The organism is Pseudonocardia aurantiaca, assembly GCF_039526725.1.
Classification (GTDB): domain Bacteria; phylum Actinomycetota; class Actinomycetes; order Mycobacteriales; family Pseudonocardiaceae; genus Pseudonocardia; species Pseudonocardia aurantiaca.
The window spans coordinates 1-57,671 of record NZ_BAAAJG010000014.1; the positions used below are offsets into that span (position 1 = coordinate 1).

The 57,671-nt window shown below is 68.7% G+C and carries 41 protein-coding genes and 1 pseudogene (1 of these 42 running past the window's edge); 24 read left to right on the top strand and 18 right to left on the bottom strand.

Annotated features, from left to right (window positions below; translation table 11 throughout):
- Positions 1 to 249: 249 nt before the first annotated feature.
- A pseudogene (locus ABD143_RS21600) lies at positions 250 to 468 on the top strand (WhiB family transcriptional regulator); the annotation flags it as partial.
- Positions 469 to 845: 377 nt separating this feature from the next.
- Positions 846 to 1,076 carry a hypothetical protein gene (locus ABD143_RS21605; protein WP_343981295.1) on the top strand — a complete coding sequence of 77 codons (231 nt, stop codon included), beginning with the start codon at positions 846 to 848 and terminating at the stop codon, positions 1,074 to 1,076.
- Positions 1,077 to 1,239: 163 nt separating this feature from the next.
- Here ABD143_RS21605 and hemC read toward each other — a convergent pair whose 3' ends face one another.
- From hemC to ABD143_RS21625, 4 genes are all read right to left on the bottom strand, one after another.
- Complete coding sequence (hemC, locus tag ABD143_RS21610) at positions 1,240 to 2,232, bottom strand: hydroxymethylbilane synthase (RefSeq protein WP_343981298.1); 993 nt, start codon at positions 2,230 to 2,232, stop codon at positions 1,240 to 1,242.
- The gene (hemA, locus tag ABD143_RS21615; protein ID WP_343981301.1) at positions 2,229 to 3,506 is read right to left on the bottom strand and encodes a glutamyl-tRNA reductase; all 1,278 of its coding nucleotides are present in this window, start codon (positions 3,504 to 3,506) and stop codon (positions 2,229 to 2,231) included. The genes hemC and hemA overlap by 4 nt, the downstream gene beginning before the upstream one ends.
- Before the next feature lie 100 nt (positions 3,507 to 3,606).
- Complete coding sequence (locus ABD143_RS21620; RefSeq protein WP_343981304.1) at positions 3,607 to 4,668, bottom strand: ferrochelatase; 1,062 nt, start codon at positions 4,666 to 4,668, stop codon at positions 3,607 to 3,609.
- Between the two features lie 4 nt (positions 4,669 to 4,672).
- Positions 4,673 to 5,311 carry an HD domain-containing protein gene (locus ABD143_RS21625; RefSeq protein ID WP_343981307.1) on the bottom strand — a complete coding sequence of 213 codons (639 nt, stop codon included), beginning with the start codon at positions 5,309 to 5,311 and terminating at the stop codon, positions 4,673 to 4,675.
- A 412-nt stretch (positions 5,312 to 5,723) separates the two neighbouring features.
- Between ABD143_RS21625 and ABD143_RS21630 the strand changes: the two genes are divergently transcribed.
- Together ABD143_RS21630 and ABD143_RS21635 are read left to right on the top strand one after the other, a co-directional pair.
- Positions 5,724 to 8,315, top strand: a complete 2,592-nt coding sequence (locus tag ABD143_RS21630) for a GAF domain-containing sensor histidine kinase (protein ID WP_343981310.1) — start codon at positions 5,724 to 5,726, stop codon at positions 8,313 to 8,315.
- 263 nt (positions 8,316 to 8,578) lie between these two features.
- A complete protein-coding gene (locus tag ABD143_RS21635; RefSeq protein WP_343981313.1) occupies positions 8,579 to 9,667 on the top strand; it encodes a VIT1/CCC1 transporter family protein in 1,089 nt (362 codons plus the stop codon).
- A gap of 54 nt (positions 9,668 to 9,721) precedes the next feature.
- On the opposite strand, the gene ABD143_RS21640 is transcribed toward ABD143_RS21635, so the two are convergent.
- Positions 9,722 to 10,180: a hypothetical protein gene (locus tag ABD143_RS21640; protein ID WP_343981316.1), complete on the bottom strand. Its 459-nt coding sequence runs from the start codon at positions 10,178 to 10,180 to the stop codon at positions 9,722 to 9,724.
- 146 nt (positions 10,181 to 10,326) lie between these two features.
- Here ABD143_RS21640 and ABD143_RS21645 point away from each other — a divergent pair, with 146 nt between their 5' ends.
- The 5 genes from ABD143_RS21645 to otsB all read left to right on the top strand — a co-directional run bounded on the left by ABD143_RS21645 (position 10,327) and on the right by otsB (position 17,346).
- On the top strand, positions 10,327 to 10,629 hold the full coding sequence (locus ABD143_RS21645) for a putative quinol monooxygenase (protein WP_343981319.1): 303 nt from the start codon (positions 10,327 to 10,329) through the stop codon (positions 10,627 to 10,629).
- Positions 10,630 to 10,931: 302 nt separating this feature from the next.
- The gene (gene fucP, locus ABD143_RS21650; protein ID WP_343981322.1) at positions 10,932 to 12,164 is read left to right on the top strand and encodes an L-fucose:H+ symporter permease; all 1,233 of its coding nucleotides are present in this window, start codon (positions 10,932 to 10,934) and stop codon (positions 12,162 to 12,164) included.
- A 57-nt stretch (positions 12,165 to 12,221) separates the two neighbouring features.
- A complete protein-coding gene (locus ABD143_RS21655; protein WP_343981325.1) occupies positions 12,222 to 13,319 on the top strand; it encodes a carbohydrate kinase family protein in 1,098 nt (365 codons plus the stop codon).
- On the top strand, positions 13,316 to 16,549 hold the full coding sequence (locus tag ABD143_RS21660) for an HAD-IA family hydrolase (protein ID WP_343981328.1): 3,234 nt from the start codon (positions 13,316 to 13,318) through the stop codon (positions 16,547 to 16,549). The genes ABD143_RS21655 and ABD143_RS21660 overlap by 4 nt, the downstream gene beginning before the upstream one ends.
- On the top strand, positions 16,546 to 17,346 hold the full coding sequence (gene otsB, locus ABD143_RS21665; protein ID WP_343981330.1) for a trehalose-phosphatase: 801 nt from the start codon (positions 16,546 to 16,548) through the stop codon (positions 17,344 to 17,346). The genes ABD143_RS21660 and otsB overlap by 4 nt, the downstream gene beginning before the upstream one ends.
- A gap of 13 nt (positions 17,347 to 17,359) precedes the next feature.
- Here the strand turns inward: otsB and ABD143_RS21670 are convergent, their stop codons facing one another.
- Positions 17,360 to 18,082: a hypothetical protein gene (locus tag ABD143_RS21670; RefSeq protein ID WP_343981333.1), complete on the bottom strand. Its 723-nt coding sequence runs from the start codon at positions 18,080 to 18,082 to the stop codon at positions 17,360 to 17,362.
- Positions 18,083 to 18,296: 214 nt separating this feature from the next.
- Here ABD143_RS21670 and ABD143_RS21675 point away from each other — a divergent pair, with 214 nt between their 5' ends.
- Together ABD143_RS21675 and ABD143_RS21680 are read left to right on the top strand one after the other, a co-directional pair.
- The gene (locus tag ABD143_RS21675; RefSeq protein WP_343981336.1) at positions 18,297 to 18,797 is read left to right on the top strand and encodes a helix-turn-helix transcriptional regulator; all 501 of its coding nucleotides are present in this window, start codon (positions 18,297 to 18,299) and stop codon (positions 18,795 to 18,797) included.
- Positions 18,794 to 19,444, top strand: coding sequence for a nucleotidyl transferase AbiEii/AbiGii toxin family protein (locus tag ABD143_RS21680; RefSeq protein ID WP_343981340.1), 651 nt, complete (start codon positions 18,794 to 18,796; stop codon positions 19,442 to 19,444). The genes ABD143_RS21675 and ABD143_RS21680 overlap by 4 nt, the downstream gene beginning before the upstream one ends.
- A 4-nt stretch (positions 19,445 to 19,448) precedes the next feature.
- On the opposite strand, the gene ABD143_RS21685 is transcribed toward ABD143_RS21680, so the two are convergent.
- The 4 genes from ABD143_RS21685 to ABD143_RS21700 form a co-directional block, all read right to left on the bottom strand.
- Entirely contained in the window at positions 19,449 to 21,869 is a 2,421-nt protein-coding gene (locus tag ABD143_RS21685; protein WP_343981343.1) for a TOTE conflict system archaeo-eukaryotic primase domain-containing protein, read from the bottom strand.
- A 72-nt stretch (positions 21,870 to 21,941) separates the two neighbouring features.
- Positions 21,942 to 23,054 (bottom strand): hypothetical protein, encoded by a 1,113-nt coding sequence (locus ABD143_RS21690; RefSeq protein WP_343981346.1) that lies wholly within the window; start codon positions 23,052 to 23,054, stop codon positions 21,942 to 21,944.
- Positions 23,051 to 23,218, bottom strand: a complete 168-nt coding sequence (locus tag ABD143_RS21695) for a hypothetical protein (protein ID WP_343981349.1) — start codon at positions 23,216 to 23,218, stop codon at positions 23,051 to 23,053. Before ABD143_RS21695 ends, ABD143_RS21690 begins: the two co-directional genes overlap by 4 nt.
- Before the next feature lie 177 nt (positions 23,219 to 23,395).
- The gene (locus ABD143_RS21700) at positions 23,396 to 24,079 is read right to left on the bottom strand and encodes a gamma carbonic anhydrase family protein (protein WP_343981352.1); all 684 of its coding nucleotides are present in this window, start codon (positions 24,077 to 24,079) and stop codon (positions 23,396 to 23,398) included.
- 479 nt (positions 24,080 to 24,558) lie between these two features.
- On the opposite strand from ABD143_RS21700, the gene ABD143_RS21705 reads away from it, so the two are divergent.
- Positions 24,559 to 25,866 (top strand): DUF6884 domain-containing protein, encoded by a 1,308-nt coding sequence (locus tag ABD143_RS21705; protein WP_343981355.1) that lies wholly within the window; start codon positions 24,559 to 24,561, stop codon positions 25,864 to 25,866.
- 128 nt (positions 25,867 to 25,994) lie between these two features.
- The gene (locus ABD143_RS21710; RefSeq protein ID WP_343981358.1) at positions 25,995 to 26,576 is read left to right on the top strand and encodes a hypothetical protein; all 582 of its coding nucleotides are present in this window, start codon (positions 25,995 to 25,997) and stop codon (positions 26,574 to 26,576) included.
- 17 nt (positions 26,577 to 26,593) lie between these two features.
- Here ABD143_RS21710 and ABD143_RS21715 read toward each other — a convergent pair whose 3' ends face one another.
- The 6 genes from ABD143_RS21715 to ABD143_RS21740 all read right to left on the bottom strand — a co-directional run bounded on the left by ABD143_RS21715 (position 26,594) and on the right by ABD143_RS21740 (position 38,441).
- Complete coding sequence (locus tag ABD143_RS21715; protein ID WP_343981557.1) at positions 26,594 to 28,309, bottom strand: PGN_0703 family putative restriction endonuclease; 1,716 nt, start codon at positions 28,307 to 28,309, stop codon at positions 26,594 to 26,596.
- A gap of 966 nt (positions 28,310 to 29,275) precedes the next feature.
- The gene (locus tag ABD143_RS21720) at positions 29,276 to 31,219 is read right to left on the bottom strand and encodes a DUF262 domain-containing protein (RefSeq protein ID WP_343981361.1); all 1,944 of its coding nucleotides are present in this window, start codon (positions 31,217 to 31,219) and stop codon (positions 29,276 to 29,278) included.
- A 208-nt stretch (positions 31,220 to 31,427) separates the two neighbouring features.
- On the bottom strand, positions 31,428 to 36,458 hold the full coding sequence (locus ABD143_RS21725; RefSeq protein ID WP_343981364.1) for an AAA domain-containing protein: 5,031 nt from the start codon (positions 36,456 to 36,458) through the stop codon (positions 31,428 to 31,430).
- A 745-nt stretch (positions 36,459 to 37,203) separates the two neighbouring features.
- On the bottom strand, positions 37,204 to 37,515 hold the full coding sequence (locus ABD143_RS21730) for a hypothetical protein (RefSeq protein ID WP_343981366.1): 312 nt from the start codon (positions 37,513 to 37,515) through the stop codon (positions 37,204 to 37,206).
- Positions 37,516 to 37,537: 22 nt separating this feature from the next.
- The gene (locus tag ABD143_RS21735; protein WP_343981369.1) at positions 37,538 to 37,750 is read right to left on the bottom strand and encodes a hypothetical protein; all 213 of its coding nucleotides are present in this window, start codon (positions 37,748 to 37,750) and stop codon (positions 37,538 to 37,540) included.
- 151 nt (positions 37,751 to 37,901) lie between these two features.
- Complete coding sequence (locus ABD143_RS21740; RefSeq protein ID WP_343981371.1) at positions 37,902 to 38,441, bottom strand: DEAD/DEAH box helicase; 540 nt, start codon at positions 38,439 to 38,441, stop codon at positions 37,902 to 37,904.
- Between the two features lie 901 nt (positions 38,442 to 39,342).
- Here ABD143_RS21740 and ABD143_RS21745 point away from each other — a divergent pair.
- The 4 genes from ABD143_RS21745 to ABD143_RS21760 all read left to right on the top strand — a co-directional run bounded on the left by ABD143_RS21745 (position 39,343) and on the right by ABD143_RS21760 (position 41,413).
- Positions 39,343 to 39,795, top strand: a complete 453-nt coding sequence (locus tag ABD143_RS21745) for a hypothetical protein (RefSeq protein ID WP_343981374.1) — start codon at positions 39,343 to 39,345, stop codon at positions 39,793 to 39,795.
- 65 nt (positions 39,796 to 39,860) lie between these two features.
- On the top strand, positions 39,861 to 40,298 hold the full coding sequence (locus ABD143_RS21750; RefSeq protein ID WP_343981376.1) for a hypothetical protein: 438 nt from the start codon (positions 39,861 to 39,863) through the stop codon (positions 40,296 to 40,298).
- A gap of 175 nt (positions 40,299 to 40,473) precedes the next feature.
- Positions 40,474 to 40,632: a hypothetical protein gene (locus ABD143_RS21755; RefSeq protein ID WP_343981379.1), complete on the top strand. Its 159-nt coding sequence runs from the start codon at positions 40,474 to 40,476 to the stop codon at positions 40,630 to 40,632.
- 610 nt (positions 40,633 to 41,242) lie between these two features.
- The gene (locus tag ABD143_RS21760) at positions 41,243 to 41,413 is read left to right on the top strand and encodes a hypothetical protein (RefSeq protein WP_343981381.1); all 171 of its coding nucleotides are present in this window, start codon (positions 41,243 to 41,245) and stop codon (positions 41,411 to 41,413) included.
- 137 nt (positions 41,414 to 41,550) lie between these two features.
- Here the strand turns inward: ABD143_RS21760 and ABD143_RS21765 are convergent, their stop codons facing one another.
- Positions 41,551 to 43,581 (bottom strand): 3'-5' exonuclease, encoded by a 2,031-nt coding sequence (locus ABD143_RS21765; RefSeq protein WP_343981384.1) that lies wholly within the window; start codon positions 43,579 to 43,581, stop codon positions 41,551 to 41,553.
- Between the two features lie 374 nt (positions 43,582 to 43,955).
- Entirely contained in the window at positions 43,956 to 45,479 is a 1,524-nt protein-coding gene (locus ABD143_RS21770; RefSeq protein ID WP_343981387.1) for a DUF6416 domain-containing protein, read from the bottom strand.
- Between the two features lie 247 nt (positions 45,480 to 45,726).
- On the opposite strand from ABD143_RS21770, the gene ABD143_RS21775 reads away from it, so the two are divergent.
- The 7 genes from ABD143_RS21775 to mads7 form a co-directional block, all read left to right on the top strand.
- Positions 45,727 to 46,152 carry a hypothetical protein gene (locus ABD143_RS21775; protein WP_343981390.1) on the top strand — a complete coding sequence of 142 codons (426 nt, stop codon included), beginning with the start codon at positions 45,727 to 45,729 and terminating at the stop codon, positions 46,150 to 46,152.
- A 221-nt stretch (positions 46,153 to 46,373) separates the two neighbouring features.
- The gene (gene mads2 / locus ABD143_RS21780; RefSeq protein WP_343981394.1) at positions 46,374 to 48,614 is read left to right on the top strand and encodes a methylation-associated defense system DNA methyltransferase MAD2; all 2,241 of its coding nucleotides are present in this window, start codon (positions 46,374 to 46,376) and stop codon (positions 48,612 to 48,614) included.
- Positions 48,611 to 49,897: a methylation-associated defense system AAA family ATPase MAD3 gene (gene mads3 / locus ABD143_RS21785; RefSeq protein ID WP_343981397.1), complete on the top strand. Its 1,287-nt coding sequence runs from the start codon at positions 48,611 to 48,613 to the stop codon at positions 49,895 to 49,897. The genes mads2 and mads3 overlap by 4 nt, the downstream gene beginning before the upstream one ends.
- Positions 49,897 to 50,541: a methylation-associated defense system protein MAD4 gene (gene mads4, locus ABD143_RS21790; protein WP_343981401.1), complete on the top strand. Its 645-nt coding sequence runs from the start codon at positions 49,897 to 49,899 to the stop codon at positions 50,539 to 50,541. Before mads3 ends, mads4 begins: the two co-directional genes overlap by 1 nt.
- Entirely contained in the window at positions 50,538 to 51,962 is a 1,425-nt protein-coding gene (gene mads5 / locus ABD143_RS21795; RefSeq protein WP_343981404.1) for a methylation-associated defense system restriction endonuclease subunit S MAD5, read from the top strand. Before mads4 ends, mads5 begins: the two co-directional genes overlap by 4 nt.
- On the top strand, positions 51,963 to 56,045 hold the full coding sequence (gene mads6, locus ABD143_RS21800; protein WP_343981407.1) for a methylation-associated defense system protein kinase MAD6: 4,083 nt from the start codon (positions 51,963 to 51,965) through the stop codon (positions 56,043 to 56,045).
- Positions 56,045 to 57,671, top strand: partial view of a methylation-associated defense system protein MAD7 gene (gene mads7, locus ABD143_RS21805; RefSeq protein ID WP_343981409.1) — the 5' portion only. It continues 14 nt past the right edge of the window; the window shows 1,627 of its 1,641 coding nt (coding positions 1–1,627); the start codon lies at positions 56,045 to 56,047; its stop codon lies beyond the right edge, outside the window. The genes mads6 and mads7 overlap by 1 nt, the downstream gene beginning before the upstream one ends.

Sequence of the window (57,671 nt, forward strand, 5' to 3'; positions counted from 1 at the left end):
GCCGTCCAGTACTGGAAGAACATCGACAAGAAGACCGGCGACAAGATCGAGAAGGCCGTGCACGACGCGCGGGCCTGATCGACCCTGATCGACCGTTCGTACGGCGTAGACGAAGGCCCGGCGCCCGGGGGGCGCCGGGCCCTCGTGCCGCCGCGAACCCCCTTCGGCCCTGACGGGCCCTCATCCGCGTCCGACCCCCGTAGCTCGAGCAGCTGCGACCGACGACCATCAGAAAACGGAGTGATCGACATGAGTTGGCGCGACTTCGCGGCCTGCCGCAACGAGGAGCCGGATCTGTTCTTCCCCATCGGTACCAGCGGGCCGGCGCTGAGCCAGCTCGCCAGGGCCAAGAGCATCTGCCGCGGCTGCCCCGTGGCAGGCAAGTGCCTCGCCTGGGCTCAGGACACCGGCCAGACCGCGGGAGTGTGGGGTGGGTTGAGCGAGGACGAACGACGCCGGTTCCGGCAGGGCCCCTCGGAAGGCGTCGTGTTCGCCCGCAATCGCGTGGACCTCCTCGTCAGGCCGGCTACGCGATCCGCAGGAGCGGGCTCAGCTCCGACCCGAGCCGTGCCGTCGACGACAACAGGTTCCACCGCCGCGGGTTCGGCATCGGGCTGACTCCCCCCCGATCAGTGTCCATGACCCATCCCGTGTCCATGTCCGGCAACGGCTCGCGGCTTGCCGCCCGGGACCAGTGTCGCCGCGATCAGGGCAGCGGCTGCTCCGCGCTGTTCCGCACCATGTCAGATGGAGGCCAGCAGGTAGCCCGCGGTGCCAGCCGGCCGGGAGCACAGATGGTTGTTGGCCCCGACGACACACGTACCGATGTAGGCGAGGCTTGAACCATGTCGGCGCCCACCCGAGCGAAGTCGTACTTCCGCACGCATGGCAGCACACCGATGCGTGTCGATGCCGCCCGGTCCGGCGGATGGATCGTGGTCGACCATCACGGGCACGAGACCACCCACGACCCCCTCTCCGGCGAACGGTTTACCGAAGCCACCGCGAACCAGGAAGTCGCCGCAGCCCATCTCGCCGGGATCAAGGCTCATGCCGTCTTCCGGCGGGCGATCTGACGGCTGACGGCTGAGCACTGACGTGTCCCCCTGCCACACCATCATCTCCCCCTGCCACACCATCGCCGAAGGACCGTAGGAGCGCCCTGAACAACTCGGCCCTACTGCGCTACGGGCGGAGTTGTTCAGGACCATCCTGGGCGTCGGGGAACGAGGTCGGCTTTCAGTCGCGTACCGACCGGACCGGATCGATGGCCGCGGGTGCCGTCCGGTCCATCAGCTCAGCGCCACCGTCCTGGAGCAGCATGTGGGCCAGCCGGCGACCGAGCGCGGCGCCCTCACCGGCCTCACCGGTGATCTGCCCACGGACCACCGCGGAGCCGTCGGCGGCGGCGATGACCCCGGACAGACGCACCGCCGGTTCGGGCTCCGCGACCAGCTCCGCCAACGCGCCAACGGGTGCGGTGCAGCCCGCATCGAGCGCGGCCAGGAATCCGCGTTCCGCGGTCGCCATCGTGCGGGTGGGTGCGTGGTCGAGAGCGGCGAGCTGGACGGCCGTAGCGGGGTCGTCCGTGCGGCACTCGACGGCTAGCGCTCCCTGCGCCGGAGCCGGCATCAGCACCGCCGGGTCGAGCGGCGTGGCGACGACGTCGAGAAGTCCGAGCCTCGACAGCCCCGCCATCGCCAGTACGAGAGCGTCGACCTCGCCCTCGGCCAGCTTGCGCAACCTGGTGTCGACGTTGCCGCGAATCGGCACGATCCGCGGCCGGACTCCGGTGGCGCGGAGCTGAGCGGCCCGCCTGGGCGACCCGGTCCCGATCCGCGCTCCGCACGGCAGAGCGTCGAGGCTGGTCCCACCCGGCCAGATCAGCGCGTCCCGCGGGTCCTCGCGGGCCGGGAACGCCACCAGGCGCACCCCGGGCACCGGTGCAGTCGGCAGGTCCTTGCAGGAGTGCACGACCAGATCGACATCCCCACGCAGCAACTCCTCGCGCAGGGCGGTGGTGAACACCCCGGTCGTGCCCAGCTGCTCGATGGGCGCGGCCGACTGGTCCCCCGGCGTGCGGACCGTGACCAGTACGACCGGCCGGCCGATCCGTTCACGCAGCTGCCGCGCGATCCGGCCGGCCTGGGCCAGGGCCAGCGGACTGCCGCGGGTGCCCAGCCGCAGCGCGCGGCGCTCCGAGACGGTCGCCCGCGCCACGGACCCGGTCACGCCTTGGCCTCACTAGGGGTCGGGCCGAAGAGCTGTCGCAGCGCCTCGAGATAGACGGCCCCCTCCGGATCGGTGGACAGCTCCTTGGCCCGGACCGTCGGGCCGTGCAGGAACTTGCGCACGATGCGGTGGACCGTCGCCGTCGTCTCGGCCCGTAGCTCGTCGCTCAGGCTGGACATCCGATCGTGCAGCCGGAGCAGTTCGGCCTCGGCGAGCTGTGTGATCTGTGAGTGCATCGCTCCGATGACGGGCGCCGCGGCCGCTTCGTGCAGCCGGCCGACGTAGGAGTCGACTTCGGCGGCGACGATGGCGCGGACCCGGGGGATGTCGGCCGGTACCGCTTGCTCTGCCAGGTGCCTGCCGAGCGCATCGATGTCGGCGAGTGTCACATCGGGGAGCTGCCCCACAGCCGGTTCGACGTCGGGTGGCATCCCCAGGTCGAGCACGAACAGCGCCCGGCCGCCGGCCCGCTCCCGGGCCGCCCGGACGTCCTCGGCGAGAACCACCGGCACGATGCACCCGGTGGCCGTGATCAACAGGTCGGCGTCGGCGAGCGCGGCGGGCACGTCCTCGGCCCGCAGGGGTGTGGCGTGCACCGCCGCAGCCAGCCTTGTGGCTCCCGCCTCGCTGCGGCTGGCCACCGACAGCCGCTGCACGCCGGCCTCCCGCAGCAGCCGCGCGGCGAGCTTGCCCACCGCGCCGGTCCCGACGACGACCGCGTGGCTGGCGGCGAGCCCACCCAGGTGCGCGTCGGCGAGCTCGATACCGGCCCGGGCGAGTGAGATACCGGCGGTGCTGATCGTGGTCTCGGTGCGCGCCCGCTTGCTGACTCGCAGCGCCGCGTCGATCACGCCCGTGACGATGGGTCCCGTGGTCCCCGCCTCGGCGGCGGCCCGAGCTGCGGCCTTGATCTGGGCGACGATCTGGTCCTCCCCGACGGCCATCGAGTCCAGCCCGCACGCCACCGAGAACAGATGCTCGACCGCCGGGGTGCCGACACGGACGCCGGCCATCTGCGGCAGTTCGTCGACCGGGATGCCCGCACGGGCCGCCACCATGTCGGAGACGGCCCGGATCACCGGCTCGGGCGGCCCTTTCGTGCCCGCGTAGACCTCGAACCGGTTGCAGGTGGACAGGACGACCACCTCGTCGATGGCCGGGTCGGCGTGCAGCCGGTCCAGTACGTCGTCGAGCTCCATGGACGGCACGACGAGCTTCTCGAGTACCTCGGCTGGACTGATTCGGTAGGACAACCCGACGTTCACAATCGTCATCGCAAAACAACCATTCGGTCTGGGTGCGCCGCCCGGCTTCAGCGCCTTGCGCTGCGCGTGCGACGCGGTGTGTTCGTGGAGATGGCCGATCAGTAGGCGATCAGGGGTCCGTTCGGCCCGCCCCCGATCGGGGCACCGGGGCGCAGCAGTTCACCGCGCACGGCGCGCCGTTGACGGTGCACCCGCCCCGCCATACCGACCCGCTCCCCCGCTCCGGCACGCCGTCGACGTGCTCGGCGATCAGCTCCACGACCATGTCGGCGAACCGCGGGTCCGCCCCCGCCGTCGCCGCCCTGGCGAAGCCCACGCCCAGCTCGGCCGCGCGGTCGGCGGCCTCGTTGTCCAGATCCCAGATGACCTCGAGGTGGTCGGACACGAACCCGATCGGCGCCGCGATCACGGCGGGGACGCCCGCGGCGGCCAGCGCCTCGATGTGGTCGAGAATGTCCGGCTCGAGCCAGGGCACCTGCGGCGGCCCCGACCGGGACTGCCAGACCAGGTCGTACTCGGTCACCCCCAGCTCGGCCGCGACCAACCGGGCGGCCTCGGCGATCTGCCCCGAGTAGCTGTGCCCGCCCTCGTCCGGCGGCCCGGAGGCGGCGTCGGCCGAGTCCGGGACGGAGTGCGCGGTGAACACCAATCGCGCAGCGTCCTGCAGGTGCGGAGCAAGCGTGGCCCGCGCTGCACGGACGGCGTCGGCATTCGCGGCGACGAAACCGGGATGATCGAAGAAGTGCCGCAGCTTGACCAGCGTGGGAGCGCCGTCGCCGAACGCCCTGCGCGCCCGGGCGATGTCCTCGTCGTACTGCCGGCACGCCGAGTAACCTCCGTAGGCGCTCGTCGCGAGCACCAGCGCACGCCGTACCCCGTCGCGCGCCATCTCCCCCACGGTGTCCTCGACCATCGGCTGCCAGTTGCGGTTCCCCCAGTACACCGGCAACGACATGCGCTCGCGGATCGCCGCGATCAGCTCCCGGTTGCGCGCGTTGATCGGGGAGACCCCGCCGAAGTGCCGGTAGTGCTCCTCGACGGCGTCGAGCCGCTCGGGCGGCACCCCGCGGCCCTCGACCACCTTCTCCAGGAAAGGACGGACCTCGTCGGGTCCTTCGGGGCCGCCGAAGGACAGCACCAGCAATGCGTCGTACTCAGCCGTTGGTCTCACGCCTCTACTCCGGCCAGTCGGAGCCCTGGATCACCTCGACGAAGTCGCCGCGCCGGAAACCGGGCACGAAGTGCTCCAGGACATCGGCCTTGACGTTGCCGAAGGTCGTCTCCGGGCGGTCCTCGATCCCGTCGGTGAACGCCTCCAGGATGTCCCGCTTGAAGTGCGGCCGCGGGTGCGCCGCGGTGACCGCGGCACGCTGCTCGTCGGTGATCGAGTGGTAGCCGATGCCCAGCACGTCCAGCTCGACGCCGCGGGTGACCAGCGCGATCTCCGGGGCCATGTGCAGCGGGATCTCCGGGGTGGTGTGCAGCGCGATCGCGGTCCACACCTTCGTCGCGGCCTCGTCGGAGATGCCGTGGCGGAGCAGGAACTTCCGCGCCTCGTCGGCACCGTCGATCTCGAAGCGCTGGTCGATGCGCCGGTACTTCAGCGTCAGCCCGAGGTCATGGAACATCGCGCCGACGTAGAGGAGCTCGGGGTCGTAGCTCAGCCCCTGCTCGCGGCCACGCAGCGCGCCGAACAGGTAGACCCGCCGAGAGTGGTGGTAGATCAACGGGGTCGCGGACTCGCGGACGAGGTCGGTGGCCTCGACGACCAACTTCGTGTCGGGGATCTCGACGTCGGCGATGCGGTTAGGCATGCGTCCCTCCTGATCGACGGTCATGGGTGCGCTGGCGGGCACGAGACTCACCTGCTCGGGCCGAGCGGGCTGCCGGCCGCCCGCCGGCCACCGCTCCAGCATCACTGCGACGCGCTGCCAGGCCGTCACGGCTACCTTCAGACCCGTACTCCCACTGACCCCAAACCTCGGCTACCGGGTAGCTGCAAGGGGGCGGACGAACGCGGGGCCAGGGCACTGCCGGTGCAGTGACGGCCGGTACAGCGAGTTGCCAATCGGGGCGATGCCACTCCTACCATCAGGCGTGGCCAGGTCGAGCAGCGGGCCCGGAATCGGGTGGCTGGAGCTCGCCCGAGCCGAGAACGAAACCCGGTAGTCCGGGCACCGGTCATCGACGCTACCGCTATCCCGGGACGGGAAAGGGGACTCCACCGTGCACATCGTCCCCACCGAGCCCGCCACCGCCGGACGTGGGCCCGCGCTTGGCTGGGGGCTGTCCGTGCAGCGCCTGCTCGCCGGGGCGCTGACCGGGCTGGTAACACTTCCCCTGCTGACGGTGCTCCTGACCCAGCTTCGCGGCATCTTGAACCTGCCCAGCCAGATGCTGCTCTACCTGCTCGCCGTCGTGGTCGTGGCGCTGGTCGGTGGGCTGCTTCCGGCACTGGCCGCGGCGGCGGCAGCCGCCGCGCTGCTCTCCTACTTCTTCATCGCGCCGTTCCACTTCGTCATCGGCAACCCCAACGACCTGGTGGCCCTCTTCGCATTCCTCCTCGTCGCCACCTCGGTCAGCTCGGTCGTCGGGCTGGCCGCGCACCGCACCCGCGAGGCCGAAACCCTTGCCGCCGCGAACGCCGCGAGCCGCGAGGAGCTGCGCATGCTCGCCGAGGAGCAGGCGGCGTTGCGCCGCGTCGCCACCCTCGTCGCCCGCGGGGTGCCACCGGCCGAGGTCTTCGCAGCCGTGGCGGACGAGGTATCCAAGGTCGTCGGTGCCGACGCCGCGCTCATCGCCCGCCGCGACCCGGACGGCGCGATCACCGTCGTCGCGCGTGTCGGCGACCACCGCTCCGAGCTCGCACTCGGAAGCCGCTGGACGCCGAAACCGCCCCTCGTCGTGGCGGTCGCTCTGGAGACGGGCCGCCCGACCCGCCTCGACGACTACAACAACGTCTCCGGTGACTACGCCGAATCCACGCTCCGGCTGGGAGTCCGGTCGGGCGTCGCAACTCCGATCGTCGTCGATGGGCGTATCTGGGGCGTGATCAGCCTCGGGGGGCGGCGCGGACCGTTCCCGACCGACACCGAGAAGCGCCTGGGCGGTTTCACCGAGCTCGTCGGCACCGCGATCGCGAATGCCGAGGGCCGGGCCCAGCTCGAGACGAGCCGCGACGAGCTCCGCCGGCTCGCCGAGGAACAGACCGCCCTCCGGCGGGTCGCCACCCTTGTCGCCAGCGGGCTGCCGCCCGCCGAAGTCTTCACGACCGTCGCGCACGAGGTCGGAAGCGTGGTCGGCGCCGACGCCACGACCATCGTCCGCCTCGAGCCCGACGACGAGGTCACCGTCCTCACCCGGATCGGCGACCCCCCCGATCAGTTCCCCACGGGTAGCCGCTGGAAGCTCGAGCCGCCGCTGCCCGTGGCCGTCGCCCTGCGGACGGGCCGCGCTGCCCGCCTCGACGGCTTCAGCCAGGTCTCGGGGGCCTATGGCGACCGAATCCGTGCCACCGGGATCCAGTCCGGGGTCGCGGCGCCGATCGCCGTCGGGGGGCGCCTCTGGGGCGGGATCGCGGTCGGGAAGCGGGACGGGCAATTCCCGGACGACACCGAACAGCGCATGGCCGACTTCACCGCCCTCGTCGGCACCGCGATCGCGAACGCCGAGGGCCGCGCCCAGCTCGAGGAGAGCCGCGACGAACTGCGCAGGCTCGCGGGAGAGCAGGCAGCGTTGCGACGCGTCGCCACGCTGGTCGCCCAGGGGGAGCCGCCCGCCGAGGTCTTTGCGGCGGTCGCGCACGAGGTGGGCAACGTCCTCGACGCCGACGCCGCGATGATCGTCCGACTCGATCCCGACGGCGCCGCCACCGTCCTCGCCCGCGTCGGCGCCTACCCCGCGGAACTGGCGGTCGGAAACCAGTGGAGACCTGAACCGCCCCTGTCGATCGCGGTCACCTTGCGCACCGGCCGCCCGGCCCGCCTCGACGACCTCAGCCGTGCCCCCGGCGCCTTCGGCGACGGGCTCCGCCGGGCCGGAATCCGGTCGGGTGTTGCGGCGCCGATCATCGTCGAGGGACGGCTGTGGGGCGCGATCAGCATCGGAACTCGTCGCGATAAACGCCCGGGCGAGACCGCACAGCGCATTGCGGACTTCACCGAGCTCCTCGCCACCGCCATCGCGAACGCCGACAGCAGCGCCCAGCTCACCGCCTCCCGGGCCCGGATCGTCGCCGCCGCCGACGACGCCCGCCGACGCATCGAGCGCGACCTGCACGACGGCACCCAGCAACGACTGGTCGCCCTCAGCCTGGCGCTGCGCCTGGCGCGGTCCACGGAGACGCCGGAGCTGAAGACGCAGGTGGGGCAGGTCGCCGACGAGCTCGACGACGCGATCGACGAGCTGCGCGAGATCGCCCGCGGCATCCACCCTGCGATCCTGTCCGAGGGCGGGCTCGGCCCCGCGCTGCGCACCCTCGCCCGCCGCGCGGCGATCCCGGTGGAACTCGACATCCGGACCGAGAAACGCCCGCCCGACCCGATCGAGGTGGCGGCGTACTACGTCGTCTCCGAGGCGCTGACCAACACCACCAAACACGCCCGCGCCTCCTACGCGCGGGTAGCGCTCGACCAGACCGACGGTGTCATGCAACTCTCGATCCGCGACGACGGCATCGGCGGCGCCGACCCCACGGGAGGCTCGGGTCTGATCGGGCTGCGCGACCGGGTGCAGGCGCTCGGCGGGGTGATCGAGGTCGACAGCCGCCGTGGGAAAGGCACGGCGATCATCGTCGAGCTTCCGCTGCAGCCCGGCTGACTGGTCGGCCAGCCGATTATCCCTGCGTCGGAATTGCGCTTCGGCCCGCGACGTTTCCTCCATGTCGGCACATCGCAGTGCCTCCCCCGACGCGGATTCGGCCAGGTCGACGTGGCACAGGTCATCTCCGCCGGATCTCGACAACTGTCTCGGAGAGATAAGCAGTGAGCCCAAAAGAAGTGAGCACAGACAAAGAAGTAGGTAAGGCAAAGCTTGGCAATGTCGAACCGGACGCACGCCGCTCGGCTGCCCGGTTCCGGGAGATGCTGACGTCCGAACGGCGGAGCGCAGCCCTTTACCGGGGCCTCGCGGCCAGCAGTGAAGGCGAGCGCCGCGAGGTGTTTCTCCAGCTGGCAGACGTGGAGGACAAGCATGCCGCGCACTGGGCGGCCAAGCTCACCGAACTCGGCGAGCCGGTGCCCGCGCCCGGGAGCGTCGGCCTGCGCAGCCGGGTGTTGACCTGGCTGGCCCAGCGTTTCTCGGTCGACGCGGTGCTCCCGCTCATCGAGAGGGCCGAGCACGCGGACGCGGGTCTGTATGACCAGGACCCGGACGCCACGGCAGACATGGCCAGCGGTGAACGCTCGCACGCGCTGGTGCTGTCCCGGTTGCGGGCCGGGGTAGGCAGCGCGGACGAGGAGGGCGGGCGTGGCATCGCCAAGCGGGAACGGTGGCACCGCAGCGACCGCTCGGGCAGCCTGCGAGCCGCGGTGTTCGGTGTGAACGACGGGCTGGTGTCCAATACCTCGCTGGTGATGGGCTTCGCCGGCTCGGGCGCCGCCAGCGGCATCGTGCTGTTCGCAGGCCTGGCCGGGCTGCTCGCCGGCGCGTTCTCCATGGCGGCCGGGGAGTACATCTCGATGCGGAGCCAGCGCGACGCGTACGAGCACGAGATCGAGCTGGAAGCGGAGGAACTGCGCGACGACCCGGAGGCCGAGACCGAGGAACTCGCACTGATCTACCGGGCGAAGGGGCTCGACGCCGAGGAGGCCGACCGCATAGCCACGAGCATCATGAAGGACAAGGACGCGGCCCTGGACACCATGGCGCGCGAGGAGCTCGGTCTCGATCCCGACGAGCTCGGCTCGCCGTGGTCCGCGGCATTCTCCAGCCTGATCGCCTTCGCCCTCGGCGCGGTTGTCGTCGTACTGCCCTACGTCTTCGGTTCCGGCACGGCCGCACTGATCACCGCGATCGTGCTGGCTGCGCTTGCGCTGTTCGGCGTCGGCGCCGTCATCGGGCTGATCAACGGACGCTCGGCGATTCGGGCGGGCACGCGCCAACTAGTCGTAGGTGGGGCGGCGGCACTGATCGTGTTCGGAATCGGAAATGCGATCGGGCACGGCGCCTGATCAGGCACAGCGTCTGATCGGGCACGGCGCCTGATCGGGCACAGCGTCTGAGACTCACACGTCCTTTGCGGCGACGTGCGTGATCGGCAGATGGAACTTGCGCTCGAGGCGCGCGGGCAGGTCCTGGCGCAACCAGCGAGACAGGCGCGCCGGGAGCGTCGAGACGATGATCTCGTCGAACTCCCGGTTCGCAACGGCCTGCTCGACCGCGCTCATGGGATCGGCGTCGGACACCTCGCCCCCGGCGATGGCACCGGCGGATGCCAACTGTTTGAGCGCCGCGTCGAGCTTGGCCTGCGCCATCCGGCGGGCTTCTTCAGGGGGCCCGGGAATCGACGGCATCCCGCCGCTGACCGGCATCGGCGGCATCGTGCCGATCGACGCGAGATCAGTCACGGCGGTAGCCGGGACCACGAGCCAGAACTCAGCCGGACCCGCGGCCACCCGGTCCCGGACGAGATCCCTGAGCGCGTCCGTGCCCAGGGTCTGGTTCGCGACGACGAGATAACGCATGACGCCTCCGGGCTCGTTGTCGGCGCGCCTTCCGCGGCGACGGGAACGGCGCCGGACCGGCGTACGGTACCGCCCGGAGCACGACATGAGAATGGGTCCGCACCGGCTGCCGCCTGCGGGTTTCGCCCCGGTGTAGGAATGCACGCATGAGCGAACCGGACCGTCCACTCTTCCTCGTAGTCACGATCAGGCCGAAGCTGGACCGAATGGCGGAAGCCGAGGCCCAGCTGCAGTCCATGCGCCGCAACACCCTCACCGAACCCGGGTGCGTGTTCATGCACCTCGTGCAGCCGCAGGACGACCCGGACTCCTGGGTGATGTTGGAGATGTTCCGCTCCCGTGCGGCGTGGGACGAGCACATGCGCCAGCCGTACAATGTGGAGGGAAACATCATTCTGGAAGATCTGCTCCGCCAGCCCTCGGACCTGCGCCTGATGAACGCGAAGTAGCCGCGTCGGCGAGGTCCGAGATCACCCATACCGGCAATCCTTTGAACCAATCACGGACCGCAGCCGGATAGGCACACAAGGTTATTGGCGCCTCCGGTGGAAAGTGGCGGCCACTCGGACTAACGTCATGCACTCCCACTGTGGGCTAGATCACAGTCGGCCCAGTCTCGGCGAGGGGTGGTCCGAATGGCTCGAGAAACGATCGTACGCGTGGAATCGCGTGACGAAGGCCGGCAGAAAGTTCCGCTCGTTTACCCGGGCCTCACCGTTCCGTTCATTCTGATCGTCACCTGTTTCGCGGCGTGGGATCGGCGGCCAACCTCACGGACGTCCTCGTCGGGGTGTTCCGGCACATCTTCACGATGACCAACTTCCAGTCCGCGCTGGTGCAGTTCGCGTACTACGGCGCGTACTTCTCGCTCGCCATCCCCGCCGCCATGATCAACAAGCGCTACGGCTACAAGGCCGGTGTGCTCACCGGACTGGGGTGCGCCACACTCGGCGGGCTCCTGTTCATCCCCGCGAGCATGCTGCTCGCGTACGGGTATTTCTTGATTGCTCTGTTCGTGCTGGCAGCGGGCCTGTCGATCCTCGAGACCTCGGCCAACCCGTTCGTGATCGCGATGGGACCCGAGGAGAACGCGACCCAGCGGCTCAACCTCGCCCAGTCGTTCAACCCGGTCGGCGCGAACATCGGGGTCCTGCTCGGCGCGGTGCTGATCCTGCCCCAGATCACACCGCAGTCGGAGAAGGCCGCGATGAGCGCCGAGCAACTGCGGGTGGCCCAGGTGGACGACCTGTCCCTGGTGCTCGGGCCCTATACGGGAATCGCGTTCGTGCTTCTGGTGATCTGGCTCTTCATCGCCTTCCAGAAGATCCCCGTACCGGAGGAGCACGCCGCAGTCGATCTGGAAGCGGGAGGTTCCGGGGTCCTGCCCCGCCTCTGGCGCAACCGCCACTACCGCTACGGCGTGGCCGCGCAGTTCCTCAACGTCGGCGCCCAGGTCTGCGCGTGGACGTTCACGATCCAGTACGCGCAGGACGTGGTGGGCGTGCCCACCGCGATCTCCGGCTGGTATCTGCAGGCCAGCCTCATCCTGTTCCTCATCTCCCGGTTCGTGATGACGTACCTGCTCGGCATCTTCCGGCCGACGAAGCTGCTGTTCGCCATGGGGGTGCTGGGGCTGGTGCTCTGCCTGATCGCCGTGCTGTCGCCGAACATGATCGGGTTGATCGCCGTCGTCGGGATCTCGCTCTCACTCTCGCTCATGTTCCCGACGATCTACGGCGTTGCCTTGCAGGGCCTGGGCCCGGACACGAAGTTCGGTGCCGCGGGTCTCGTCATGGCGATCCTCGGCGGTGCGCTCCTCCCACTGGTGCACGGCAGGCTGATGGACACGTGGGGCGCGGCGCCGGCCTACATCGTCCCCGGCATCTGCCTGGGTCTGGTGGCCTGCTACGCGCTGTTCGACCTCCGTACCAAGCGGCGGCACGGTGGACCGCTCGTGAATGAGGGCGCCGCGGAGCACCCGTGACGCGGCCCGCGACAACCGCACGACGTACCTGCTCGAGGTGCCCGACCCGGGACGACGGTGACGACGCTCCGGATCGGGTACTCGGCTTACCGGTTCTCGTCGATGGGAGTAGCGATGTTCGTCGTGGTCGGGGAAGCGCTCGTCGACCTGGTCGGGCAGCGTGGTAGCCGCACGCTGGTCGCGCATCCCGGCGGGAGCCCCGCCAACGTCGCCCTCGGGCTCGCCCGGCTCGGGGACGAGGTCACGCTGATGACGCGCCTGGGCCGGGACGCACTGGGCGAGATGGTCTCCGCGCATCTGAGGTCCAGCGGCGTCCGGGTCCAGCCCGGTCCTGACCACGGCACCTCGACCAGCCTCGCGATCGCGACCCTCGCCGCGGGCATCGCGAGCTACGACTTCCGCATCGAGTGGGACATCGGCGATCTGGAGCCCCTCCCGATCGAGACCCGCTGCCTGCACACCGGTTCGCTGGCGACCGCACTGGAACCGGGCCGGACCAACGTCGAGGACCTCCTCGAACGGGAGAACAAGCGGGGCCGGGCGACGATCTCCTACGACCCGAACGTGCGGCCCGCGCTGCTCGGGGCGCCGGACCGGGCGCGCCCGGGCATCGAGCGCCTCGTCGCCCTGTGCGACGTCGTGAAGGTCAGCGACGAGGACCTCCTCTGGCTCTACCCCGACCGCCGCGACGAGGACGTGGCCCGGGGGTGGCTCGGACTCGGCCCCGCCCTCGTCGTGGTGACCCGCGGCGGCCAGGGCGTCTACGCCACCACGGCGAACCTGGAACTGCGCAGGCCCGCGATGCCCATCGACCTCGTCGACACGGTCGGCGCGGGCGACTCCTTCACCTCCGGCCTCCTCGACGGGCTCCGCAGGGCCGATCTGATCGGCGGCCCGCGCCGCGACGCGCTGGCGGCGATCGACGAGTCGACGCTTGTCAGCGTCGTGGACGCGGCGTCCCTCGTCGCGGCGATCACGTGCTCCCGACCGGGCGCGGACCCGCCGACCCGAGCCGAGGTCGACGCCGCCAACACGGCGCAACCGTCCACAGCCGGGACGGGACCACTCGGAACCTCACGAGGGATCTCACCGCCGGCGGCCGACCCCGACCTCGCCGTGCCGTCCGCTTCCGCGAAGCAAGGGAGACATCGATGAACCGACCTGCCGGCTTTCGCGGAGCGATCTTCGACGTCGACGGGGTACTCGTCGACTCCCCGCACGAACTGGCCTGGCGCGAGGCCTTCCGGTCGCTGATGGAGAACGAGTGGAGCGACGTCCGGGACCAGACGAGCTGGAGCCCCGAACGCTTCACTCCTGCCGTCTACCAGGAGGTGATGGCCGGGATGCCGCGCATGGCCGGGGCGCGGGCGGCGATGGAGCACTTCGGGGTGCCCGACATCGACTCCCGGATCCAGCAGTATGCGGACGCGAAGCAGGAGCACGTGCTCAAGCTGATCGACGAGGGCCGCTTCATGGCGTTCCCGGATGCGCTGCGGTTCGTCCTGGACGTCAAGGCGATGGGCATCCGCATCGCGGCCGCGTCGTCGTCGAAGAACGCCAAGCTGTTCCTGGACCGGATCCGCCTGGACCTGTTCGCCGCCGAGCAGCGGATCGAGTACGAGTTCATCACCCCCGGCATGACGCTCTCCCAGCTCTTCGACGCCGACATCTCCGGCCGCGACTTCCCCAAGGGAAAGCCGGACCCGACGATCTTCCTCACCGCCGCCGAGGAGCTCGGTGTGGACCCGGCAGACTGTTTCGTCACCGAGGACGCCACCAGCGGAATCCAGGCGGCCAAGGCGGCCGGCATGGCCGGGCTCGGCGTGGCCCGGCTGGACGACCGCGAACTGCTGCTGGAAGCGGGCGCCGATCTCGTCGTGACCACACTGGACGACGTCTCCCGGCGCGCCCTGCGCTACGGGCGTCTCGAGGAGCGGCGGGCCGCGGGCGAGATGCGGAAGCGACGCACGCAGCAGCCGCCGAGCGTCTGGACGCTCGTGTACGAGAGCTTCGACCCGGCCCGGCAGGGGCTGCGGGAGGCGCTGCTCTCGCTCGGCAACGGCTACATGGTCACCCGCGGCGCGCTGCCCGAGGCCGAGGCCGACGACGTCCACTACCCCGGCACGTACGTCGCCGGTCTGTACGACCGCGCCGAGACCGAGGTCGCCGGGCGGATGGTCGAGAACGAGGACCTGGTCAACGTCCCGAACTGGCTGCCCTTGCGGTTCCGGATCGAGGGCGGGGAGTGGTTCGACGCCGGCCGCGCGGACGTCGTCGAGCACCGCTTCGAGCTGGACATCCGCCGCGGCGTGCTGACCCGGTACATGACGTGGCAGGACGGCGAGGGCCGGCGGACCAGCATGACCCAGCGCCGGTTCGTGAGCATGAAGGACGAGCACTTCGCCGGCCTGGAGACCACGTTCACGCCGGAGAACTGGTCGGGCCGGCTCGAGGTCTCCTCGGGGCTGGACGGCCGCGTCGAGAACACGGGCGTCAAGCGCTACCGCGACCTCAACAGCCGCCACCTGGAGGTGCTCGGCCAGGGCGAGGTCAACCGGGAGACCATCGACCTGCAGGTCGAGACCCTGCAGTCGCACGTGCGGATCGCGGTCGCGGCGCGGACGCGGGTGCTGCGCGACGGGCAGCGGCAGGACGTGGACCGCCGGCTGGTGGAGGAGCCCGGCTACGTCGCCCACGAGCTGGGCATCGACCTGGAGGAGGGGCGCCCGGCGACCGTCGAGAAGACTGCCACGTTGTACACGTCACGGGACCGCGGGATCTCCGAGAGCCGCGCCGACGCCCAGCTCGCCGCGTCGAACGCGGAGGACCTCCCGGCGCTGCTGGCCCGGCACGAGGGCGCGTGGAACAGCCTGTGGAACCGTTTCGACATCGAGCTCGACAGCGCCAACGAATGGACCGAGACGGTCCTGCACCTGCACATCTTCCACCTGCTGCAGACCGTCTCGCCGCACACGCAGCACCTCGACGTCGGCGTCCCGGCCCGGGGCTGGACCGGGGAGGCCTATCGGGGGCACGTCTTCTGGGACGAGCTACTCATCTTCCCGTTCTTCAACTTCCAACGCCCGAGCCTGGCCGCCGCGCTGCTCCAGTACCGCTACGAACGGCTCGAGACGGCCCGCGCCGCCGCGCGCGCCGAGGGGTTCGAGGGCGCGATGTTCCCGTGGCAGAGCGGGGCCACCGGCCGCGAGGAGACCCAGAAGGTCCACCTCAACCCGAAGTCCGGCCGCTGGCTCCCCGACCACTCGCACAACCAGCGGCACGTCAACATCGCCATCGCCTACAACGTGTGGCAGCACTACATGGTCACCGGGAGCACGGGGTTCCTGCGCTTCACCGGGGGCGAGCTGCTGATCGAGATCGCCCGGTTCTGGTCGAGCACCACCACGTACAACGCCGACGAGGACCGGTACGAGATCCACGGCGTCGTCGGCCCGGACGAGTACCACGAGGCGTACCCGGACTCCGACGAGCCGGGCCTGCGCAACAACACCTACACCAACGTCATGGCGGTGTGGGTGCTGCAGCGGGCGCTGGAGACGCTGGAGGTCCTGCCGCCGCACTACCGCGACGAGCTGGTCCAGGAGCTCGGCATCCGCGACGACGAGCTGGAGCGCTGGCAGGACATCTCCAGGAAGATGAAGGTCGTCTTCCACGACGACGGCGTCCTCACCCAGTTCGAGGGCTACGAGGAACTGCCCGAGTTCGACTGGGAGGGCTACCGGGAGCGCTACGGCAACATTCAGCGGCTCGACCGGCTGCTGGAGGCCGAGGGCGATAGCACCAACCGGTACAAGCTGGCCAAGCAGGCCGACGTGCTGATGCTGCTGTTCCTGCTCTCCCGCGACGAGCTGCGCGGGCTGCTGCACAACCTCGGCTACGAGGTGAGCGCCGAACAGCTCACGAGAACCGTCGAGTACCACCTCGACCGGACCTCGCACGGCTCCACGCTCAGCGGCGTGGTGAGCTCCTGGGTGATGGCCCGCTACAAGCCGGCGGAGGCGTGGCGGTTCCTGCAGCATGCGCTGGAGAGCGACGTCGCCGACGTGCAGGGCGGCACGACGGCCGAAGGCATCCACCTGGGTGCGATGGCCGGCACGGTCGACATCGTGATGCGGTGCCTCACCGGCATGCGCGCCCTCGGCCCGGTGCTCCGCTTCGACCCCGCGCTACCGCCGGAGGTGAAACAGCTGCGGTTCAGCGTCCACTACCGCGGCCAGCGCGTGGACGTCGACCTGGCCGAGGAGCGCATCCGGCTCAGCGTGCGACCGGGCGGCGCCAACCCCGTCAACATCCTCGTGCAAGGCCAGGCGGTCGAGCTTGCGCCCGGACAGGAGCGCGAACTGCAGCTGGAGCGCATCACGTGAGCGCCGGAACTATGACGGCCGAACAGGCGGCGAAGGCACTGGCCGAACGGGCGGAGGAGGTCGCCCTGTGCCTCGACTTCGACGGCACCCTCAGCCCGATGGTGGACGACCCCGAGGCGGCCCGGCCGCTGCACGGCGTCGTGGAGCTGCTCGGCCCCCTGGCCAGCCGGTTCGCCGCGGTCGCCATCATCTCGGGACGGCCGGCTGCCTACCTGGCGGAGCACCTTGCGGCGCCCGGAGTGCGCTACCTCGGGCTGTACGGCCTGCAGGAGATCCACGACGGCGAGATCCAGGTCGACCGGCGGCTGGAGGCGGCCCGGCCCACGGTGGAGGCCGCAGCTCAGGCGCTGCGCGAGTCCGACGCGGTGCGCGAGAGCGGCGCGTGGCTGGAGGACAAGGAGTACGCGGTCGCCGTCCACACCCGGCGCGTCCCGAACTACGAGGAGTGGACCGACCGCATCGACCGGACGGCCCGAGAGATCGCCGACCGGTTCGGGTTGGAGTTGATCCCGGGGAAGCTGGTGTGGGAGTTGCGGCCGCCTGTGCGGGGGGATAAGGGGGACGCTGTTCGGCGGGTTGTCGCTGAGTCGGGGGCTCGGGTCGTCGTGGTGGTCGGCGACGACCTGGGTGACCTGCCCGCTTTCGCGGCATTGACCGAGCTCGCGGCGGAAGGGCATCCGGTGCTGCGGGTGGCGGTGCGGTCGGAGGAGGCGCCGGCGGAGTTGCTCGATGCTGCGGACCTCGTCGTGGAGGGGCCCGAAGAGGTTCTTGAGTTCCTGCGGCGGCTGGCGGCCTGACGATTCGGTGACATCAGGTCCCCATCCGGAGCGCCGGCGGCCGGTTCAGCCAGGCGGTGGACTCGGCGTCCCAGCCCCTCAGCTGCGCTATCCCGTACCGCGTCGGCACTCGGACGTTCTGCGCGAATACCAGGCCCGCGGCCGTCAGACGCACCGCGTCGAGGTCCGCAGCCGCCGCAATCCAGTCCACAAGGGCGCGCCCGTCCGGCATGGGACGCGGGTACCGCATCACCAGCTCGCGGTAGTGATCGGGTTCTGCGATCACGAACGTTCGGACAGGCTGCGGGTCGAACTGGAGAGCGAAGATCCTGCGTGCTGAGCCGGGGTATTCACTGGCCTCGCCGATCGCCCACGCGCTGCGTCCGTCAGGAAGGAACGACGAGGTCCAGAGCGCTCCCGCGGGCTTCTCCCCGATCGGCAGATGGTTGGTCACCTCACGCAGGACGATGTCGCCGATCTGTCCCGCTGACGAGAACCACGCCTGCGGTGTTGGGACGGAGCGCTCCGTGAACCAGCCCTTGCCCAGCCGGTCCCGCACGTGTTCCTCGGCGTCGTCGAGCTCGGGGGCCGGGCGCTCATGGAAGTCCGGTGTCGAGTGCTGGTGCCCGACCGCGAACACAATCTCCTCGTAGAGATCGACGTCGTCGAAACTGTCGAGGTCGTGCACCGAGTCGCCCAGCAGCCGCACGAGCTCGATCAGGACCGGGCTCTTGGCGGGGAAGACGGGAGTCACCATTCGTCACAAATCCCTTCGTCTGGACAGCCGTATCGGGTGCCACGCCGCACCGGGTGCAGGTAGTGCTCACGAACGGTAATTACTGGGGCGCTCGAACCGATACCGTTTCGGGCCGGCCGTGCGAACGCTCACCGCCTTGCGACCCTCGACGCCCGGGGCGTAACGTATCGGATCAGATACGTCGTCGGAGGCTGTCATGGACCCTGGGCTGCTGTTGGCCGAGGCGCGACGCCGCGCCCGCCTCAGCCAGGACGAGCTAGCCGAACGCGCCGGCACGTCGCGGCCGACGTTGTCGTCCTACGAACACGGCCACCGCTCACCGACGCTGCAGACCGCCTCGCGGGTACTCGCGGCAGCAGGCTTCGAGCTCGCCGCAACGCCACTGGTGACATTCACCGAGCACGTCACCTCCCGAGGCCGGACCGTCGCCGTACCATCGCACCTTCCCCGTCTCTCCCCGGCGAGAGCACTTGCCACGGTCACGCTTCCACTGCACGTGAACTGGTCGGAACCCGACCGCAGATTCGATATGCGCGATCGTGCTCAACGCTCCCGGGTGTACGAGATCGTGCTCCGCGAAGGCACCCCTGAAGACGTCCTTGTGTACATCGATGGCGTGCTCCTGGTCGAAGTCTGGGACGACTTGGTCCTGCCCCGCGACGTTCGCGCCGCATGGGCGCCAGTGATCGAGCAGGCCGCAACCGCCGCAGCATGACGGTGCCTGACGCTCCGAGCGGGCTGACTCCGTTCCAGGTCACCGGGGCCACAGTGTTCTTCTCCCTACCCGAGAGCGACGGTTTCCTCCTCGCCGGCGGGGCCGCTCTGGTCGCCCAGAACCTCACCTCCCGCCCCACCCAGGATCTGGACTTGTTCACCCGCGCGGGCCGCGGCCGCGTGCCCGCCGCCCGCGATGCCTTCGAGAACGCAGCGCACAACCGAGGCTGGTCAGTCCGGCGCATCCGCGATACCGAGACGTTCTGCCGCCTGGTCGTGTCCGGCGACGACGAGCTTCTCGTCGACCTCGCCCTTGATTCACCGCCGAGTCTGCCACCCTCCACCAGCATTGCAGGACCGACCTTCGGCCTCGAGGAACTGGCCGGACGCAAGGTGATCGCCCTGTTCGACCGGGCCGAGGCACGCGACTTCGCCGATGTCTTCGCTCTCTCGCAGCAGTACGACAACGAACTCCTCCTGCGCCGCGCCGCCGAAATCGACGCCGGTTTCGAGCCGGCCGTCTTCGCTGACATGCTCCGCACCCTCGGCCGGTTCGCTGACAACGAGATTCCTGTCGACCCCGGCAAGGTTGCGGCTCTCCGCGACTTCTTCCACCGGTGGCGGCTGCAGCTGCAATCCAGCCGGTAGAAGGTCAGCCTCGACCTGTCTCGGGACGCGAGTGGTGACGTGGGTCAGGTGGGGACTGCCGGAGCCTGCGGGGATCGGGAAACCCGAGGCTGACGTACCCGGGAGCGCGCTTGGCCAGTGAGGACGCGAGCACTCCGGTCTCGACGTCATGATAGTCGTGCACTTCGACAAACTCCTTGCCCGGGAACGGCCGCAGAATCCGCCCGACGTACTGGACCAGCCTGCCCTTGAATGCGATCGGCGCGGCGAGGAACAAAGTGTCGAGCGCTGGGCAGTCGAATCCCTCCCCGACGTAAGGGCCGGTTGCGACCACCAGTAACGGTCCGTCCTGCGGCCTCAACTGGTCAAGCGTGGTGACCCGCTTCCGTGCGCCCATGCCGCCACGAAGCACGATTGGATCGCGTCCGGCATCGCGCAGCTTCTCGGCGAGAGCGTCGACGTGCGCCGTCCACTGGGTCAACACCAAACAATGGCTGCCACGATCCAGGGCGGCCATGACGTCAGTGACCAGCTGCGTGTTGCGGTGCTCGTCCCCGACAAGGTCTCGGTAAATTGCGGCGATCCCGCCCGGCGCCGACGGATCGGCATCTCCGCGGTAGTCGAACGCTGTCGCGTGGACCGCGAGCAGCCGTTCCGGTATTCCGCCTGCGGCCGCGGACGCGAGGGTGCCAGGTGCGGGCGCCGACATCGTGTGCCGTACCGGTCCGAGCTGCAGAGCGATCAGATCATCCAGCTCGTCCCGCCGGTAGGGCGTTGCGGTCAGGCCCAGCCACCATTTCCCCCGGATCTGGCGGACCGCGTTCTCGAACGCCGCCGCAGGGATGTGGTGGCACTCGTCGACCACCACGAGCCCGTAGCTCGCGGTCAATTCGGCCAGGTCGTCGCGCCGCGCGAGGGTCTGAAGCATCGCGACGTCCACGGTGCCGCGCATCTTCGTGCGACCGCCACCGAGCTGGCCCGCCGTGATGCCGAGATGCTCCTGTAAGCGGGCCCGCCACTGGTCGGCCAGCGTCTTGCGATCCACCAGGACGAGCGTCGAGGTCGCGTGGCGGGCGATCATGGCACAGGCGATCACCGTCTTCCCTGCGCCGGGTGGCGCGACCAGAACCCCGAGTTCGTGATCCGCGAGATCCACAACCGCCGCCGCCTGGTCCTCGCGCAGCTTCGCCGTGAATGCAAACTGCTGCGGCTCCCCGATCACACGTTCGTCGGTGGTCTCCAGCTTGCTGCCGGCCTGCTCGACGACCGTGGACACCATGTCTGCCAGCCCTCTGGGCAGCACGAGCTTGCCGTCCAGGGTTTCGTCGTAGCTGTGCAGAAACCGCGGGACCCCCCACGTGGAGAACCGGCGCCGTTGCCGGTCGCAGAATGCCGGATTCGGCATCGATGCCGCGTGTTTGAGGGTGGCCAGAGTGGCGGGAGTCAGATCCGCCATCTCGACGACCACCCCGGCGCCGAGCATGGCGTGCACGACGGGCGCCGGTTGCGGCCGAGTGCGCGTCGCGGTCGACGACGTCAGGCGGTCGACCGACGTACCCACCTTGAGCGGGCCCACCCGATCGGCGAGATGACTGACCTCACGCGGCGAGAGTCGATGCAAGCTGGACAGGTATGCCCACTGGTCCTCGTACGGCTCCAATGTGCCCAGGTCGAGGAAGACAGTCGCACCCTCCTTGCGCGAGCGTCCCTGCAGCGGTGCCGCGATCAGGTTGCCGACGCTGCCGGATGCCGGGAGCACGTCCTCTGAGGGGAACAACCGGTCGTAGCTGGACAGCGCCATGCGCCCGCGCATCGCGATGGCCTCACGCAGCAGTCCGGTCCCGAGCGTGCGCGCCGTGGTCGCCCGAACCGGACCGGTGAAGAAGATCCACACGTGCCCGCCGATCCCCGATCGGGACACCTCCAATGCCGCCGGCACGCCGATCGCGCGGGCCGCCTTCAGATAGGCCAACGCGTCGAGCATGGTTGCCGGACCGTCGAAGTCCGCGGCGAGCCAGTGGCACACGTCGCCGTCCAGCAGTGGGTACAGACCAACGTGGACGTCGCCGGTGAGATGAGCGGCGACAGCGTCGTCGGTCAGCGGTAGGTACGGCCGATTCGAGCCCTTCCGCCAGCCGCCCGCCACCGCCGGCACCCAACCAGACCGTCCGGTCCGGGCGTTCTCCCACCGGGTCGCGTACACATCGCGTCGTGCACCGAACAGGCCGCGGAAGAACCGGACCTTGTCCCGCGCGGACGACGATGCCGTGACCGGACCCGGCCGATCGAGGAAGAGCCCGGTCTGTGTCGCCTCGGGCAGGCGCGCCTGCCGCGGTGACAACTCCAGCAGGCGGAGCAAGCGTTGGTTCTCCGCCCGCAAGCGGGCGAGCTCCTCCTCGAGCACCTCGACCCGGCCGATCGCCTTCACATCGACAGACGATTCCATCTCGGGTGGGACTGCGCGAAGGATGCCGCACGCCGCCGACGTGCGAGTTGTCTGTTACGTACCACCAGCCGCCTATAGCCCGGCGCGGTCGAGGCGCGCCATCAACGCGGGTTTGCGGCGATGTTCCAGTCGCAGCTCGCCGATGCGCCGACTGAAGTCCTCATCCGCACTCACCTCACTCAGGTCCTCGAGAATGCCGACGGCCGTGTCGTACTCGGCGGGCTTCTTCGCGGCGATCAGCGCATCGATCCGGTGCCAGACGCCGTCCCCTTCCGCCGCAAGCGCGGCCAGTCGTCGCTCCCGCACGGCCGCCGCGTGCTTCGCCCGCTCGGCCGCTGCCGCGTCGCGCCGGTGCTGCTCGGCCCGCTCGCGTTCGAGACGGCGCGCCCGAGCCGCGTCCAGCAGCTGCCCCGCACTGCGGTCGCCGCTGCTGGCGCCCGCGGAGGGACGGGCGCGCCGGAGCGTCACGGCCCGCAGATGCGGATCCTCGCCTCGTAACAGTTCCAGCAACAACTCGTCTCGGTCGGTGGCCGGCAGACCCTCGATCCAGGCCGCGAGTTCCCGTGCAGGATCCCCCTGCTGGTCCGGCCCGCTGGCCACTGCCGCGGCGCGGAGCAGGTCGGCGTCGATCCGGAGGAACTCGGCCAGGGCAGCCTGTGACCCGGTCAGTGCGCCGAGACCGGGCGGTACCGGCGGCTCGAGCGTGCCGTCCTCAACCTCACCGGACTGCACACTCATCAGCCACAATAGATACAGCGCTCGCAGATCCCCCGACACGAGCTCGGACCGGACGGGCAGGATCGAGGCCAGCACGCCTTCCCCGCCCCAGTCGAAGTCGGCCTCCGCGTCCTCGGAGCTCGCACTGACGATCACGTGCTCCCCCCGGGACCACGCTCGCGCCGCGTCACCCACGCAGTACAGCTGCGCGGTGTCAAGATCCACCAACCGTGCCGGTACCCGCAGCATCAGCTCATGGGTTCCCCAGTTAGCCAGATAGAGGAACGCGTCGAAGTATCGCTCCATCAGCGCGCGTGGGTCGCCGCGGAAGTTGCCCCACTCGTAGGTGTTCACGAACGACGTTGGCGTGATGTGCGCCCTCGTCGACAGCGCGCGCAGCTGGTCGAGCTCTCGCTTGTCCAGGGCCCGGTCGACCGCCGCGAACTCGTAGTACTGGTACTCGCTCACCGCCCGAACCCCTTCGCCCAGAGCCGGTTTGCCTCGATCCACTCCGCGCCACGTGGCAGCGCGAGATGCTCGTGGATCATGGTGAAGAGGCCGGTGACCTTCTCTTCGTCGTTGTAGCAGTCGACCGTGGCCTCGTCGACCAGCGCGTGCAGTTCCGAGTTCACGTCGGGGACGGTAGCGCCGCGGCGGGACGAGATCCGAACAGACGGCAGGCACCGGGGGTTGACCCGGCCGTGCCATGCGCCTGCTGACAAGGACTGTCCGACGGGCGGGCCGGCGAGGAGCCGGCAATGACATACTGGCGCCGTGGCGCCCCGAGCGGGTCGGGAGCCAGCGGAGAGTCAGGGTGCGTCTTTACGGGGCCGACTCCGCACCGGGTCGTAGGTTTCGTCGTACCGATGCAGCGCCAGCGACCGCGCGTAGCGGCGGGCGATGTCCGGCATCGCCGACTCGCCCGGGGCCTGGCTGACGCCGAAGACCGTGCCCGGATAGTCCAGCCGACCCAGCAGTGCCTGGATGCGGTCCCATTCGTTGGGCGGCACGAGCTCTGCGGGATCACCCCCCGCGAACCAGCCCATCGGCACAGCCATCCCGGGGGGCACGACAGTGTTGACGTGCACGACCGCACCGAACTCGACCTCGGCGCCCGTCCCTATCCGCGCTCCGTTGAACAGCATCGCGCCGGTGGCAATCCGCGCATCGCCCTCGATAACACACCCGGTGAGGTGGGCGTGCGGACCGACCAGCACGTTGTCGCCGAGGCGGACGGAATTGCGCGGAACGCCGCGCACCACGGCGTTCTCCATGACGATGCAGTTCGCACCGATCTCCACCGAGCCGCCCTCGGCGGTGAGGACGGCCCCGAAGAGCACACGGCTGTGGGCGCCCACGGTGACGTCACCACAGAGCACCGCGGTCGGCGCAATGTAGGCAGACTCGTCGACCCGTGGGTGAGCGTTGCGATGCTTGACGAAGACGGCTCCACGTCCCACCGGGTGCAGGTAGTGCTCGCGAACGGTCCTCATCCCTGACGCCTCCGTTCCGTCGAGTACCAACGGCACCGCATGCCCCTATGGGGCTCCTCGCGGCTCGACGCGTCGCGCTCGCCGGCGCGATCCCGGGCCGGGGCCGGATGACATTACGCGCGGTTGCTCCCGCGTGTCGAGGCTCGCAGGCCGATGAACGATCCGGGCGCCTGACGCGGTGAAGGTGCGCCGCTCCTCCGTCGATTTTGACGTGGAACCGGGGGGGATTGAATGGCCGACCGACACAGCAATCGGTCGATGTTGACCACGACCTGTTCCAGCAACGACTGTCTCGGTTGCGGACCGTTTCGGGCCAGACATGGCAACAACGATCATGAGCGGCTGGAGGTCGGCACTGATCGTGTTGCACAAGCGCGACGGTGGGGACCGCACTCGCTCGTTCCGCCGGCACCGGGTGCTGCTGCCCCAGAGGCATGAGCATGCACGCATCCAGTCGCACGATGGTGGAGACTGCTGAGGTGGCGGACTGGCGGACCTTGACCCAGCGGCTGGCCGCTACCGACACCTCTCTGCGACTGACCTGGTCTGAGCTGGACTCGCTCGTCGGCGGGCTGCCCATGTCCGCGATTAAGCACCGCGCCTGGTGGTCGGGAGATCGCGCACATGTGCACGCGTGGCGCGAAGCAGGCTTCACGATTGACGGCCTGGTCATCGGCCGCGAAGTGACTTTTGTGCGAGAGACCGCAACCACCGACGAGGGCATTGGAAATAGGAACGAGTCCCACGAGGGTGCAGAGCCGGCACGGGACGCTGTCCGCGGCGACGTCCTCCTCGTCACCTGCGTCAAAAGAAAACTCGCGCAGCCGGCCGCGGCCAAAGACCTCTACGTGTCACCACTGTTCAGCCGGGCACGCCGATACGCGGAAAGCCGCGAAGTCGCCTGGTTCATCCTCTCCGCCGAGCACGGTCTCCTCGCGCCGCACGAATGGGTCTCGCCCTACGATCGGTACCTACCCGACACGCCCGCCCACTACCGCGCGGCGTGGGGTCGGTGGGTCGCAGAGCGGCTCGACCTGCTCGTGGGCCCTCTCGCCGGCACACTGATCGAGATTCACGCAGGCGCTACGTACCTCGAAGCCGCCGCGGGACCTCTCGAGGCGAAGGGCGCAAGGCTGCTCAACCCGCTCAAGGGTCTGAGCATGGGACACCGGCTGAGCTGGTACGACGATCAGGCCGAGACATCGGCCGTACTCCCCCCGAGAGGCGCGCCGGAAGATTCGGGTACCGCGTCCTCATTCGTGACGATGCTGCTGGACCGGTCGAGTGCCGTACCGCCTACCGTCTTCCTGCAGGCTCGGGGAGTCGGGCTGAGGGGACCCGGCCTCTACAGCTGGTGGGTCGACGACACGGGCGCGGCCGATCTCTCCCGAGGCCTTGGCCTCGTTATCCAGTCGGGGCTGATCTACGCAGGCCTGGCAGGCGCTACGCGCTGGCCCAGCGGGAAGCGGTCGACGAACACGCTGTGGTCCCGCATCGCCGGCATGCACCTCGGAGGAAGGCACGAGTTCTCCACCTTCCGACGCACCCTGGGATCGATCCTCGCTGCTGCCGATGGACACGAGACGATCGACGAAAGCGCGTTGACCGACTGGATGCTGCGCCATCTCATGGTGCGCACGGCCGACCACACCGATCCCGACGTTCTCGGACGCCTCGAGGCCGAGGTGCTCAAGGCGTTGGACCCACCTCTCAACTCGCAGGGCATGCCGAGGACGCCGGTCCGCTCCCGAATAACGGAGCTGCGCCGCAAGTACGGACGTGACTGATGACGGCCCAGGCGCCGACCACCGCGCACTGCCCCGCCTATCACCCTCCCGCATCCCCTGTCGTCGCACTGACATGCCGGCCGCGGCTCGCGAGCTGGGACGCGGCCGGCCATCCGTCCCAGGTTGCCTTGTCCGTATTCCTCGACCAGGCCGAGCAGGACATGCGGGATCATCTGCGAGCACGGGAGCCCTGGACGCTGGAACTGGACGTCGGGCTCCCTGCAGCGACCCGGCTGCTCCACCACCACGATCTCGACAACTACCTCTATCCGCTGGCCCAGCGCCTCGGAAGTCGCGGCATCGCGTCCGCCCGAGCTCGCAAGCGGCACGGCGACCGATCACTGGCCCGGCTCGACACTGCCCGCCCCGCTGACCCACCGTTGGACCGGACGTTCCATCGGCTCCAGACCACGGCGTCGGCCGGCACGACCGCCTACAAGCAGCAGATTCACGAGCAGCTCACGGCATCGGGTGCTCTGCCCGGGTCTCCCGTGTCGGCGGTCATCGGGTTCCGGTGCGGGCCGGACAGGAACTGGCTGAACCTGTGGAAACCGACCATCGACGCACTCGGCCCGCTCATCGGCGAGGGCAACCGCATGTGGAGTCCCCGCGACGGCGCGATCGTCGACCTCGCGCTTCACCTGCTCGTCGATCCAGCCAGGCGCTGGGACGTCGAGGTGTTCGTCGGCGTCGCGCCGGCGCGCGAATAGTCGATCCTGGATCCCAGCTACCGGATCGGCGCGGCGCGATCCGTGTCCGGCAGGTAGCGGGCGCGCATCGCGTCGACCCAGTCGGCGAGCTCGCCATGCCGGCCCACAACGTCGAGGAACGCTCCGAGGCCCCACCACGCCACCGACACGGTGGGCTGCTCCTCCGCCACCCCCTGGACAACCCTCGCCGCAGTTCGGTCGTCGTCACGGCTAAGGACCACCGCCAGCGCCGCGTCCAGCGGATCGACCCCAGACTTCCCTCCCCTCCGCACAGAGTCGGTGAGGAGCACAGACCTGAGAAACTGGCTTCCACCCGCGGCGACGATGCGCTCAGCCCTGGTGACATCAATGCCGACGTAGCGCAGCGCCTCGAGGTATCGCGCGGGCTCGAATGCCGACGCCGAGAACCTGTCGGTGTACTTCACCTCGACGGTGATGATCATCCGACGGTCGTCGGACGTCCGGACGGCCGCAGCGATGTCGAAGCCACTCCGATCGCAGGTGTGCTCGAGACGCGGCGGCGCCCACTCCGCCTGCAGGCCGTCCAAGCTCCAAGGATCTCCGCCCGTTTCAACACGGTCGAAGGCCACGAGGTGATGCCCGGACAACTCGGACAGGACCTCGAGCGCGATCTCGCAATGGGCCCTCATTTCGCCGACGATGCTGAACGCCAGCGGCTGGCTCGACAGCATGTTGCGCCACAGCCGATCGGTCTCGACCATGCCCTCAGCGGCCTTGATCACGGGCACCCGAGCCCGGGCATAATCGACGGCAGCCTGGGACATCAAGTTCCACCCGGCGTCCTCAGCTCGAACGCCGTCGTGGACCGCGGGCAACATGCTGTCCCCCGTCGCGGACCTGGTCCGCGACGTGGTCGGCGGGCCGGCCGGGAGACCGAGGACCTCGTCCCGCCAGCGGCCCTGGTGCGCACGGTATTTGCGACTTGTCGCCGAGTCGGAGGAGATGACGGGTCGTCGAGATCGCTGCGCGTGCCAGACGGCGTGATCGAGTTCCCACGGGGTGCAGCCGAACGTCGCAGCTGTCTCAACGAGCACAGCACGAGCCTCCGGAACCGAGGGACGGCGACCGAGGATGCCCTCGAGCCACCGCAGCACCATCCGGTCCGGCTTGATCACGTCGTCGTCGCCCAGCAACCTCCAGAAGTACCCGAGCCGGACGTCCGACATCCCGTTCCCGGGCACCGAGCGCAACTTGTTCGCGACCGCCACCATCCGAGCCTCGTCGGCGAACAGCAGCGGCACGTCCCGGGACAGCTCGACCCCTGCCTCGACGAGGATCTGCGCATAGCGGAGAGCCGCCGCGGCCTTCAGGACACCACCGCGGCTGCTGGTCCGTTGGCGGTTCCGCAGGACATCCTGCGCGAAAGGCTCGACGCCTGCCGCAGAGGCATCGGCGACGAATGCGCTCAGCGGCTGTTCGGCCTCCGTCCCGATGACGGCTGGGGCTCCCCCAGCCTCGAGTGGAACGAGCCGTGCCTCCTTGGCGTACCGCTCGCAGGTCCGGACCGTGGTCGAGTAGCGCGCCCCGATCGGGGGACCGCCTCGAGCACGCACAACCTCACATAGGCCCAACGTCTCGTCCGCGGGCGGACGACGAGCTCGGTAGCAGCGGAGATGACGGCGCTGTGATCGTCCATCAAGGTCGGCGGCCTCCCGGCGGCTCGATCCGATGTTGAGGGACTCGACGCCGAACTGTTGCCTTCCCCTGATCATCGGCACGACAGACCGCCCGTAACGGATCAGCGGCGCTCGACGACCCTCTCAGCAAGCCCGCTCCTGATTTGAGCTCCCTCCGAGGGAGCTGATGGCCTAGCAAGCTCGAAGCCTGGATCCGCTGGACGAACTCGCGTCACCTGCATCCAGCTCAGCCGGAGGTGGTTCTGTGGGTTGGGCCTCATACGCTGAGGACGTCATCGACCGACACAACGACAACCTCCACACGCACGAGGAACGTCCAATCGCACCCGAACGATCTGCCCGCCCCTCCGCCAGTAGGAGGCAAGATCGGAAGGCGCCGCGCACGATGGGGAGAATCAGGAAAATCCTGAAGTTTGCGAGACCTGGTTCGAGGGCCGACCTAGCCTCCACGGTTGCGGAGCTCAAGAAGGAGAACTTGCGTCAGCAGGCTCTCCTCGCAGCCCTCGAAAAGGACAACGGCGTTCTCCGCCGCGCAGTGCAACGGCTCGAGAATGAGAGGCGCACGCTGAGAGCCGAACTCGCAAGAAAGGGAATTACCCGGTCTCGTTCACGTCACGCCAACGATCAATCGGAGAGTACCGCGAACAGACGTGCCACGTCGCGGGACCGGAAGGTGCGCGTTTGGAGACGGGAGCCCAAGGTCTGACTGACGGGCCGATTGCTTCCTTGCTGCGGGTAGATCCCGCACCGAGAGAAGTGGCTTGCAGGCGCGGCGCACCATCATCTGTTGCGCGCTACGTTCTCCCACCCTGAAAACGGCTTGCAGGTTCCGGGTATGCCGGACGTCGGCGACGGTGCGGAACCCTGCCTGCTCGAGAGTGCCAAGGCGAGCACGACGTCCAGCGCTCCCTTCAGCACGGACAGCGGTATGGCCCGGAGCCGGTTCTCGACCTGCTGGGCGCTGAGGGCGTCGAGCTGGTGGCGGGCATCTGTCGCAGGTTGTCTGCCTGGCCCAGTATGGCCGTACCACGGGCGGCGAGGCTATCGGCCGCCTCGACGAGCCGCCGAGCGTTGCCAAGCCCGTTCTGGGTGATCGGCCCGGCATGCCTGTGCTTCCAGCACGGCGTCGAGCCGAGTGGGTGACCAGATCCGGTTCGCCAGCTGGAGCACGAGGTCGGTGCGCTCACGTTGCTGGTCGATGCCGAAGTAGTCGTACGGCCGGAACGGCAACCCTTCGCGCTCGATGAATCGCTGGAACTGGGGCTGATGCTGATAGGCGGCCCCAGTGAGACTCGCTGCGAACAGGTTCTGCTTCGCGTAGTGGGGTGCCTTCTCCTCGAAAGGCTTGGCTTGGAAGCTTCGGTTCACATCGGCAGGCAGCAGAAGCAGTGCGCCGATTCCGTCGCGTGTCTCCCAGAACTCGTGCGGGCTGGCGAAATGAGATTCGTAGCGCCCGGCGACGTTCGCCCAGATGTGCTCGATGTCGCTGGCATTCTTCTGGGTACGATCGACATAACTAGCGAAGAGGTCCGGCTTGCCGGATTGCGTCTCGACGTATGCGGTGAGGCGCGCGAGCAAGTGATAGACGTAGCGGCGGCTGAACTGGTTCAGCCCGAGCGCTGCGATCCCATGACGACCGCGGCTGGCGCTGCCCTCGAAGGAGACGTCGTCATCGGTGGCGAGCTTTCGCTCCAGGATGGGGATCAGCTCCGGAAGGGTGACCCCGCGGACGTCGCGACAGAGCAGCCACATCGCGTAGCTGACACTTGAGTAGCCGACCCTGACGTAGTTGACGACCCGTCGCATGACCCAGATATCGAGGTATATCGCCATCGCCGCGATTTTCCTACGAACGGTCGTCTCGTCGTCGGTGCTGCTCAGCGGAGCGAGCAAGACCGTGTTCTGCCAGGTGAACTCGTTATGGGCGTTGTAGAAGACCGCTTCGAGGCCGGGTGTGTAGGTCCTGCTGGCTTCGAGGATGCGAAGGTACGCCCTCGCGAAGAAGGGGAACTCCTCCGTCATCAGGCGGACGTTGCGCTTCGAATCGCCCGCGCCGATCCGATCGGCGTTGTCCCGGAGCCAGCGGTGGAATACCGTACCGATGGTTTCCCAGTCACGGTCCGCTGATCCGGCGCGACGATCCCGGATGCTCTCGGCATACTGCGCGCGTAGCCAGGATTTGATCGCCACCGCCCCACGGTCGGGATCGGGGTTCGGCGACCAGGACGACAGTTCGAGCAGGGTCCGACGCCATTCGCGGTTCGCGCGGGACCGCTCGTCGTCCGTGTCGACGGGAGCCAGGAGCGATGCCTTCATCATGTCGGTCGGGCTCAGCGGCTTCCCACGGTCGTTCATGGTCTCGAAAATCGCGTATGCGTGCTGATCGGTCTCAGCGACGATCTCGATCAACCCAACGTTGCCGAGCAACCAGTAGATGAACGTGGACAAGGCGTCGCCAAGTTCCGCGGCCGGATCGATACGTTCGATGTCGCGATAGCGCGCAAGGATCGTCTGGACGGACTCGTCCTTGCCGTCGAGCTGGTAGTCCTCGCCCGCGAAGAGCGCTCGGAGGACAGGAATCCGCTCCTTGATGTCAAGGTTGAAGGTCTCTTCACCGTAATTGTCCGAGTAGATCAGGGGCTGGATGGTAGAGACAACCGGCAGCTGACGTTCCTTGGCCTCGCGGTAGAGGTAGATCAGCAACAGAGTAAGGGAGGTGACGCGTTGCTGGCCGTCCACCAGGTAGTGCTTGCCTCCCCGCATGGTCACGATGATCGAACCGAGGAAGTAGTCCGCGTATCCCGTTGCTGCCCGGGGACTGTCACCCTCCTGGTAGGACGCGAGGAATTTGGTCTGGAGATCGACCAGCAGCTCCTCGATATTTTGGGTCTCCCACTTGTACTCGCGCTGGTACTCGTCGATCGCGAACGTCCTGCTCTGCAGGAGCTGCGTGATCGTCCGGTAGTGCGGCATGACGCTGGACATCCGTCCCCTTCGTGGCGGGCTGGGTGTGGGCGGGTGTTCTTCTCATTCGAGCGGCGATATCTGGTCGCGCAGACGCCGAGCCCGGCTGTCCGCGTGGCCGTGCAGACGTTCGGCGTCGGCCAAGACCGTCCTGAGCAGCCGGGTGGCCTCGCTGAGGTCGTCGAGGAGCCCCGAGCAGGTCGCCTCCTGTCTCGGGCAGCGCGGATAGTTACCTCAGCCCATCACTCGGGATCTCGTAATAGGTGCCCCGACGCTCACCGCGCCGCACTAGCGAGCCGTCCTCCACCAACGCGGTCAAAGCCTCCAGGGCGGTCCGGGAGTCGACACGCAAGATCTGCCGGACAAGCTCGTTGGTCAGCTTGCGCCGAGTCGCTGCGCGCAGGATGGTCTCCCGCTCCTCCGGCCCGACGACGTAGCGGCGAGCCGGGCGATCCGCCGGCGGGTTCGCCTGCTCGACGTGTTCCCAGCCCGGGAGGACGTAGCGGGTGCCACGCGTCTGCCCTGTGCGGACGAGCTGACCTCGTTGCACGAGCCCGGACAGCACGCCGCGTGCCTCCACCTGGGTCATCCCGAGGACCTCAGCAACCTGAGCCGTCGAGAGCGGTCCTCGTCCCGCCATCATCAACAGCAGGTCGGAGTCGTCGGCTGTTTCCGTGGTGTGCACGGCGAGCACCGCCTCGACGACGGCAACAGCCGGTGCGGAAACAGTGATCGTCTCGACAACTGATGGCGGGGCGGGCAGGGGCACAGCCGCACCTACGGGCGACACGAGCGGGAACTCGAGCGCCGGGGGCGCTATCTCGACCTCGTCAATCTCCTCCTCGATCGGCGTGCGCGGTACCCACGTCCCGTCGACCACGTCACCGAGCGGCCCGATCCCGAGCGCGTCGAGCCTCTCCCACACCGGCGCGAGTGCGCGCTCGGGGTTGAGCACGTACTCCGACCCCCGGATGCGCTCGAAGGTCCACCCACACCGCTTGAGCTCCTGCTCACGGTGCAAGTCGGCCAACTGCTGCTCCGAGGTGGTATGGAACGCATCGCCGTCGCATTCGACCGCGAGCTTCCCGGCGCCACCGGTCACCACGAGGTCGATGCGGCGGCCGTTCGTCTCGACCTGCGGCGTGACGTGGTACCCGCGGTCGATCAGGTCGCGGTAGACCCGTTGCTCGAAGAGCGAGTCGAACTTGTCGTGACGCCGGTCGCGGGTGACGTCCGTGAGCACCGGATCGACCCGTGCGCCTTCACCAGAGGTCATGTACTCCAGCAACGAGCGCCGGAGATCACCGTGCCGGAGGAGATCAGCGGTAACGGAGTGGAACAGCCAGAGCTGATCCTGCGCACGCGAGACGGCCACGTTGTACCGCTGCTCGAACTCGCGCCTGGTCAGCGGCATCGGCGCGCGCTCCCCTGGCGCGACCACCATCGAGAGGAACACGACGTTCCGCTCGTCGCCCTGGAACTCCGGCGGCGTACCGACCCGGATCCGCCGACGTTCCCACTCCTCGGTGTCCACCACGCGCTTGAGCGCGGATTGGATGATCTCGACCTGCGCCTGTCCCTGCAGGACGACGACGCCGAACGACTTTCCGTCGTACGCCTTGTCGTCCAGGCACAACGCCATGGTCTGCGCGATCTCCTGCGCTTCGATGACGTTCGCCATCGCGCTGCTCTTGCCCTCGGCGAGGCCGCCCTCGACGTAGGTGCTCCTGAGCGGCGGGAGCCGGTCGGCGCCGAACTGCCGCAGCGGCACCAGCGGCGCGTCCCGGTAGAACGCGTTGGAGCACCAGTTGATGATCTCCGGCATGCAGCGGAAGTGCTCACGAAGCCGGATCACTTGACCGAAGCGGCTGCGCAGCAGGGAGAACACGCTGTCCCGCGGTGTGAAGCTGGTCCGGAGGTACTGCGGGATGTCGTGGAGCTCGGAGTCGATCCGATTGAAGACCTGTTGCAGGGATCCGCCGGTCACCTCGGACGGCGTGCACTGCTTGTCGTCGCCGACGACGATGACCCGCGGCGCGAGCCAGAGCAGGAACGCACTCGTCAGCTCGGCCTGACTGGCCTCGTCGACGATTACGACGTCGAACGCGTTGGCCCGCGGAGGCACGGAGGCCAGCACCTGCTGGATCGGCATGACCCAGGCGGGAACGGCGTCCTGCGCCACGCGCATGGCGTCCCGCGCCGCCTGCCGGTAGCGCTCGGCGTACTTGCCGGTGCCCTTGCCGACGTTCGCCATGTTGCTCTTGTACGACTGCAGCGCCTGGACCTGAGTAGCGCTCATTCGCGACAGGCAGGCCCGCCACGACCGGGCCGCGGCGAGCCGGCCCGTCAGGCGAGCCAGGTCCTTGACTGCGACGGCGAGGTCCGCCTCGAGCTGCTGCTCGCGGCCGGGATCTACCTGCAACTCGAGCCAGTTGGCCGCGCACGCGCGGGCCCAGGCCTCGGGCCAGCGACGGAGGCGCCGGGTCCACGACTCGTCGGTCGGGTGCGCACGCATCTCCTCCGCCAGGGACGGCGACGCCTGGTGCGTGCGGTCGAACAGCTCGTCGGAGCGCTTCTGATCCTCGAACTGCCGGAGCGCGAAGCTGAGCGACGAAAGCGCCTCCGTGTACGCGATGGGGTCGGCGAGATGGTAGGCCTCGACGACGTGCGCCATCTCGGGGGCGCGAACCGCGAGCGGGATCGCGGACAGTAGGTCATCCCGGGCCTTGTCGAGCTCGGCGCGGGCGATCGCCGCCGCCCGAGCGTGGGTCACCTTCACCGCGACGGCCGTGACCTGCTCGACGGACGCGATGTCGAACAGCGTCGGCCGCGACGCCGGCGGCAGAGCCACGAGGACGGATCGGAGCGCTTCACCCGCCGCGAGAACACGCGACACGGCACCACAGGCGGTACTGAGCTGGTTCAGCATGTCGATCAGAACGACACGCGGCTGGCCGAGCGAGACCCCGATCTGGAGCGGGGCGAATGCGGCGTTGATCTGCTGCGCAGCCTCCATCACGCCGAGGTGGTGTCTGGCGGCATGTGCTGCTGCTGCGGAGTCGACCGGCTTGCCACCGACCAGCACGATCTGCTCGTACGGCACGACAGCCTTCTGCTCCGCACTCTTGAACATCTTGCGGAGCGTGCCGCCGGCGTCCAGGTGCGCCGCGAGCGCGCCGAACGCCTGGCCAGCCACTGAGATGTCGATGTCGGCGGTGACGGCGACCTCGGCGTAACCGGCGGCCTGGTCGTGGCCGGCGGCGACGTCCACCAGCCCGAGCTGCTCCGTCGCGCGCTTCCAGACGTGCGGGCCGGTGCCGCCGAGCAGCGCCGACGTCACGTCGCGCGCCCACTCCCGGTGGGCTCGGAGGTTGCGCAGCCCGATGAGTGCTTCGTCTGCCTCCGCACACACGGGACCGAGCCGGACCAGGTTTTCGGCCGGGAGCCCCTCCAGGATCCCGACGAGCCCCGCGCCGTCACCCTGGCGAACCGAGTCACCGAGCGCAACAGCGTCCGCGAGCTCCGCGAACCGATGCGGTGCGAGCACCTGGTTCCGCTCGGGGAGTCGCTGGTGGCGGCGTGTGCGACGCTGGTCGGTCTCCTTGTCCAGCAGCGAAAGCAGCTCGTCGAGCTCCGCGGCCGTCAGCGGGAGGCCGCCCTTCGCTCCTCCACCGAGCCATCCGTCGCGCTCGGCCGTCTCACCGAGACGCGTCGCGATCTGAGCCAGCGTTCCCTGGAATCCGGGAGCGATCTCGGGATGCTGGTACGTCTCGGCCTCGCGAACAGCCCGGATCTCCTCCAGCAGCCGCGCCCGGTCGCGCTGCGCGTGCTTCAGCTTCTCCGTGAGGTCGGCGATCTCGCGGTCCGAACGTGCGGGATTGAAGTCTGCCTTCTTGCCCGCGAGCGTTCCGACGCTGCGCGAGAGGTCCGAGTTGCCCTTCGCCGAGGCATCGGTGAGCGAGACACAGAGCTCCTGCATCTCCTCGGGCAGCTTGTCCCGCAGGACGCGCAGCGCCTGCGCCTTCTCAGCCGTGACCAGCACGCGCTGTCCACGGGCCAGCAGCGAGCTGACCAGGTTCGCGATCGTGTGGGTCTTGCCGGTGCCGGGAGGCCCCTCGACGACGACGCCGCTGTCCCTATCGAGCCGGTCGATGATCTGGGCCTGCTCCTCGTTGGCAGGCAGCGGGAAGAGCGGAGGCTCCGCGGATCCGCCACCGGCCGCGGATCCCGTCCGTTCGAGCCAGGCGACACGCTGTTCGGGCTCGATCGGCTCGACGAGCTGTGCCAGTCCCAGCGGGATGGGCGCTGACTCGTCGGCGAGTGAGTCGACGATGGCGTCGTAGTAGGCGCGGATGGCGAAGGCGCCGCGCGGCCGGGCCACGATCGCCGGGCTCATCGAGACGAGTGCCTGCGTGGTGCGCTCGTTCTCCCACGTATCGCTCACCCGATGGGCGATCTGCAGGACGCGGGGCGCCCACTCCTTGAGGAACTCGGGCATGGCCGGATCGATCGGGCTGACCACCTGCTCGAGGAGCTTGTCACGCAGGATCGCGCTGCCCGAGAGGTCGAACGACTCCAGGCCGGACAAGATCTCGTCGTCCTCGAGGCGGATGGCGGCGTCCTCGGCCAGGACACAGATCATGTCGCCGGACTCGAGATCCTGCTCCACACGCACGGCTTGACTGATCATGTGGACGCGGACCGCCGACGTGCCCGTCTCGGGGGCCGTGCCCATCTCGGGGGTCTGAAGCAGGCCGGACGAGAGGACGACCTCGACCGACTCGGGCTGGTCGGCGGCCAGCCGGTGCATGTCGAAAAGCGCCTCGAAGACCTCCCGGCGGGGCCGGCGGAGGCGCTCCTGCTCGGCCCACGGACGCCAGTCCACCATCCATGCGTGGAAGAGCCCCGCGACATCCGGGCGGTCGTGGATCTGGGCGGCTCCCTCCCCCGGCAACGTCGCCTCACTCACCAGCACCGGGTCGGCCAGGTCGTCCTTCTTGTCGCGAACGACCCAGCGCCGTAGCTCACGGGGCATCCTCGGCTCCGGCTCCCGCGGCACCCGCGCGGCGCGGAGCACCTCGGAGCCGGGCCCGGCCGGGCTCTGCACCGTGCAGCACTGCTGCGCGTCGTGAAGCCAGAGGGTCTGGTGGTAGCGATCGACCGTACGAGTGGGGGCGTACCGTGCCGCCGCCATCTGACGGAGCACTCCCATCAAGCGCGACACTCGGTCCCTGATGCCGGGATCGTGCTCGTAGGCCATCTAGCCTCCCTCACCGCCGCCCTACCTGGGCACCAACGGCGTATCGGGCACTTCGACACAGCCGTGACACACCCAAACGGGGTTCACTCAAATTGGGTAAGCGCGCCCGCATCGGTCGGCTTGTGCGGTCCGGGGAAGTAACGCGACGGGGCGAGCGGCCGGCATTCGTGCGGGACGCAGCTGGCGGCCGTGTAGCGGGCTTGCCGGTCTCGGCGTGATCTACATCGGTGCGCCCGTCGCAGCGGCGGTGCAGCGGCGCAGGGCCGCGTAGAGCGCCTCGAGCTGGCGGACGGTGATCACGGAGATCGGGACCTGCCCGGGCGTCGGGCTGATGTTGTTGGGGATAAAGCCGAGGTAGGCCTCGCGGGTCGTCCTCGAGCCCGGCGTCGCGCAGCCCCTCGGTGAGCTGTAGTCCAGTCCAGCGAAACCGCGGACGCCGCCTGGTCGGTCCGCTCGGCCTCGGCCCGCGGCTGCATGAGCAGCTTCCGGGCCGCGCGGCGGCCCGCGGCGTCGGTCACGGGGACGGTCCTACGGAGGTAGATCAGCTTGCCGGTGGGGTCGGGCCGGCGTAGGCGCTCACCCGACTGCTGGTCAGCGTCGGTGTACGTACTCAGCGGCGATGAGTCCGACGTGTCCGTGATCTGCTGTAAACGTGGGCATGATCAATGCGGGAGCAGCGCCAAGGCGGGGACGTGCCGAGGCCGGACGACGCTGAAGTGCCGACGATCGAGCGTCGCTACCTCGCTCAAGCCAAGTCGCTCGGCGAGGGCGATGACCGTCGCGTCGGTGGTCCCCAGGCGGGAGGTCCGCGTAAGTCTCGACGAGCCCGCAGCCCGCGGTAGTCCGCGGCGATCAGGTCGACCAGTTGGAAATCGCCGTCCGCCAGCGCCGTCAGGAACAGCGCTTCGACGCGGGCGCCGGCCTCACGGGCCCGCAGGTAACCGACCTCGGCGACGACCGTCCCCGGGACAAGGAGTGGACGGCTGGCCAACTGCAAGCCGGTGAACAGCTCCACGCAGGCGTGATGATGATCGTCGCAGACCAACGCCGCGGCCACGATCGGCCGGTGCCGCAGAGGATCACGCCGGGCGGCGCAAGCCCGCGTCCAGCAACTCCTCCGAACGCGCAGCGACATCGCTCCGGCCGGCGCGGCCAGCGCCGAAGAACGCCGGCGGCCACGGCCGATCCGACGCGGACGTCAGATGGCGGCGAGCCTCGGCCAGCACGGCGGGCACCTGCTCGTCGGGCAGGCGCTCCACCAACTCGCGCAGCTCATCACGCTCAGCGCTCATGACCACAGCCTAGCCGTCGGTGGCCGGCCAACCGCAGTCATCAGGCATCCCGGCGTGTGTACACGATCCGTCACCTGGCAATCACGCAGGGACGCTCACGCTGCGGGTCCGCCGCGTCGGCTACGGCGACAATTGGCGAAGTCTACGCGGATCAGGAAAGCCGAGGCTGACATATCCGGGGGCCACGTTTCGCCAGCGACGATGCGAGCACTCCGGTGTCGACGTCGTGGTAGTCGTGCACCTCGACGAATTCCTTGCCCGGGAACGGCCGCAGGACGCGCCCGACGTACTGGACGAGCCGACCCTTGAACGCAATCGGCGCGGCAAGGAACACGGTGTCCAGCGCCGCGCAGTCGAACCCCTCACCGACGTACGGACCGGTAGCGACCACCAGGAGCGGCCCTTCCTCGGGTCTCAACCGATCGAGGGCGGCCACACGCCCGCGAGCCCCTATGCCACCACGTAGCACGATCGGATCACGCCCGGCGCCGCGCAGCGTCTCGGCAAGCGCGTCGACGTGTGCTGTCCACTGGGTCAGCACCATGCAGTGGCGGCCACGGTCAAGGGCGGCCAGAACGTCGGCGACCAGCTGTGTGTTGCGGTCCTCGTCGGCAACGAGATCCCGGTAGATCGCGGCCATCCCGCCCGGCGCCGATGGATCGGCGTCACCACGGTATTCGAACGCGGTCACGTGGACCGCGAGCAGCCGTTCCGGGACCCCACCGGCGGCCGCGGAGGCGAGGGTGCCCGGGGTGGGCGCCGACATCGTGTGGCGCACCGGTCCGAGCTGTAGCGCGATCAGATCATCCAGCTCGTCACGCCGGTGGGGAGTCGCGGTCAGACCAAGCCACCGCTTCGCACGGATCTGGCGCACCGCGTTCTCGAACGCAGGCGCCGAGTCCGCGCCCTGCGCTTACCAGATCACCGGCATGTCATCGCGCAGACACGCCGCATCTCACGACCTTGCCGACGCCCTTAGGGGGCACACGGACCGTGGGGCGACCAGATCGTCTTCGTGTTCGACGGTGGTGCATTCGGCCCGGCCGCGGCTGGCGCGATTCGACTCACAGATCCTGAGCTGGCCGGCTGACAGTTCGTCGGGCTGGCGGAGGCCGAGAGCCGCCTTCACCCTGCGCTGTGGCGTCGCCTCCGACGGGCATACGAGGCACTGGACGACGGCACCACCGACTACTGCGAGCGTGAAGATCGATTGTCGCCGCGTCGCCACAAATTGACAGGAGTGGACCTCCTGTGTCAGTAGATAGATCCTCGTCCGCCGACGGTAGCTGATCCTGCGCCGGATCGTTAACGAATGCAAACGAAAGCGGAGGAACCGTTGCGTCAGATCTGCGGAGTTCGTACGCTGAGCCGAGCCGTTCAGGCACTTCGCTTCGGGGGGTCCGATGAATTCTGATTCTGTCGGCAATGCTGTCTATTCACATTTGCGTCCGATGCGACGCGGACGCGCCCGCAGGCGCTCAAGGCGGACAATCCTTCTGGGAGTTGCACTCAGTGTGCTAATAGCAGCCAGCCCTACTGCCGTTGCGCACGCAAGTGGCGCGCAGGGTCCGCCGCTTCCACCAGGCACCCTGGTGGCCCCTGTCGAGAAGGACTGCCCACGAAACACCGAGCAGTACCCAAACGAGGCGTTCCCGAACGCGGAGGCAATATACTCCTGCCAGTTCGTGGTCCAAGACAACGGCAACACGGGTTATCCGGTCATCATACGCCTGGGTCGTCCGGGCCCCCTTGGATCTGGCGCGTTCGGGTTGATCCACTATACGGTCGACCACAACGTGTCGGACGAAATGGTGGCTGCAGTGATCGCCAACAACGCCGCAGGTCTAAGACGACGCGATGGTCGATATGTGTACGGACTGCGCGGAGTCGCATTCGGCGAGACGATCTACACAGTTGAGGTGATCGTCGACAGGTCGAAGTCTGTGGACGGCCACGACTTCGGCGTGGTGACGGCGTACTGTCTCGGGCCGACTGTGTGTCCGGAAGGTTTGGAAGAGTCTATGAGAGCACTCTACGTTCGATGACCACTGGGTCCCTGGCTGACCAGGAGCATCTATCATCAGCCCTGACTTGGGGAGGATGAGCCGGAGTGAACGCGCATGAAGCCGAGAGGCTTGCTGCACTGGTCCAGGAGCAATGGCTGGATCGGGTGCAGCCATCTCAACCTGCCCCGCCGCGCGACGGCGCAGGCGCCGACGTGCAGCTCGGCAAGGCGCCGGGTGCGTACTGGCCGTTGGGTGCAACGGCTCCCTCGGCCACAGCGGATCGTCACGCTGGCGTGGACCTCATCGGGGCGAAGTCCGTCGGCGTCAGCTTGATGGTCGGCTTCACCCTCCGCGATACCCCCGGGCGGGAGTACCTGCTTCACTTCGACCTCACCGAGATGCCGGTCGAGTTGGACGCCGCAGCGAACTCAATCTACGAGGCGTTGTTCTTGCTCACCGATCCGGCTCGGTGGGAGCAGTCCCGTGCGCGCCTGCTGACGCTGTCGCCCGAAGTCGAGCTCCTGCCCGTTCGGGGAGCATGAGCAGTCGACCAAGTCCGAGTCAGGCCTCAGCCGGGCGGCGGGCGACGATCAGGTCGTCCAGCCAGCACCGAGATCCACTGCTGCGTGCCGTCGCGCACGCACCGGGGCCATGGTCGGGAGATCGCACACATGTGCGTGCCTGGCGCGATGCGGGCTTCACAGTCGACGGCCTGTCATGGGCCGCGAAGTGACCTTCGTGCGGACAAACCTGCGAGCAAAGATCACCACCGACGGCGGCATCAACCGAGAGAGCAGCGCGCCCGAGCAAGGTGCAGAGCAGGAACGTGACACAGTCCGCGGCGACGTCCTCCTCGTCACCTGCGTCAAGACGTGACTGATGACGGCCCCGGCGCGTACCACCGCGCGTTGCCCCGCCTTTCACCGACCCGAATCCCCCGTCGTCGCACTGACATGTCAGCCGCGGCTCGCGAGCTGGGACGCGGCCGGCTATCCCGCTCAGGTTGCCCTTTCGGTCTTCCTCGACCACGCCGAGCAGGACCTCCGCGAGCATCTACGGGCACGGGCGCCCTGGGCGCTGGAACTGGACGTCGGGCTCCCCGCAGCGACCCGGCTGCTCGACCACCACGATCTCGACAACTACCTCTATCCGCTCGCCCGGCGCCTCGGAAGCCGCCACATCGTCTCCGCCCGAGCCCGCAAGCGGTACGGAGACCGATCACTGGCCCGGCTCGACACCGCCCGCCCCGCTGACCCGCCGCTGGACCGGACGATCCATCGGCTGCACACCACGGCGTCGGCCGACACAAGCGCGTACAAGCAGCAGATTCACGAGCAGCTCACGGCATCGGGTGCCCAGCCCATGCCTGCCGGCTGCCCCGTGTCGGCGGTGATCGGGTTCCGGTGCGGGCCGGCCAGGAACTGGCTGAACCTGTGGAAACCCGACCCTCGACGCGCTCGGCCCGCTGCTCGGCGAGGGCGACCGCATGTGGAGTCCCCGCGACGGCACGATCGTCGACCTCGCCCTCCATCTGCTCGTCGACCCCGCCATTCGCTGGGACGTCGAGGTCTTCGTCGGTGTCTCGCCGACGGAGTCTCCGCCGAGCCTGCAAGACGGCTACAGGACGGGGGCGGTGTCGTCACTGTCCGGCAGGTAGCGAGCGCGGACAGCGCCAGACCAGTCAACCAGTCCGGCCTGCTCGCTCACGACGTCGAGGAACGCGCTAAGCCCCCACCAAGCCACCGGGCTGCGGTCTGCTCCTCGGCCACCGCTGCTGAGGCCACCCAAAACCGGTCAGATTCTGGTCTGTTGTGCGCGATGCTGCAATCTGCGGGCGACTTCAAGCCGTTGCAGGAACCTTGCCTGAGACGGCCCTGGAGTGAATCCTTCAGGCAGAGCTTCTTCCCAACGCTCGAGGATGACGACCTCGGCGTCGTAGTTGCGGCGACGGCGGTAGATCACGGCTGCCCGCGCCGTATAGGCGGGTGCTGGCGGGCCGCCGCTCACCTGAGCGAACCGTTCGGCCGCGTCGATGAGCTCGAGCAGAAGCACCAGTGCTGTGTCGTCACGTTTTGCAGCTCGATGCTCGTCAAGCACTGGGACCCAGTCGACGTAGAACCGTCCGCGGACCTGACCGGCAACCTCCTCAAGGTGCTTCAGGTCATCGTAGATGCCCGAAGACCAGGATCCGCCAGCAGCTTGGTATCGGTCGAACTCCACGCGAAGGGCCGCCCCAAGTTCAGCCGCACGTGCAGGGGAAATGGGCGCTCCGGTGAGGCGGGCGTCCCGCACACGCTTCCACGCAGCCAGAACAGCGTGGCCCTGCGGGAGGTTGATCTCGGTTACCTCTTGCTGCCAAGTTCGCGAGGGCGGCAGCTCGTCGGATTCCCCGCAATCCTCGATTTCGTATTCGTCATCCTCTTGCCAGTTTTGAATCTCCCACTCGGGTGGCCGTTCGGTGATGTGCCAGCGATGCCGAAAATATGCATCTTGCTCGGCGACGTACCGGTCTCGTTCCGCTTGCCAGCGGACCTGCTCCTCTTGCCGCTGGCGTTCGGCCGCGGCTGCGGCTTCAAGCACCGGCCGTAGATGTTCACGCGCCTCGGCGGCGACTAACACGGGGATCGCAAACTCGCGTGCCCGCTCCAGTTGCGCACTCGTTCCGCGGGGGTCCATCGCCACCATAAGGCGCACGGTCCCGGTGATGCGCTTGGCGATCGCGCCGCCGTTATCCACGACAAGCCGAGCAACTGACTCAACATCTGGCGCTGTCCCATCTACACCGATACGCCAACCCTTGAGATAGCCGGTACTCGTGGGGGTCGGCTCTGAATCGAGCTCGAGGTCGGCAGCGAGTGAGGGATGCCCAAGATCGTGCGCAAGCTGGCTCAGCCGCTGGCGCAAGCCCATCGGCAGGCGATCTGACTGGCTCAGGTCGAGGTCGGCGGTCGCCCGCTCCCACGCCTTGCGATGCTCCGCGATGAGTCGCTGCTGGGTGAAGCCGGCTCGGCGGGCGAGCAACTCCATCCGCCATCCCTCGTCGCCGGTGACGCGCCGGTCGGCGATGATCTCGTCTAGCGCGCTGACGTACTGCTGCGCACCGTCCGAGTCCACCGGGTGCTCGGCGCCCAGCGGAAAGCGGCGGGCGATGGCGCCGAGGTAGCCGTCCTTGCGTCGCGTCAGTCGGACAGCACGAGGAACGATCCGGCCGGGCGAGTGGGCGAACACGTCACGCTCGCCTGGCGTCGGCCCCACAAGCCACAGCGGCGCGGGCGCACTGGCCAACAGCCACTGCATGAGGGTCGTCAGCGCCCGACAGTCTCCCAGCGCGGTGTGGGAATCCTCGATCCACTCCGACGCCGCAGTCCGATACAGCGACTGCAACGAATAGCTTGGCCCGTCGAGCTGGCTTCGACAGGCAACGGCGCTGCAAACTCCGACGAGATGCGGCATCGGCTGCCCCAAGCGCGCCAGCTCGGCGGCGAGAAATTTGTCCTCGAACGGCAGATTGTGCGCGACCACAACGGATCCGACCAGCATTCGGCTGAGGTCTGGCCAGGCGTCGCCGAACGTAGGCGCATCGGCCACATCCTCATCAGTGATCCCGTGGTACTCGGACGCCCCAATCGGGCGCTGCGGATCAATCAAAGTCGTGTACTCGTCTATGAGGGTGCCATCAGCCCGAAACCGCACGACCGCCACCTCGCATACCCGATCACTGCGAGCGTCCAACCCAGTGGTCTCGAGATCTAACGCCGCGTACAGCGGTTCGACTGCAGCGACATCAGACCGGTGCCGGGTGAGATACGCCGGTTGGAACAGCATGAGAGGATGCGACAGCCCCTCTGACTGCACTGACGATCGAGGCCGAGTCTGCTCTACCCCATACCCGTCAAATTCACCAGATAGCATCTTGACATGCACGGCTGCCTCGGCAACCTTCCCGTCCTGGACGGCGTCCACGCCCTCCATGCGCCCGAGCAAGCGACCCAACCACCCCACGAGAACCCCTTATCCACTTACACACAGCAGCGATTACTGTAAGCCAACTATCATCCGAGCAGCGACGTACATTCCACCCATGCGTCTGGCTCGTTATGCGTCGCAGCGGGCGAGGCCGACGGGTCGGCGACGAGGAAATTCCGAGGAAATTCTGCGGGAGTACGTGCTAGCCCCGGAACACGTTCTCGCGGTGCCAATTAAAGTACCCCTGACTGTCGGCGGTGAAGGCCATACAGGGCCTTCCTCGGAGCTTCTTGAGGTGCTCTCAGGGCCCCGTCCACGGCCCCTTCGCTCGTCGTCACGAAGCCGTCCGTTCCGACCGCGAGGTAGCCGGATTCGAACAGAGCGTCGCATCCGAACGCACAGGCGGACATCGCGACACTGTCGAGGTCGCGCTTCTCGTAGTCACTGCAGATGCTACGCCGCTTGATATGGGCGGCGTAGAAGAATCGCACCGGATAGGTCTCGCCGCAAAGCGCACATGTGCCGTTGTCCTGCGCCCCGAACAGGCGGCGGCGCAGCATGGCCTGTTCGCCGCGCTGCTCGACCTGCCTCACATGCGTGAGGCTCCCCTCGAAGGTGAGCTCGTTGTCGTCAGCATCACGCCCCTCGTCACCATCGAAGCTAGCGAGAGTGAGCATCGGCGGGCTGCCGTGCACCCGCGCTCCGGGCAAGGTCAGTAAAACCGCGCCGATGAACGAGCTGCGGTACCCGAGGTGCTCCGGATCCACGACGACGCCGCCGCTGTTGGCGCGAAGCATGTCGAGTGCGTGTTGCACCTGTTCAATTGGCACAGGCTGGCCGTCCGGTGCTCGCTTGGTGGCCACCAGAACGTTCGGCGACGTCACCCCGACGATGCAATTGCGCTGACCGCGCAGAGTCGAGAGCGGGACACCGATCAGCCTCCGGAGGAGGTCGGCGGCATCCTCTCGAACCTCAGCCGGGTACGCCCCCATCCCGGACGCGTGAGTGCCGGGATCAGGAGAAGCAGGCTCGTCCACCAGCCGTTCCAACTGACCGACGACTCCGGGCGGATCGTCGGTCGCGGGAATCGGGAGCACGAGGTCCAGGCTGCGGGGAGAGACCGACGTACGGTGCCGCGCGTCACGGAGCAAGTTGGCAACGGACTCCGTCATCCAGTAATGCGTTCGGCCGTCCCGCTTGGGAAATGCCCAGAACTGCTCCATGCCTGCGGCCTTGCACAGTCGACCAGCCTGGCCGAGAAGTCCCTGAACCGCCGAAGCTTCCCGCGAAGGCCGGAGGAGCTGCCCGATCTCCGCGCCGGTGAACTGCCTTCCCGGACTCTCCATGAGAATCTCCAGGAGGCTCTTGGCGTCCTCAGTCAGCTGGCTCCAGATAGATCTGGCGAGGTCTTGGTCCGCGGGGGTCCAGCGGCGGCGCGCATCCTCACGGTCAGGTCCTGCGGCGATGGCGGTCAGGGGGAACTCCGCTCGAGTAGTACTTGCATGACAGGGGCACCTGGCCCCTTGAGCACGGATCGAGGAGCCGAGGATCGCCGTTACGTCCGGGGCTGTGAACCGCGGGCGGCTGCCCCTGCCGGCGAGGCTTCCGCCGTCGCCGAGGGGATAGTTCGCGTGAGCTCTGATTCTGGTGAGTCGCCTGTCCCCATGGTCGGAGGTGTGCACGACGAGAAGTTGACGGCCCCCAGCTCGACGGTATGCGGGCTCCTGGAGCGTCGCCGTCGACTGACAGTCGACCACGAAGCCGTGATGACGTGCTGGGAGGTGTGTGGGACCGTCGAGTCGACTAGGCCCGCTTCCGGCCGTGCCCGACGAGCGTCACCGTTCGCGCGCGGGGGCTGCGCCGCCGAGCGTCAATCCGCCCCGGCGGGCGCACCGGGTGAACCACACTCGCGCGATGCGGCATCCGAGAGCGCTCGACTCTCGCCTCCGTCCTCGGTCGGTCGCGTCGGAGGGCGCGGGCGGTCACTGCGGCCGGGGCAGCGGCGTGAGGCACCGCTTCGTGATCTTCGTCGGGGCGACCGTCGTTCTCGCGGTGACCGTGGCGAGCTGCTCGCCGGGCCCGAACCCAGCCGCGCCGGCAGGTGCGGACACGCTGTCGATCGAGCGGCCCGGCTTCCCACCGAACGCGCCAGCGGTCGGCGACCTGGCCGCGCTGGTGGTCGAACGCGGCCGCGCGGCGCTCACCTACCGCGGCGCGCCCGTGGTGCAGGCCTGCGACCTGGTTACCCTCGACGACATCACCGCCGCCGGACTCGCGGTCGTCGGCGGGACGACCGCCGGCCTGGTCGAACGCAACTACCTCGAGCGGCAGGGCGACGCAACCTCCCGCTGGAGGCCACGCACCTGTTCGCCAAGGACACACCTGCTGCGTCTACACCCTCGGCGAGGACGGCGCCCGCGCCGCGATTAGCGTGTGTCCCGCCTGCCCGGGGGGACTGCGAGCCCAAGGGGCCGGGACGTGGCACTGCAGCGCGAGCCCGGCTTCGACGGAGCGCAGCATGCGGCCAGCGACGGCGTCGATGTTGGGAACCTCGACCCAAGCAGCGAACCCGCTGGCCCGCGAGTTGCACGAGCTGGCAGCGAATCCTCGCGGCGCCTCCTGCGGGCGAGGGTGCCGCGTTGGTCAAGGCCGTGACCGCCTTGACGGCATCGACTCCCGTGCTGACCCGCGTCGAGCCAGGGTTCGGCGGCGCCGCGAGCGTGACTACGATCGACAGTCCAGTCGGGCAAGCAAGGAAGTTAGGTGTGCCGATGGGCCAGGCGACGCCCGTTCAGGCCGACGCGAAGAGTGAGGAGCCGCAGGTCGGGGACGTCGCCCTGAAGACGGCTGCAGCGGCGTCGTTGCCGGACAACATGCTCGTCGACTACATCTCCGGTGACGTCATCGCGGCAACACCGAAGGAGCTCGTCCGGCAGCACATCGCCCGCGCCCTGTTCCACGAGTACGAGATCTCCGTCGAGGACATGGCGCGGGACTTCCCGATCACTCTCGAAAGCGGAGGCCGCCGCCGCCGCAAGCGGGCCGACATCGCGGTCTTTGCGAGTCGCAGCGCGCACACTGTGGAGAACCTGCGTCGCATCGTCGTCTGCAAGCCGGAGCCGAAGAACGGCAACACCGTCACACGGATCCGCACCCCGCAACAGGCCGAGCGCGACCTCGGCGACCTCCGCGACCTGCTCGGCGACGAGCGCACCCCAGAGTTGCGGTACGGCATGTGGACGAACCGGCTGGAGCTGTTCTTCCTGGAGAAGACAGTCGAGCGGTTCGGTCCCCGATACGCCTCCATCGCGGACTGGCCGCTCACCGGTGAGGTCGGCAGCCGGGACGTGGTGTCGCACGCTCGCCTGCGGCGCGCCGACCCCGGCATGTTGAAGGCCGCGTTCCGGCGCTGCCATAACTACATCCACGGCAATGAAGGCATGCCCAAGGACGCTGCGTTCTGGCAGTTTCTGTACTTGTTGTTCGCCAAGATCCACGACGAACGTTCGGCGTTGCGCGGCATCCCGCAACGATTCTTCGCCGGACTTCACGAACCGTTCACCACAGAGGGTCAGCGCGAGATCGGGATCCGTGTCCGCGCCCTGTTTGACGAGGTCAAGGGCCGCTACCCGCTGTTCACCGCGCGCGACGAGCTCTCGATGTCCGACCGGGCGCTCGCGTTCCTCGTGGGCGAGCTCGCGCCCTACGACTTCGCCAACAGCGGCATCGATGCCAAGGGCCTCGCCTACCAGGAACTGGTGGGGTCGAACCTGCGCGGCGACCGCGGCCAATACTTCACCCCGCGCGCTGCGGTCGACCTGATGGTCGAGATCCTCGATCCGCAGGAGCACGAGGTGGTGCTCGACCCGGCGTCGGGTACCGGCGGCTTCCTCCGTGGCACGTTGCAGCATCTGTTGGAGACGTGGCGGGCGGAGGAGGGCACCGCGGGCCGCCCCGACACCGACGCCCAGTCCGAGGAGCATCGCGCCCGCCTGGAGCGCTACGCCCGCGACCATCTGTTTGGTGCCGACTTCGACCCGTTCCTGGTGCGCGCCACCAGCATGAACGTGATGATGCTCGCCGGGATCCAAGACCAGAGCAACGTCTACCACCTCGACTCGATCGCCTTCCCCGGTGGCCACCTGGAGGGGCTCGCCGAGGCCCGCAAGCGCATCCCGCTCGGCAGCATCGACGTGCTGATGACCAACCCGCCGTTCGGCGCCGACATCAAAATCAACGACCCGGACGTACTCGACCAGTACCGCGACGGGGTTGCCCGGCCGTGGACGCGGGATCGGGCCACCGGCGAGCTCACCACCAGTCTGACCAGCTCCGGGGTGTCGGCGATGTCGCCGGAGCAGCTGTTCGTCCAGCGCAGTGTGGAGTGGCTGCGGCCCGGCGGGCGGATGGGCATCGTGCTCCCCAACGGGATCCTGTCCAATCCCGGCCCGATCGACGCAGCCATCCGCCGCTGGGTGCTGGAGCAGTGCTGGGTGCTGGCCAGCATCGAGCTGCCGATGCAGACGTTCGTGGCCGAGGCCGGCGTCAACATCATCACCTCGCTGCTGTTCCTCAAGCGCAAGACCGACGACGAAGTGCGTGCGGGGCTGATGGGTGCCCCGCCGGACTATCCGATCTTCATGGCGATCGCCGAGCAGGTGGGCTTCGACCGGCGCAACAACCCGGTATACCGACGCACCCCGGACGGCGAGAAGATCCTCACCGAGCAAATCGAGCAGGAGTGGATCCGGACCAACGGGCACCGCGAGGTGCGCACTCTTCACCGGCGGCTGCCGGAGCTGGACAATGACCTGCCACTGATCGCCGAGCAGTACCGGGAGTTCCGGCGGCGGTATCCCGAGCCCGGTGATCCGGCCCGAGGCCGGGAGTGATCACCCGAATCGAGGCCTACAACTACCGTTGCTTCCGGCAGCTGTCGGTCGAGGTGGCGCCTTACCAGGTGCTCGCCGGGGCGAACGGCTCGGGCAAGACGACGTTGCTCGACATCCCAATGGTGCTGGGCGACCTGGTCCGGGCCGACCGGGTCGTGGAGGCGTTCCTTCGCCGCCCGGATGGGACACCGCGGGCGGGCAGCCTCACCGACCTGCTGCACCGCGGAGCGGGCACCGACATCGTCTTCGCGGTGGAGGCACGCTTGCCCGCGGACGTGGAGACGACCTTGGCCAGTGGTAGCACCGCCACTCGGCGCGCTGCGCCGACACACGTGCGCTACGAGCTGCGACTCGAGGTGTTCAACCGGCAGCTGCAGGTCGCCGAGGAGTACCTGTACCTCTTCGCCGCCGACGACGGCGCGCCCCAACCCGGTGTTCCGATGCAGGGCGCCAGCGCCGGCGGGTCCAAGGTGCCGGGCAGCAAGTGGTGGCCGATCATCGTAAGGCGCGGGGGCGGGTCACCAACCGAACTGTCGGGCGAGACCACCAGCCGCCGTTCGCGGCTGCCCAGCCTGCGGATCGAACCCGAGCAGCTCGCCCTCGCCTCGGTGCCCGCGGACGAAAGCCTGTTCCCCGCTGCTCGCTGGTTCATCGGGCTGCTGCGCGGCCGCGCCGTGCTCTACGACCCCGACTGGGACACGCTGCGCCGCCCGGCCCCACCCGGCGACGCCGCCGAAGTACTCCCCGACGGGCGCAACACGCCCTGGCTGGCACTCGCCCTGCGCGAGAATGACCCGACCGGCTACGAACTCTGGGTCGACCACGTCCGGACCGGACTGCCCCAGGTCGATGGCATCGACGTACGCGAACGCGAGGAGGACCACCACGCCTACTTCGTGGTCCGCTACGTCGGTGGCCACCGGGTGAGCTCGTCGGGGTTGTCGGACGGCACCGTCCGCATCCTCGCACTGACCCTGCTGCCCTACCTGCCGCCGAGCGCGCTCCCTACCCTGCTCGCCACCGAGGAACCGGAGAACGGCATCCACCCGCAGGCCATCGAGACGGTGCTGACCGCTCTCCGGTCGATCCGCGACAGCCAGGTGTGGATCTCCACGCACTCGCCGGTCGTGCTCGCCCGCACGTCGCTCGACGACGTACTGGCGGCGCGGTTGAACGACGACGGCTCGGCCGATGTGATCCACGGCAACGAGCACCCCCGGTTGCGGGACTGGCACGGCTCGATCGACCTCGGCTCGCTGTTCGCCTCCGGGGTCCTGTCCTGATGCGGGACGTGGTGTTCCTGGTCGCCGACTCGACCATGCAGCAGACCCTGGAGGGGTTCTTCGGCCGCGACGGTTTCCACCACAGCCTGGGCTGCGGATCCGTCGATATCGATCCGCGGGCCAACCGGGACGTGTTCGTGGCGGCCGGTCAGAACGATCCTGGCCTCTACGCCCGCGCCGATGAGCTACTCCGCCCGCACTGCACCACGCACCGGCGAGCTGTCGTCATGCTGGACGCCGACTGGGACGGCAGCCCCGGCAAGCCCGCGATCGACCGCCACGTCTCGACGCTGGTCGCCAACGTGTGGAAGTCCGACGAGGTGGCGGTGATCGTGCTGGAGCCGGAGATCGAGGCGTGGTTCTGGCAGCCCCACAGTCCGCACGTGAAGGCCGCGATGAACTACCGCGGCGACCGACCCTACCGCGAGGTGCTCGCGCGGGCCCAGCACTGGCCGGACGGCGTCACGAAGCCACCACGACCGAAGGAGGCGCTGGAGTACATGCGCAAGGCCCACCGCGCCGATCTCTCGCCCGCCGTCCTGCGTCGGGCGGCTCAGCACGTGTCCGTGCGCCGGTGCCAGGACCCGGCGTTCGGTCTGCTGCAGGACACGCTGTGTCGTTGGTTCCCGGGGGAGGGCCGGTGAAGACCACCAACCTGGAGAACCCGGTGCGGCTGGAGTGGCTGCTCCAACAGAATCTTCGCCTCGACGCGCGTCCGTACGTCGGGGGCGCGTTCGACGCCCGCGACCTGCTCAAACTCCTGACGGTGCCGACGGACACATTGGCAAGCCTTACCACTGGGCACGCTGGCGGGCTCTACAACGGTCCGATCTTCCGGCGGATCTTCGTGAACGATCGGCAGCACGGCGTGCCGTTCCTCGGCAGCGCAGACATGCTGGAATCCGATCTCAGCCATCTGCCACTGCTCCGTCGCGAAGACGCCGAATCGGCGAAGCTCGCCTTTCTGAGAGTTTCCCCCGGAACGACGTTCATCTCGTGCTCGGGGACGGTGGGCCGGGTGGTGTATGCGCGACCCGACATGGTCGGGTCCTGGTCGTCGCAGGACACGATCAAGGTCGTGGCCGATCCGGAGCGGATCCGGCCGGGCTATCTGTTCACGGTTCTCGCCAGCCGCTTCGGCACCGCCATTCTGATCAACTCCCGTTCGGGGACCGGCATCCGGCATCTCGAACCGGCCCAGGTGGCGGATCTACCGATCCCGCGTTTCGGTGGCGACGTCGAGGGCAGAATCCACGATCTGGTCGAGGAGGCGGCAGTGCTCCGCGCGGCGTACCAACGCAAGCTGGTAGCCGCAACCGAGGACCTGTTCACCAGCGCCGGCCTTCCGGAGCTGATCGACCTGGACTGGCACGCCCGTCCTCGTGACCTCGGTTTCAGCGTCAACGCCGCCGACGCGGTCACCCTGCGCGCGCTCAACCACAGCCCCCGTGCACGATGGGTCGCCGACCGGATTCGTTCGGTGCCACACCGCACCCTCTCCGATATCTGCTCGAACGGCGAAATATCCTCCGGCAGCCGTTTCACTCGGGTGCCGGCGCAACCCGGGCACGGATCGCTACTTGTTGGTCAGCGACAAGGATTCTGGATGCGCCCAGAGGGCCGCTGGATCAGCACCCGCGATTCCCCGGACGATGTTAATGCAGCGGACGAAACTGTCTTGATAGCTCGACGCGGCACGCTTGGCGAGTCAGAAGTGTACTGCCGATCGATCCTTGTCACGGGCAGCTGGCTACAGTTTGCATACACCGAAGACTTTCTTCGGGTCGCCTCAGGCGATTCAGATGTTCCTGGGGCGTATCTATTTGCCCTATTCCGCTCAGGCGCTGCATTCCGTCTGTTGCGCTCGCTGTCGAGCGGTGGGAAGCAGCAGGACATCCATGACGTCCTGCGCGGCGACATCCCCGTCCCCGTCTGCACCCCCATCGATCGCGAGCGGATCGCCGAGACCGTACGGTCGGCCCATCGTGACCGAGATCTCGCCGACCGGCGGGAGGACGAGGCGTTCGCCGCGCTCGACGCGGCGGTCGAGGGGGCAACGCGGTAGATGGCGACCATCATCGGCGTCGGTGAGCCCGCCAACGACTGCGAGCGCCTGGTCATCGCCCACCTGCGCGACCACGGCCCCGACTCGTGGACCGTCGTTCACAACATGGAGCTCCCCTCCGGCAGGCGGCGTTTCGAGATCGACCTCGTGGTCGTCACGCCGCACGCCGTGTACGTCATCGACGTGAAGGGCACCCGTGGGCAGATCACGGTCGCGCAGAACCGGTGGTATCCCCACGGTCGCACCCCGTTCGCGTCGCCCCTGCCGAAGCTGCGCCAGCACGCGCGGGTCCTGAAGTCGCTGCTCTCCGACGCCAGCCCGCAACTTCGCGGCCTATACGTCGGTCAGCTGCTCGTCCTGTGCGACCCGCAGGCCCAGCTGCGCGATCCGGACCACCGTGACGACCAAGAGGTATGCCACGTCGCCGGTCTCATCCAATGGCTCGACGATCCGGCTCGCGTGCCCCCGGAATTCGACGCCAGGAGCGGTCTGGGCCGGGGCCGGTCGGTGGTGCCCGCGCTTACCGGCCACGCCCGCCCGCCGGCGGGCGCCCGCATCTTCGGCAACTGGGAGGTCGTGGAGCGACTCACCGAATCCGAGGACGGGATCGTGGAGTACCGCGCGCGCAACCGCGCCCTGCCTGGCGGCCCACCCCAGGTCACGCTGCGGGTGCACCCGCTCGACCCCTACCTGCCCGAGCCCGAACGCGTCCGGCAGCGGCACCAGCTGGGCAACGCCTACTCCACGCTCGGCCGGCTGCCGGGACACCCCCACGTGGTCGGCCATCGCGACTTCTTCGTCACCGACGACGAGGCCCGCGGCGTGCTCGTGCTCGACGACACCCCCGGCACATCGCTGCGCCTACGCCTCGATGACGACGAGCCGATGACACGCGACGAGGCACTCCGCATCCTGCGCGGCATGGCGTCCGGCCTCACGCACGCGCACCGCCACCGGATCATGCACCGGGCGCTGAGCCCGGACTCGGTGCTGCTCGCCCCGGACGGCCGAGCGATCCTCATCGGGTTCGACCACGCCCGCGGCGCAGGCCCGCGGGCGGCGACGGTGGTGAACACGCTGCCCGACGTGGTCGATCCCGACTACCTCGCCCCAGAGGGCCACGTCGATATCGGCTCGCTCACCCCGGCGAGCGATGTTTACGCACTCGGAGTGCTCGGGTTCCGGCTGCTGACCGGAGAGCTGCCGTTCGCCGACCGCACCGACCAACACCGGCGGCACAGCAAACTGCCGGTCGAGCCGCTGGACGCCGCCGACGTGCCGGTCGAGCTCCGGGCCTGGCTGCAGTTGCTGTGCGCGCCCGACCCCGCGGAGCGACCGACGATCCCCGAGGCGCTGCGCGGGCTGGACCTCGCCACCCGCAGGCCACCCCGACCGGATCTCCGGCCCGACCCGCCGCCGGTCCGCGACGATGTGGACGACCGTGACCGGTTCCGGGACCTGGAACCGGGCACCGAGATCACCCCGTCGTTGACGATCCGGGAGAAGCTGGGGTCGGGCTCCTTCGGTGTCGTCTATCGCGTGCACAACGCCTTCGCACGCACCGACCAGGCGATGAAGATCGTTTTAGCCGATCCGGGCGACTTGATTGACCGGCTGCGCCAGGAGTACGCCCCGCTGCTGGACATGCCCCAGCACCCCAACGTGGTGCGGGTGCACCACGGCGACCTGGTGCCGGGCTCGACGGTGCCCTACCTGATCTTCGAGTACGTGCCCGGGCGTGACGTGCAGCAGCTCGCCACGGAGTCGCTACTCACCCCGGCCGACGTCCGCGGGCTCGGCATCGACGCCGCTGCGGGCCTGGCCCACATCCACTCCCACGGCGTCTACCACTGCGACATCAAGCCCGGCAACCTGCTCTGGACCGACGCCGGAGCCAAAATCATCGACTTCAACGTGGCGGTCTCCGACGAGTACCTGCTCGCCGACGCAGGATCGGCCCGCTATCTGCCCCCGGACTACGCGCGCCACGATCCCGACCTCGTGGACCGTGACGTCTACGCACTCGGGCTGACTCTGTACGAGGCCTTGACCCGCGGGAACTGGCCGTGGGACGAACGTCGCGCCGCCCCCGCCGGAGTGCCTCCGCGGGACCCCCGCACCTTCACTGACCTGGCCGCGCTCGCTCCTGAGTTCGTCACAGCGCTGCTCACCGCGATCGCGCCCACCAGGGGCGACCGCTACGCCGATGCGGCGGCGTTCCGGATCGCACTGGAACGGGTCCACGAAGCGCAGCGCAGGCCGGCATCGGTCCGGCCCGAACTCGCGCCGACGGTCGACGGCGTGGACAACCCGTTCGTCGCGCACCTCCAGACGCTCTACAGCCAGAGCACCACCTCCAATCGAGGCACCCGGGGCCTCGACCCGCACGAGCACAACGTCTACGTCGCGACTCGGCTGGACGAGCATCTGATCCCTGACGTGCTCGGCGGTGGGCACCGGGTCGTGGTCATCACCGGCAACGCGGGCGACGGCAAGACGGCGTTCCTGGAGAAGCTGGTGAACCACGCCCGCGGTCTAGGCGCCACCGTCTCGACCCCGAGGCCGAACGGCGCCGACTTCACCCTCGACGGCCGCGTCTTCCGGACCAACCTCGACGGTAGCCAGGACGAGGGCGACCGCGCCAATGACGACGTCCTGGCCGAGTTCTTCGACCCCTATAAGGGCGCGGACAGTAGCTCGTGGCCCGCCGACGAGACCCGCCTCATCGCGATCAACGAGGGCCGACTCGTCGACTTCCTTCGTGCCCACGCCACCCGATTCACCGAACTCGCGGCGGCAGTGCACGCCGGCCTCGGCGGGGCCGGCGGGACGCACGAGGGCGTCACATTGGTCAATCTCAACGCCCGCAGCGTCGTCGCCGGGGACGAGGAGTCGATCTTCAACGGGCTGGTGCGGGAGCTGACCAGCCATCGCTTCTGGGCGGCCTGTAACGGGTGCGCTCTCGCGGAGAAGTGCTACGCCCTGCACAACGCCCGCACACTTGGCCATCCCGACGCCGGGGAGCGAATCACCGCGCGGCTGCGCACCCTCTACACCGTCGCTCACCTGCGCGGACGCCTGCACATCACCATGCGCGACCTCCGTTCGGCGCTGGCGTACACACTCACCTCCGGGCGCAGCTGCTCCGATATCCGCGACCTCTACGACCGCGGGAATCCGTCCGAGATTCTCTCCGGGTTCTACTTCCAGAGCTGGCTCGGCCCCGACGACACCGAGGATCGTCTGCTCCGTCTGCTCCGCGAGAGCGACATCAGCGACCGGGCCGACCCGGCGCTCGATCGCGCCCTTGACTTCGGCGGGCCGTCCGCGGGCGCAGCGCTGACCACTGTCGACGGGCGCGGCGACTACGACCAGCGGTTGCTGGAGCGGCTGTTCGAGCTGCTCCCCCGCGGCGGCGACACCGATCCGGACCGGATCGAGCACCACCGGGCCTACATCGGCGCGGCCCGCCGGAGGTTCTTCTTCGAGTCGGCCGACGGCGAGCGGTGGCGCGGACTGCTGTCGCACCGTTCCGCGGCCGAGTTCCTCCGTGAGCTGACGGCCGACGGTCCGTCTCCGGAGGTGGCCAGGGAGATCATCCGCGCGATCAACCGTAGCGAAGGGCTCGCCGACCCCGACAAGCTCGGGGACGCAATGGCACTGGCGGTGCGGCAGGTGCGGGGTGGATCGATCCGCAGCTACCGCCTGTTCCCGCTCGCCGGGTTCCGCGCGGAGCCCGAGGGCCCGCGTGGCTCGCCCTATATCGAGGGCGCACCAGAGCGGCTGCGGCTGAGCTACACAAACCCAGACGCACCCGAGCTCGCACCCGCCGAGATCGCCATCCAGCTCGACCTCTACGAGCTGCTGTGGCGGCTACGCCGGGGTGGCCGCCCGGCCGCCGCCGACATGCAGGGCCGGCACCTGAGTCTCAGCGTCTTCAAGAACATGCTGACCAGTGCGCCTTACCAGGCCGTACTGCTGACCGTCACCGGCCACGACCTGCACGCCATCGACCGGAGCGCCGACGGGGTCCTCACCTTGGACCGCCGGGGTGTGCCCGACCGCGCACCCGAGGAGGCCTGATGGCCCGGTTGACCAAGCTGCACAGCGACTTCCGTCATCCGGGCCTGAGCCACGTCCAGTTCCGCACGCTCGAAATGGACCGCGTGCTCACCGCCTTCCTCGCCCGGCTGCGGTGGCAGGGGCTGCCGAGCAGGCTCGCGCGACACAGCGACCTCGGCGTGGACGACTTCGTCGCTGCGCTGCTCGAACTCGAGCAGAAGGGTGACGGTTTCCGGGGCTTCGCCGAGGCTCCCGACGTCACCCGCCGATGGGTCGAGACCCATCTCGTGGACATGGTGAACCGCGGGCGGCCGACGCAGGCCATCGCGGGCCTGCGCCCCTTGCACGGCTCGACCTACAAGTACCGCAACACCAAGCACTCGCGGCCTGCCGGAGCCGATGAGCAGCTCTACGAGATGCTGTTCGGCGCACCCGACCGACGGGGGAACCAGGCCCTAGCCGACCTGCGCAAGTTCTTTTTCTCCGGGCTGGACGCAGCCACCGGCCGATCCGATCCGGGCGGCCACATTGACGTCGAGACCCAAGCCCTGCTGCACCTGTGTGACAGCAGTGGTGCCCCCGACGACCGTGCCGACACCGGCAGGCCCCGCCGCTCCTATCCACCGTTCTGCCCGTCGAACGCGGCGCTGCTCGCCGATGACGTCCTGCGGCTCATGCATCATCAGCGCGCCATCCCCCGGTCGGTACTCGTCGAGTACCTGAAGATCCTTTTCGCGTTCCATCTCGCGCTGCATCACCTGCGCCTGATCACGGCGCTTCCGCAGATGGCGGCCAGCAACGGCCGGCACCGCTGTCGGCTGCCGAGCGGGCCGACCACGCCGGAGACATCCGGCACCGACTGCGCGTACCGCGTCGGGATCCTCGTCGACGTCGCCGATCGTCCCCGCACCCCGGCCGCAGCGCTGGCCGAGCGGAGCGCGGCGACCTGGTGGCAGCGGATCCCCGCCTACGTCCGCGCCGGGTACGAGGTCAAGAAGCTGGAGGAGTTCGGGGAGCACCTGGTCAAGAGGAGGAAGCTCCCGTCTCCGCAAGGTGGTGTGTTCTCAGTCGAGGACGCGATCACGCTGGGCCGCCGCACCGACGTGCGGGCCGAGCGGGACGCCTTCTTCGAGCAACGGCTCGCCAATGTGATTGACAGTGCCGATCCCGACGAGCTCCCGGACGAGGTGAACCAGATCCTGGAGCTCGACCTGGACAGTCGGACCGCGTACCTCGACATTCTCACTGCGGTGAAGGGCGAGTTTCACCGCAAGTACCTGATCGACTGCCTCGACTCCCTACTGCTCAAGAACCGGCCCGGGGCGCTGGTCGCGCAGCCCCGCGGGCACGCCCGCCGGTTCGTGCTCGACAGCCGGTTGATCGAGGTGCTGCTCCAGATCGCCCTGTTGCGTCCGCACGGCGACCGGTTCGCCACGCAACCGCTGCGCGTCGACGAGATCCTGACGATCCTGCGCGTCCGCTACGGACTTCACGTCGATCGGCTGCCCGACGAGGGGTTCGCGGCCCCGAGCATCGACGACCACGCGGCGCTACGGGCCAACTCGCGGGCGTTCACCGACCGGCTGCGCGAGATCGGGTTCTACTCCGACCTGTCGGATGCCTATCTCACCCAGACCATCCGTCCCC

Excerpts from the sequence above, each read along its gene's own strand:
- ABD143_RS21605 (WP_343981295.1), top strand. The coding sequence starts at position 846 with ATGTCGGCGCCCACCCGAGCGAAGTCGTACTTCCGCACGCATGGCAGC.
- hemA (WP_343981301.1), bottom strand. The coding sequence starts at position 3,506 with ATGACGATTGTGAACGTCGGGTTGTCCTACCGAATCAGTCCAGCCGAG.
- ABD143_RS21625 (WP_343981307.1), bottom strand. The coding sequence starts at position 5,311 with ATGCCTAACCGCATCGCCGACGTCGAGATCCCCGACACGAAGTTGGTC.
- ABD143_RS21635 (WP_343981313.1), top strand. The coding sequence starts at position 8,579 with ATGCTGACGTCCGAACGGCGGAGCGCAGCCCTTTACCGGGGCCTCGCG.
- ABD143_RS21640 (WP_343981316.1), bottom strand. The coding sequence starts at position 10,180 with ATGCGTTATCTCGTCGTCGCGAACCAGACCCTGGGCACGGACGCGCTC.
- ABD143_RS21645 (WP_343981319.1), top strand. The coding sequence starts at position 10,327 with ATGAGCGAACCGGACCGTCCACTCTTCCTCGTAGTCACGATCAGGCCG.
- ABD143_RS21660 (WP_343981328.1), top strand. The coding sequence starts at position 13,316 with ATGAACCGACCTGCCGGCTTTCGCGGAGCGATCTTCGACGTCGACGGG.
- ABD143_RS21670 (WP_343981333.1), bottom strand. The coding sequence starts at position 18,082 with ATGGTGACTCCCGTCTTCCCCGCCAAGAGCCCGGTCCTGATCGAGCTC.
- ABD143_RS21680 (WP_343981340.1), top strand. The coding sequence starts at position 18,794 with ATGACGGTGCCTGACGCTCCGAGCGGGCTGACTCCGTTCCAGGTCACC.
- ABD143_RS21685 (WP_343981343.1), bottom strand. The coding sequence starts at position 21,869 with ATGGAATCGTCTGTCGATGTGAAGGCGATCGGCCGGGTCGAGGTGCTC.
- ABD143_RS21700 (WP_343981352.1), bottom strand. The coding sequence starts at position 24,079 with ATGAGGACCGTTCGCGAGCACTACCTGCACCCGGTGGGACGTGGAGCC.
- ABD143_RS21715 (WP_343981557.1), bottom strand. The coding sequence starts at position 28,309 with ATGATCAGGGGAAGGCAACAGTTCGGCGTCGAGTCCCTCAACATCGGA.
- ABD143_RS21720 (WP_343981361.1), bottom strand. The coding sequence starts at position 31,219 with ATGTCCAGCGTCATGCCGCACTACCGGACGATCACGCAGCTCCTGCAG.
- ABD143_RS21725 (WP_343981364.1), bottom strand. The coding sequence starts at position 36,458 with ATGGCCTACGAGCACGATCCCGGCATCAGGGACCGAGTGTCGCGCTTG.
- ABD143_RS21735 (WP_343981369.1), bottom strand. The coding sequence starts at position 37,750 with ATGAGCGCTGAGCGTGATGAGCTGCGCGAGTTGGTGGAGCGCCTGCCC.
- ABD143_RS21755 (WP_343981379.1), top strand. The coding sequence starts at position 40,474 with ATGGGCCGCGAAGTGACCTTCGTGCGGACAAACCTGCGAGCAAAGATC.
- ABD143_RS21760 (WP_343981381.1), top strand. The coding sequence starts at position 41,243 with ATGTGGAGTCCCCGCGACGGCACGATCGTCGACCTCGCCCTCCATCTG.
- ABD143_RS21765 (WP_343981384.1), bottom strand. The coding sequence starts at position 43,581 with ATGCTGTTCCAACCGGCGTATCTCACCCGGCACCGGTCTGATGTCGCT.
- mads4 (WP_343981401.1), top strand. The coding sequence starts at position 49,897 with ATGCGGGACGTGGTGTTCCTGGTCGCCGACTCGACCATGCAGCAGACC.
- mads6 (WP_343981407.1), top strand. The coding sequence starts at position 51,963 with ATGGCGACCATCATCGGCGTCGGTGAGCCCGCCAACGACTGCGAGCGC.